The organism is Pseudomonas oplopanacis (assembly GCF_057128725.1).
The window spans coordinates 1-56327 of the sequence record NZ_JBSKHV010000010.1 but is presented as its reverse complement, the minus strand read 5'-3'; the positions used below and the strand labels follow the sequence as shown (position 1 = coordinate 56327).

The 56327-nt window shown below is 61.4% G+C and carries 54 protein-coding genes and 1 pseudogene (1 of these 55 running past the window's edge); 23 read left to right on the top strand and 32 right to left on the bottom strand.

The window, feature by feature from the left end; all coding sequences use genetic code 11:
- The 5 genes from mnmH to ACWKV5_RS19685 form a co-directional block, all read right to left on the bottom strand.
- Positions 1 to 945, bottom strand: the 5' portion of a protein-coding gene (gene mnmH / locus ACWKV5_RS19705; protein WP_483842651.1) for a tRNA 2-selenouridine(34) synthase MnmH. It extends 159 nt beyond the left edge of the window; the window shows 945 of its 1104 coding nt (coding positions 1–945); it begins with the start codon at positions 943 to 945; its stop codon lies beyond the left edge, outside the window.
- Positions 945 to 1979, bottom strand: a complete 1035-nt coding sequence (selD, locus tag ACWKV5_RS19700; RefSeq protein ID WP_027925430.1) for a selenide, water dikinase SelD — start codon at positions 1977 to 1979, stop codon at positions 945 to 947. Before selD ends, mnmH begins: the two co-directional genes overlap by 1 nt.
- Positions 1980 to 2170: 191 nt before the next feature.
- On the bottom strand, positions 2171 to 3127 hold the full coding sequence (locus ACWKV5_RS19695; protein WP_483842650.1) for a quinone oxidoreductase family protein: 957 nt from the start codon (positions 3125 to 3127) through the stop codon (positions 2171 to 2173).
- 28 nt (positions 3128 to 3155) lie between these two features.
- Positions 3156 to 3329: a DUF1427 family protein gene (locus ACWKV5_RS19690; RefSeq protein WP_081744004.1), complete on the bottom strand. Its 174-nt coding sequence runs from the start codon at positions 3327 to 3329 to the stop codon at positions 3156 to 3158.
- 219 nt (positions 3330 to 3548) lie between these two features.
- Positions 3549 to 4328: an AraC family transcriptional regulator gene (locus ACWKV5_RS19685; protein WP_483842649.1), complete on the bottom strand. Its 780-nt coding sequence runs from the start codon at positions 4326 to 4328 to the stop codon at positions 3549 to 3551.
- Between the two features lie 146 nt (positions 4329 to 4474).
- Between ACWKV5_RS19685 and ACWKV5_RS19680 the strand changes: the two genes are divergently transcribed.
- Positions 4475 to 4702, top strand: a complete 228-nt coding sequence (locus ACWKV5_RS19680) for a DUF6555 family protein (protein WP_483842648.1) — start codon at positions 4475 to 4477, stop codon at positions 4700 to 4702.
- Between the two features lie 78 nt (positions 4703 to 4780).
- Here ACWKV5_RS19680 and ACWKV5_RS19675 read toward each other — a convergent pair whose 3' ends face one another.
- The 3 genes from ACWKV5_RS19675 to ACWKV5_RS19665 form a co-directional block, all read right to left on the bottom strand.
- On the bottom strand, positions 4781 to 4948 hold the full coding sequence (locus ACWKV5_RS19675; RefSeq protein ID WP_081744005.1) for a metallothionein: 168 nt from the start codon (positions 4946 to 4948) through the stop codon (positions 4781 to 4783).
- A gap of 72 nt (positions 4949 to 5020) precedes the next feature.
- Entirely contained in the window at positions 5021 to 5476 is a 456-nt protein-coding gene (locus tag ACWKV5_RS19670; RefSeq protein ID WP_483842647.1) for a DMT family transporter, read from the bottom strand.
- Complete coding sequence (locus ACWKV5_RS19665; RefSeq protein WP_077431751.1) at positions 5476 to 5961, bottom strand: DMT family transporter; 486 nt, start codon at positions 5959 to 5961, stop codon at positions 5476 to 5478. Before ACWKV5_RS19665 ends, ACWKV5_RS19670 begins: the two co-directional genes overlap by 1 nt.
- Before the next feature lie 111 nt (positions 5962 to 6072).
- Between ACWKV5_RS19665 and ACWKV5_RS19660 the strand changes: the two genes are divergently transcribed.
- Positions 6073 to 7008 carry a LysR family transcriptional regulator gene (locus tag ACWKV5_RS19660; protein ID WP_483842646.1) on the top strand — a complete coding sequence of 312 codons (936 nt, stop codon included), beginning with the start codon at positions 6073 to 6075 and terminating at the stop codon, positions 7006 to 7008.
- Positions 7009 to 7072: 64 nt separating this feature from the next.
- Here ACWKV5_RS19660 and ACWKV5_RS19655 read toward each other — a convergent pair whose 3' ends face one another.
- Entirely contained in the window at positions 7073 to 8755 is a 1683-nt protein-coding gene (locus ACWKV5_RS19655; RefSeq protein ID WP_483842645.1) for a methyl-accepting chemotaxis protein, read from the bottom strand.
- A gap of 199 nt (positions 8756 to 8954) precedes the next feature.
- Complete coding sequence (locus ACWKV5_RS19650) at positions 8955 to 10271, bottom strand: Na+/H+ antiporter family protein (protein ID WP_185044997.1); 1317 nt, start codon at positions 10269 to 10271, stop codon at positions 8955 to 8957.
- A gap of 294 nt (positions 10272 to 10565) precedes the next feature.
- Here ACWKV5_RS19650 and ACWKV5_RS19645 point away from each other — a divergent pair, with 294 nt between their 5' ends.
- Positions 10566 to 12713: a methyl-accepting chemotaxis protein gene (locus ACWKV5_RS19645; RefSeq protein WP_483842644.1), complete on the top strand. Its 2148-nt coding sequence runs from the start codon at positions 10566 to 10568 to the stop codon at positions 12711 to 12713.
- 148 nt (positions 12714 to 12861) lie between these two features.
- Here the strand turns inward: ACWKV5_RS19645 and ACWKV5_RS19640 are convergent, their stop codons facing one another.
- Genes ACWKV5_RS19640 through ACWKV5_RS19625 form a run of 4 tightly spaced genes read right to left on the bottom strand, consistent with a single transcriptional unit; the run spans position 12862 to position 15457 of the window.
- The gene (locus ACWKV5_RS19640) at positions 12862 to 14175 is read right to left on the bottom strand and encodes a sensor histidine kinase (protein ID WP_483842643.1); all 1314 of its coding nucleotides are present in this window, start codon (positions 14173 to 14175) and stop codon (positions 12862 to 12864) included.
- Positions 14172 to 14840 (bottom strand): response regulator transcription factor, encoded by a 669-nt coding sequence (locus tag ACWKV5_RS19635; RefSeq protein WP_483842642.1) that lies wholly within the window; start codon positions 14838 to 14840, stop codon positions 14172 to 14174. The genes ACWKV5_RS19640 and ACWKV5_RS19635 overlap by 4 nt, the downstream gene beginning before the upstream one ends.
- 3 nt (positions 14841 to 14843) lie before the next feature.
- Positions 14844 to 15149, bottom strand: a complete 306-nt coding sequence (locus tag ACWKV5_RS19630; RefSeq protein ID WP_483842641.1) for a PepSY domain-containing protein — start codon at positions 15147 to 15149, stop codon at positions 14844 to 14846.
- On the bottom strand, positions 15149 to 15457 hold the full coding sequence (locus ACWKV5_RS19625; RefSeq protein ID WP_483842640.1) for a PepSY domain-containing protein: 309 nt from the start codon (positions 15455 to 15457) through the stop codon (positions 15149 to 15151). The genes ACWKV5_RS19630 and ACWKV5_RS19625 overlap by 1 nt, the downstream gene beginning before the upstream one ends.
- Positions 15458 to 15728: 271 nt before the next feature.
- On the opposite strand from ACWKV5_RS19625, the gene ACWKV5_RS19620 reads away from it, so the two are divergent.
- From ACWKV5_RS19620 to codA, 4 genes are all read left to right on the top strand, one after another.
- Complete coding sequence (locus ACWKV5_RS19620; RefSeq protein ID WP_483842639.1) at positions 15729 to 16808, top strand: patatin-like phospholipase domain-containing protein; 1080 nt, start codon at positions 15729 to 15731, stop codon at positions 16806 to 16808.
- A gap of 84 nt (positions 16809 to 16892) precedes the next feature.
- Positions 16893 to 17249, top strand: coding sequence for a 6-carboxytetrahydropterin synthase QueD (gene queD, locus ACWKV5_RS19615; protein ID WP_081744008.1), 357 nt, complete (start codon positions 16893 to 16895; stop codon positions 17247 to 17249).
- A 211-nt stretch (positions 17250 to 17460) separates the two neighbouring features.
- The gene (locus tag ACWKV5_RS19610; RefSeq protein ID WP_483842638.1) at positions 17461 to 18285 is read left to right on the top strand and encodes an alpha/beta fold hydrolase; all 825 of its coding nucleotides are present in this window, start codon (positions 17461 to 17463) and stop codon (positions 18283 to 18285) included.
- Between the two features lie 104 nt (positions 18286 to 18389).
- On the top strand, positions 18390 to 19631 hold the full coding sequence (codA, locus tag ACWKV5_RS19605; RefSeq protein ID WP_483842637.1) for a cytosine deaminase: 1242 nt from the start codon (positions 18390 to 18392) through the stop codon (positions 19629 to 19631).
- A 112-nt stretch (positions 19632 to 19743) separates the two neighbouring features.
- Here the strand turns inward: codA and ACWKV5_RS19600 are convergent, their stop codons facing one another.
- Positions 19744 to 20736 carry a diaminopimelate epimerase gene (locus tag ACWKV5_RS19600; RefSeq protein WP_483842636.1) on the bottom strand — a complete coding sequence of 331 codons (993 nt, stop codon included), beginning with the start codon at positions 20734 to 20736 and terminating at the stop codon, positions 19744 to 19746.
- A 194-nt stretch (positions 20737 to 20930) separates the two neighbouring features.
- Here ACWKV5_RS19600 and ACWKV5_RS19595 point away from each other — a divergent pair, with 194 nt between their 5' ends.
- Complete coding sequence (locus ACWKV5_RS19595) at positions 20931 to 22517, top strand: glucan 1,4-alpha-maltotetraohydrolase domain-containing protein (RefSeq protein WP_483842635.1); 1587 nt, start codon at positions 20931 to 20933, stop codon at positions 22515 to 22517.
- A 109-nt stretch (positions 22518 to 22626) separates the two neighbouring features.
- On the top strand, positions 22627 to 23778 hold the full coding sequence (locus tag ACWKV5_RS19590; RefSeq protein ID WP_483842634.1) for an MFS transporter: 1152 nt from the start codon (positions 22627 to 22629) through the stop codon (positions 23776 to 23778).
- Between the two features lie 96 nt (positions 23779 to 23874).
- Here the strand turns inward: ACWKV5_RS19590 and ACWKV5_RS19585 are convergent, their stop codons facing one another.
- From ACWKV5_RS19585 to ACWKV5_RS19565, 5 genes are all read right to left on the bottom strand, one after another.
- Positions 23875 to 26298: a TonB-dependent siderophore receptor gene (locus ACWKV5_RS19585; RefSeq protein ID WP_483842633.1), complete on the bottom strand. Its 2424-nt coding sequence runs from the start codon at positions 26296 to 26298 to the stop codon at positions 23875 to 23877.
- A 108-nt stretch (positions 26299 to 26406) separates the two neighbouring features.
- On the bottom strand, positions 26407 to 27381 hold the full coding sequence (locus ACWKV5_RS19580) for a FecR family protein (RefSeq protein ID WP_483842632.1): 975 nt from the start codon (positions 27379 to 27381) through the stop codon (positions 26407 to 26409).
- 40 nt (positions 27382 to 27421) lie between these two features.
- The gene (locus ACWKV5_RS19575; RefSeq protein WP_059182462.1) at positions 27422 to 27922 is read right to left on the bottom strand and encodes a sigma-70 family RNA polymerase sigma factor; all 501 of its coding nucleotides are present in this window, start codon (positions 27920 to 27922) and stop codon (positions 27422 to 27424) included.
- A gap of 137 nt (positions 27923 to 28059) precedes the next feature.
- The gene (locus ACWKV5_RS19570) at positions 28060 to 29550 is read right to left on the bottom strand and encodes an aldehyde dehydrogenase family protein (RefSeq protein ID WP_483842631.1); all 1491 of its coding nucleotides are present in this window, start codon (positions 29548 to 29550) and stop codon (positions 28060 to 28062) included.
- A gap of 48 nt (positions 29551 to 29598) precedes the next feature.
- Positions 29599 to 29988, bottom strand: coding sequence for a c-type cytochrome (locus ACWKV5_RS19565; protein ID WP_483842630.1), 390 nt, complete (start codon positions 29986 to 29988; stop codon positions 29599 to 29601).
- A 242-nt stretch (positions 29989 to 30230) separates the two neighbouring features.
- Between ACWKV5_RS19565 and ACWKV5_RS19560 the strand changes: the two genes are divergently transcribed.
- The 3 genes and pseudogenes from ACWKV5_RS19560 (at position 30231) to ACWKV5_RS19550 (ending at position 33877) form a co-directional block, all read left to right on the top strand.
- Positions 30231 to 31553, top strand: coding sequence for an alginate export family protein (locus ACWKV5_RS19560; RefSeq protein ID WP_483842629.1), 1323 nt, complete (start codon positions 30231 to 30233; stop codon positions 31551 to 31553).
- Between the two features lie 197 nt (positions 31554 to 31750).
- Positions 31751 to 33019: pseudogene (locus ACWKV5_RS19555) on the top strand (methyl-accepting chemotaxis protein); the annotation flags it as partial.
- Positions 33020 to 33046: 27 nt separating this feature from the next.
- Positions 33047 to 33877 (top strand): methyl-accepting chemotaxis protein, encoded by an 831-nt coding sequence (locus ACWKV5_RS19550; protein ID WP_483842765.1) that lies wholly within the window; start codon positions 33047 to 33049, stop codon positions 33875 to 33877.
- A 160-nt stretch (positions 33878 to 34037) separates the two neighbouring features.
- On the opposite strand, the gene srmL is transcribed toward ACWKV5_RS19550, so the two are convergent.
- Together srmL and ACWKV5_RS19540 are read right to left on the bottom strand one after the other, a co-directional pair.
- Positions 34038 to 35189 (bottom strand): PheS-related mystery ligase SrmL, encoded by a 1152-nt coding sequence (srmL, locus tag ACWKV5_RS19545; protein ID WP_483842628.1) that lies wholly within the window; start codon positions 35187 to 35189, stop codon positions 34038 to 34040.
- Between the two features lie 287 nt (positions 35190 to 35476).
- Positions 35477 to 35839 carry a DUF6124 family protein gene (locus ACWKV5_RS19540; RefSeq protein ID WP_483842627.1) on the bottom strand — a complete coding sequence of 121 codons (363 nt, stop codon included), beginning with the start codon at positions 35837 to 35839 and terminating at the stop codon, positions 35477 to 35479.
- Between the two features lie 614 nt (positions 35840 to 36453).
- Between ACWKV5_RS19540 and ACWKV5_RS19535 the strand changes: the two genes are divergently transcribed.
- Genes ACWKV5_RS19535 through ACWKV5_RS19525 form a run of 3 tightly spaced genes read left to right on the top strand, consistent with a single transcriptional unit; the run spans position 36454 to position 40084 of the window.
- The gene (locus ACWKV5_RS19535; protein ID WP_483842626.1) at positions 36454 to 37779 is read left to right on the top strand and encodes an amino acid permease; all 1326 of its coding nucleotides are present in this window, start codon (positions 36454 to 36456) and stop codon (positions 37777 to 37779) included.
- Positions 37772 to 39052 carry an aspartate aminotransferase family protein gene (locus ACWKV5_RS19530; RefSeq protein ID WP_483842625.1) on the top strand — a complete coding sequence of 427 codons (1281 nt, stop codon included), beginning with the start codon at positions 37772 to 37774 and terminating at the stop codon, positions 39050 to 39052. The genes ACWKV5_RS19535 and ACWKV5_RS19530 overlap by 8 nt, the downstream gene beginning before the upstream one ends.
- A 9-nt stretch (positions 39053 to 39061) precedes the next feature.
- Entirely contained in the window at positions 39062 to 40084 is a 1023-nt protein-coding gene (locus tag ACWKV5_RS19525; RefSeq protein WP_483842624.1) for a phosphotransferase enzyme family protein, read from the top strand.
- 112 nt (positions 40085 to 40196) lie between these two features.
- On the opposite strand, the gene hpaC is transcribed toward ACWKV5_RS19525, so the two are convergent.
- Positions 40197 to 40709, bottom strand: a complete 513-nt coding sequence (gene hpaC, locus ACWKV5_RS19520) for a 4-hydroxyphenylacetate 3-monooxygenase, reductase component (protein WP_483842623.1) — start codon at positions 40707 to 40709, stop codon at positions 40197 to 40199.
- Positions 40710 to 40967: 258 nt separating this feature from the next.
- On the opposite strand from hpaC, the gene ACWKV5_RS19515 reads away from it, so the two are divergent.
- Positions 40968 to 41597 carry a response regulator transcription factor gene (locus ACWKV5_RS19515; protein ID WP_007945336.1) on the top strand — a complete coding sequence of 210 codons (630 nt, stop codon included), beginning with the start codon at positions 40968 to 40970 and terminating at the stop codon, positions 41595 to 41597.
- Positions 41598 to 41723: 126 nt separating this feature from the next.
- On the opposite strand, the gene feaR is transcribed toward ACWKV5_RS19515, so the two are convergent.
- The 9 genes from feaR to ACWKV5_RS19470 all read right to left on the bottom strand — a co-directional run bounded on the left by feaR (position 41724) and on the right by ACWKV5_RS19470 (position 49695).
- Positions 41724 to 42641 (bottom strand): transcriptional regulator FeaR, encoded by a 918-nt coding sequence (gene feaR / locus ACWKV5_RS19510; RefSeq protein WP_483842622.1) that lies wholly within the window; start codon positions 42639 to 42641, stop codon positions 41724 to 41726.
- Positions 42642 to 42793: 152 nt separating this feature from the next.
- Positions 42794 to 43741: a PDR/VanB family oxidoreductase gene (locus ACWKV5_RS19505; RefSeq protein WP_483842621.1), complete on the bottom strand. Its 948-nt coding sequence runs from the start codon at positions 43739 to 43741 to the stop codon at positions 42794 to 42796.
- A 235-nt stretch (positions 43742 to 43976) separates the two neighbouring features.
- A complete protein-coding gene (locus ACWKV5_RS19500; RefSeq protein ID WP_483842620.1) occupies positions 43977 to 44717 on the bottom strand; it encodes an SDR family NAD(P)-dependent oxidoreductase in 741 nt (246 codons plus the stop codon).
- An 11-nt stretch (positions 44718 to 44728) separates the two neighbouring features.
- Positions 44729 to 45229, bottom strand: a complete 501-nt coding sequence (locus tag ACWKV5_RS19495; protein WP_483842619.1) for an aromatic-ring-hydroxylating dioxygenase subunit beta — start codon at positions 45227 to 45229, stop codon at positions 44729 to 44731.
- The gene (locus ACWKV5_RS19490; protein ID WP_483842618.1) at positions 45226 to 46509 is read right to left on the bottom strand and encodes an aromatic ring-hydroxylating oxygenase subunit alpha; all 1284 of its coding nucleotides are present in this window, start codon (positions 46507 to 46509) and stop codon (positions 45226 to 45228) included. The genes ACWKV5_RS19495 and ACWKV5_RS19490 overlap by 4 nt, the downstream gene beginning before the upstream one ends.
- 32 nt (positions 46510 to 46541) lie before the next feature.
- Positions 46542 to 47663, bottom strand: coding sequence for an amidase (locus tag ACWKV5_RS19485; protein ID WP_483842617.1), 1122 nt, complete (start codon positions 47661 to 47663; stop codon positions 46542 to 46544).
- Positions 47660 to 48130 carry a nuclear transport factor 2 family protein gene (locus ACWKV5_RS19480; protein WP_483842616.1) on the bottom strand — a complete coding sequence of 157 codons (471 nt, stop codon included), beginning with the start codon at positions 48128 to 48130 and terminating at the stop codon, positions 47660 to 47662. Before ACWKV5_RS19480 ends, ACWKV5_RS19485 begins: the two co-directional genes overlap by 4 nt.
- Before the next feature lie 3 nt (positions 48131 to 48133).
- Complete coding sequence (locus ACWKV5_RS19475; RefSeq protein ID WP_007945348.1) at positions 48134 to 48505, bottom strand: hypothetical protein; 372 nt, start codon at positions 48503 to 48505, stop codon at positions 48134 to 48136.
- 26 nt (positions 48506 to 48531) lie between these two features.
- Positions 48532 to 49695 carry an acyl-CoA dehydrogenase family protein gene (locus ACWKV5_RS19470; protein WP_483842615.1) on the bottom strand — a complete coding sequence of 388 codons (1164 nt, stop codon included), beginning with the start codon at positions 49693 to 49695 and terminating at the stop codon, positions 48532 to 48534.
- Between the two features lie 241 nt (positions 49696 to 49936).
- Here ACWKV5_RS19470 and ACWKV5_RS19465 point away from each other — a divergent pair, with 241 nt between their 5' ends.
- The 7 genes from ACWKV5_RS19465 to ACWKV5_RS19435 all read left to right on the top strand — a co-directional run bounded on the left by ACWKV5_RS19465 (position 49937) and on the right by ACWKV5_RS19435 (position 56128).
- Positions 49937 to 51418: an ATP-binding protein gene (locus ACWKV5_RS19465; protein ID WP_483842614.1), complete on the top strand. Its 1482-nt coding sequence runs from the start codon at positions 49937 to 49939 to the stop codon at positions 51416 to 51418.
- Positions 51419 to 51746: 328 nt separating this feature from the next.
- The gene (locus ACWKV5_RS19460) at positions 51747 to 52895 is read left to right on the top strand and encodes an amine dehydrogenase large subunit (protein WP_483842613.1); all 1149 of its coding nucleotides are present in this window, start codon (positions 51747 to 51749) and stop codon (positions 52893 to 52895) included.
- Positions 52896 to 52908: 13 nt separating this feature from the next.
- Positions 52909 to 53448, top strand: a complete 540-nt coding sequence (locus ACWKV5_RS19455; protein ID WP_483842612.1) for a MauE/DoxX family redox-associated membrane protein — start codon at positions 52909 to 52911, stop codon at positions 53446 to 53448.
- Positions 53449 to 53451: 3 nt separating this feature from the next.
- Positions 53452 to 54084, top strand: coding sequence for a methylamine dehydrogenase accessory protein MauD (gene mauD, locus ACWKV5_RS19450; protein WP_483842611.1), 633 nt, complete (start codon positions 53452 to 53454; stop codon positions 54082 to 54084).
- A 19-nt stretch (positions 54085 to 54103) separates the two neighbouring features.
- On the top strand, positions 54104 to 54625 hold the full coding sequence (locus ACWKV5_RS19445) for a methylamine dehydrogenase light chain (protein WP_218436500.1): 522 nt from the start codon (positions 54104 to 54106) through the stop codon (positions 54623 to 54625).
- A gap of 226 nt (positions 54626 to 54851) precedes the next feature.
- Positions 54852 to 55373 carry a cytochrome C gene (locus ACWKV5_RS19440; protein ID WP_483842610.1) on the top strand — a complete coding sequence of 174 codons (522 nt, stop codon included), beginning with the start codon at positions 54852 to 54854 and terminating at the stop codon, positions 55371 to 55373.
- 173 nt (positions 55374 to 55546) lie between these two features.
- Positions 55547 to 56128, top strand: a complete 582-nt coding sequence (locus tag ACWKV5_RS19435; protein ID WP_483842609.1) for a hypothetical protein — start codon at positions 55547 to 55549, stop codon at positions 56126 to 56128.
- The last annotated feature ends 199 nt before the right edge of the window (positions 56129 to 56327 follow it).

The window sequence follows — 56327 nt, the reverse complement described above, 5'->3', positions numbered from 1 at the left end:
CGCGCCGCTTCGGCCCTGCTCTGCCAAGGCCTCTTCCATCAGGATCAACATCCGCCGATGGCGTTCGCCGCCCAGGCGTTTCTGCACGTTGTTGAGGCTTTCCAGCAAGCGCTCGGAAAACCGCGCAAACCCTTCATCGCCATGTACACCTATGAACTCGGCACACAAGTCCACCACGTAGTCGCGCAAAATCCGCTCGACGCGCCCTTCAAGGCTGTCTTCCAGCCAGACCATCGAAAACTGCTGCATGCCCTGATACAGCGGCAACGGCAAGGCGCAACTGCCGACTGCCCGGCTCTCGTCTTCCAGCACAAACTGCTCGATGCCATGGGCGCGCTTTTTCAGCACATCCACCGCTAGACGGTTCTCGAAATCAATGTTGGACGGCTGTCCGGTCGCGCGCTTGCCGAAGCTTGAGCCGCGATGATTGGCGTGGCCCTCAAGGTCCAGCCCATTGCTCAACTGCGTCAGCACCTCAGTCTTGCCGGTGCCGGTCATGCCGCCAAGCAACACGAAACCGCATTGGGTAACGGCCTGGTCGAGGGTGTCGAGCAAGAAGGTGCGCATGGCCTTGTAGCCGCCACCGACCCGGGGATAGTCAATACCGGCCTCGTCCTTGAGCCACTGCTGGACGATCTGCGAGCGCAAACCGCCGCGAAAGCAATACAAATACCCCTCAGGGTGCGCCCGGGCAAAATCGGCCCAGGCCTGGATGCGCTCAGCCTTGATCTCGCCGGACACCAGTTGATGCCCCAGCGTGATGGCCGCCTGCTGCCCGTGCTGCTTGTAGCACGTGCCGATGCGTTGGCGCTCGTTGTCATTCATCAGTGGCAGGTTGACCGCACCGGGGAATGAACCCTTGATGAACTCCACCGGCGCGCGCGCATCCATCATCGGCCGGTCGTTCAGGAAGATCTCGCGGTAATCGGTGAAGTCGATCGACATCAAAACACCTCAACCGCGTGTGTCTGTCGCTCAACCAGTTCACCGATCGGTTCCAGGTTCAGGCCCAGTTCGGCCGCCACCGCGAGGAACCGTTCATTGCCCTCGGGCGTGACCGCAATCAGCAGGCCACCGCTGGTCTGCGGATCACACAGCACGCGTTTGTGCAGTTCCTGGAGACGTCCCAGTTTGCTGGCGTAGCTGTCGAAATTACGCAGCGTCCCGCCCGGCACGCAGCCTTGCTCGAGGTAATACTCGACGCCCGGCAGGCGCGGCACGCGGTTGTATTCGATGCGGGCGGTCAGTTGGCTGCCGTCGGCCATTTCCACCAAGTGCCCCAGCAGACCAAACCCGGTGACGTCGGTCATCGCGGTCACGCCGTCGAGCTTGCCGAAACGGCTGCCGGGTTTGTTCAGGGTGCACATCCAGTCGCGGGCCAGGCCGATGTCGGCGGTGCGCAACTTGCCCTTCTTCTCGGCGGTGGTGAGGATACCGATACCCAGCGGCTTGGTCAGGTAGAGCAGGCAGCCGGCGGTGGCCGTGTCATTGCGCTTCATGTGGCGCTTTTCCACCAGGCCGGTCACGGCCAGGCCGAAGATCGGCTCTGGCGCATCGATGGAGTGCCCACCGGCCAGCGGGATTCCGGCCTCATCGCAGACCGAGCGGCCGCCGCGAATCACTTCCCGGGCAATCTCCGGCGCCAGCACATTCACCGGCCAGCCGAGGATCGCAATGGCCATCAACGGATCGCCGCCCATGGCATAGATGTCGCTGATGGCATTGGTGGCGGCGATGCGGCCGAAGTCGAAGGGGTCGTCGACGATGGGCATGAAAAAGTCAGTGGTCGAGACGACGCCGCGTTCTTCATCAATGGCGTACACCGCCGCGTCATCGCGCGAAGCATTGCCGACCCAGAGTTTGGGGTCGAGGTTCTGCGCCCCGCTGCCGGCCAGAATCACTTCCAGGACCTGGGGTGAGATTTTGCAACCGCATCCTGCGCCGTGGCTGTATTGGGTCAGACGAATCGGCTCGCTCATGGGGTGCACCTTGTGGGATCAATGCGGCCGATTCTAGCAGACGAGGTTGATGGCGACTGTGCTGGCCTCTTCGCGAGCAGGCTCGCTCTCACAGTAGATCTCCGTCATACACAAAATCTGTATTCACTGAAGATCAAATGTGGGAGCGAGCCTGCTCGCGAAGGGGCCGGCACATCCAGCATCAGTGCCGGTTATGGCAACAGAATCACCTTGTCACCGCTGCCCTGATTCACTTCGGCATACCGCTCCAGCCCTTCCGCCAACGGTGATTCAAACAACCCTTCCGGCAACGGCAACAAATCCTGATCGAAGAACTGGCCGAACTGATCGAGCATCGCTGCGCAGGCTTGAACCCCATACAGCAACGAGTTGATCCCCACCACCGAGCCCCCCTTGCGGTACAGCGCCAGCGCCGGCAGTTGCACCATGCCGTCCACCGGCGCGGCGATGATGGCGATGCGGCCGAAGGTTGCCAGCGCCGCGACCGAGGCCGGGAGCCAGAACCCGGTGGTGTCGAAAATCACGTCAGCGCCGCCGGCATACACAGCGTTCACCTGAGCGCCCAAGTCTTCAGGCTTATCCAGCTGCAACGTCTGATAGCCCAGAGCCTGCAATTCCTTGACCTGCTCCGGTCGCCGCGCCGCCGCCAGCACCTGGGCGCCGCGTACCTTGGCCAGCGCCAACGCCGCACTCCCCACCGCCCCGCCGCCGATCACCAACAAGCGCGTTTGCGCCGTCACCAGGCTGCGCTCCAACGCATCCCACGCCGTGGTGTAGGGCACGCCGAGGCTGGCGGCCTGGGCGAAATTCAGGTGAGTCGGCTTGAGCGCCACGCCGTTGGCCGGCAGCTTGACGAATTGCGCATGGGAGCCGTCGGCAAAGAACCCCAGTTCACGCCCGGTGCCCCAGACTTCCTGGCCGATCAACGCCTGCGGACCTTCAACCACGACACCGGCAAAATCCCGACCGGGGATCCGTGGCAACGTGGTGTAAGGGAAACGTCCCAGCACGTTCTTCACATCGCTGGGGTTGAGGCCGGCGGCCTTGATCTGCACCAGCACTTCATCGGCGCCGGGAACCGGGGTGGGCACGTCAACGTAGCGCAAGGCCGAGAGGTCGCCGGTTTTGTCGAACTGCAATGCTTTCATGAGCGTTTCCATGGAATAAATGAACGGTTCAGGAGATCCAGCCAGCGACCAATTGCCGGCCCATGGGCCACAACTTTTCACCGGCCAGCATGCCGAGCAGCCCGACCAGTGCGATGGCCGGCGGTGCGGGGGAACGAAAATCCAGTGCGCCGTAGAGCAAACCGACGCCCAGACCGATGACCAGCGAGATGAGGTAGCTCATGGTGGACTCCGGGGGCAATGAAGACAGGCCTGAAGTCTAGTGCGAGGTGGAAATGGGCACCGGCCAAGTGCTTCTGAATTTCGGCCAAAGCACTAAAGACACAAACCGTAGCCCTGTGGGAGCGAGCCTGCTCGCGAAGGCGGTCTTTCATTCAACATTGATGCTGAACATGACGGCCTCTTCGCGAGCAGGCTCGCTCCCACAGGGTTTTGCCAGCGGCTACAAGGTTTGGTGATGGCTGGAGAACTGTGAAGGCGCGACGCCCAGTTCCCGGCGGAACATGTCGCTGAAACTGCTCGGTGAATAGCCCAGCTCGCGGGCGATTGCGCTGACCGGCACGCCCTGAATCAGCTCCGCGACCGCCGTCGCCAGTTGCACCTGCCGTCGCCACTCGGCGAAGCCCATGCCCAAACTGTCCTTGAACAACCGCGCCAGGGTACGCACGCTGGCACCGGCGTTTTCAGCGTGTTGTTCGAACGGGATGTCCAGCGATGGCGCGGCCATGACCGCCTGACAGAGGTTCATCAGGCGCCGGTCGGAATCATCCGGCAACGGGATTTTCAACAGAGAACGCCTGGCTCGTCTAAGCTCCAACAGCGCCAGGCCGACCAGCGCTTCGTAATACTCCGGAGCCCCTTCCTCGCCCTGCTCCACCAGCCCGACGATCAGCTCCCGCAGCAGACCGCCGACCTCAATCACCTGAACACTCTTTTCCAGTGTGGCCGCCAATGACGGTCGCAGGTAGATGTTGCGCATCTGCAAGTCCGAGACCACACGAATCCCGTGAGGCACGCCCGGCGGTAGCCATACCGCCCGTTGCGGCGGTACCACCAGCGCCTCATGGGGCGTTTCAACCCACATCACGCCGCTCATTGCATACAGCAATTGGCCCCAGACATGCTCGTGCGGCTCGATAAACAAGCCGCGCGGATAGGTGCGCGCCAGCGGTTGCACGGGCACATCGGTGTCACTCAGATCAGGGGGCGCGGCAAGGGCCATGGGGCAGCAATCATTGAGGTTTTCAGGTCTTGCATGGTAACCAGCCCACGGCCTTGTCGCCACTGGCCGCCGCCGTCTGACAATAAGACTGAATTTTCCGTAACCCCAACGATCCTTCTATTACCACAGGGAGGAATACGGGCTTTATGAACAACGCAAAACTATTCGTCATTGAATACACCCTTCATGGCGTCCCCAAGTCATTCATCATCCGCCTGGACAAGATGGACAACGCGGAGGCTTGGCATTGGGCAAGCTGCGACGCCGGAGTGGGCAGGATCCCGCGATTCGGCCGAGAGAAGGTGCAAAAGACCAGCAAACCGATGGCGGAAAAGTTCGGGGTCGAGAATGTGAAGTGGCGGCCGACGAGTTAATAAAACAGAACAAATGAATACCTGTGGCGAGGGAGCTTGCTCCCTCGCCACACTCATCCTTCTGATCAGGTTTAAGCACTACTTCTCATGAGCACACTTGCAGCCCTTGCTGGAGCATTCTTCGCCATGTTCATGGTGCTTGGCGCAGGCTTCGCAACAATAGTGTTTACCGTGGCGCGCTATCGGATGCTCGCCCAGCTTGCACGAGCATTTGGGACAATCGCAGATACTGTCACTGCTGATCATGAGTCGGACTCCATTGGTGTGGTCGTCGGGGTGCCGCACACGCGGCCCGTCTTACCAGTGTAGGAGTTTGTGTCAGGCCTGCCGGGTGCTGCTGCGATACATGAACACCAACGCCAGCCCCAGGCACACCATCGCCACGATCCGGCTGTTCGACAGGTCGATGGCCGGATTGCCCAGCCAGCCGAAATTGTCGATCAGCATGCCCATGCCCAGTTGCCCGACAATCACCGCCACGGTCGCCACCGCCGTGCCGACCTTGGGCACCGCGCCGACCATGACCATCATGTACACCACGCCAAACAGCGCGCCACTGAGCTGCCATTTCGGTACGTCCAACAAACTCACGGCCTGCGCCGGTTCGAAAAACAGGATCAGCAGCCCGGTGACCACCGCGCCCACCACGAAGGTCAGCAAACTGCTGCGCAACACGCCAACCGTTTCGCCCAGACGGCCATTGATCGCCGCCTGCACACTCAACACCGCACCGGCCGCGACGATCACGGCCAACAAAATAATCAGATTCATCATCAACCCCGAGCGATCAGAACAAGTGCCACGACAATCAACAGCAACGCCAGCCAGCGTTCACCGTTGACCTTTTTGCGAGCGGCGCCGAACCAGCCGAAGTGGTCGATCAGCACGCTTTTGCCGACCTGCCCGCAGAGGATCGCGATCATGGTCATTGCAATGCCGATGTGCGGCGTGGCCAGGGTCAGCACCACCACATAGATCGGCCCGAGAAAGCCGCCGATCAACTGCCAGCGCGGCAAGGTGTTCAACGCCGGGCCCTGTTGCGGGCCGCTGAACAACAGCAGCAAAAACAGAATCGCCGAGCCGACCCCGAAGATGCTCAACGTCGCCCATAAATGCCCGACCTGAACCCCGAGCGGCCCGAGCAACCCGGCCTCCACGGAAAGGCCCATGCCGGCGAGGATCACCAGCGGCAACAGCAATAGCCGCAGCCCTGGTTTGGTCGCGGGGGTGACCGCGGTGTCAATTGAAGACGCTTGCATAAGGGAAACCTGCCTGTAGAAACAATGGCCGGCATTATCCAGTGGCAGAGCTTTGCGATAAATGGGAGCATCCTGACAACACTTTTGCGCAACTCGCACAGCAGGACGAACATGCACGGTCTCAACGAACTCGGATTCAAGGCACTTCGGCTGTTTGTCGCCGTGCTCGACCACGGCAGTTTTTCCGAAGTGGCGCGGCGCGAGGGCCTGGCGCCCTCTTCGATTTCCCGGCAGATCCAACTGATGGAACAGGCCCTGAGCCAGCAATTGCTCTACCGTCACACCCGCGCCGTCACGCCCACCGAAGCCGGGCGCATGCTCGGTCATCATGCGCGACTGGTGCTGGTGCAACTGGAGGAAGCCGAGCAAGCCTTGCAGGAACAGCAAAGCGAACCGAGCGGACTGGTGCGGATCAACGCCCCGGTGGTGTTCGGCCAACGGCACCTGACGCCGTGGCTGGGACAATTGTGCGAGCGCTATCCCAAGTTGCAACTGGATATCCAGCAAACCGACCACTACATCGACCCGCTGCAAGAAGGCGCCGACCTGCTGTTTCGCATCGGCCCGCTGCACGACTCCAGCATGCAGGCACGGATCCTCGCGCCGCACCGCTTTCAAGTCGCCGCCAGCCCGGCCTATCTCGAACGCCACGGCACGCCGCAACGCCCTGAAGACCTCGCGGCGCATCAATGCCTGGCCTACAAAGGTGCGACCGGCTTGCAACGCTGGTTTTTCCGCAAGGATCAGCAAGACTGGACGCCCTACTCCGTCAAAGGCCCGATCACCGGCAACCACGCCGACACCCTGGTTCAAGCGGCTGAACAAGGGTTGGGGCTGGTGATGTTTCCGTCGTGGCTGATTGGTGAAGCGGTGCGCGAAGGCACGCTGGTGCCAGTGCTGGGGGACTTTCAGGTATCCAACAGCCTTGAGCCGCAGCAGATTGCGGTGTTATGGCCGGGCAGCCGACGGTTGTCGGTGAAGGTGCGCACGGTGATTGATTTCTTTGTCGAGTGCTTTGGGCCGATTCCGTACTGGGACAGACCGTAATCACCTGTGGCGAGGGAGCTTGCTCCCTCGCCACAAAGGCTCGCTCCCACCGGTTTTGTGAGTGTCAGATACGGAACTGGCCGACCAGTTTGCCGAGGCGCTGGCCGAGGTCTGCCAGGCTGCGCGACGTCTGCGCACCGAGTTGGGTTTCATCCGCCACATTGTCCACGGCAACCGCGATCTGATGCACGCTGCGGTTGATCTCTTCCGCCACTGCCGTTTGCTCTTCCGCAGCGCTGGCGATCTGTGCGTTCATCGAATTGATAGTGCCGATCAACTGCGCCATGGTGTCCAGCGAGGCGCCCGCCTCATTGGCCTGGGCGGAAGTGCCGTCACCCGCTTCACTGGAACGGCGCATGGCTTCCACCGCCGATTGGGTCCCGGCCTGCAAGCGGTCAATCATGCTCTGGATTTCCTGGGTGCTGATCTGCGTGCGACTGGCCAGCGCCCGCACTTCATCGGCCACCACCGCAAACCCGCGGCCTGCTTCACCGGCGCGTGCCGCTTCGATGGCGGCGTTGAGCGCCAACAGGTTGGTCTGATCGGCAATCGAACGGATCACCCCGAGCACGCTGACAATCGACGACACGTCTTTTTGCAAGCTGTCCAGGGATACGCCGCTGCTGCGGATGTCGTCCACCAGCGCATGAATCTTGACGATGCTGCCCGCGACCACGCGTTTGGCGGCCTGACCTTCTTCGTCGGTCTGCTGCGCCGCGACTGCCGCGTTTTGCGCACTTTTGGCCACTTCCTGCGCCGCTGCCGACATTTCGTTGATCGCCGTGGCGACCTGATCGGTCTCGTGACGTTGACGCTCCATGGCCTGGTCTGAGCGCTGGGCCTGATCGGACACCTGGTTCACCAGCCCAGTCAGTTGTGTGGTCATTTCGGTGATCTGACGCACGAGGCTGTGGATCTTGTCGACAAAACGGTTGAACGAGCCCGCCAGTTCGCCGAGCTCATCCTGGCTGGTGATGGTCAGGCGACGGGTCAGGTCGCCCTCGCCTGCAGCGATGTCATCGAGGTTGGCTTTCATCATGTTCAACGGGCGCAGGATGGTGTTGGCCAGCAGCATGCCGACCGCCGCGATCACCAACAGCACCACCACGGCAATCCCGACGATGCTCAGCAGCACGCCTTCCATGCGCTCCTGAACCTTGGCTTCCACCAGCGCGACTTGCGCTTCGATGCCGTCGAGGTTGACCGACGTACCCACCGCCATGTCCCACTTCGACAGGTATTCGGTGTAGCCCAGTTTAGGCACCAGCACTTGGGTGTTGCCGGGCAGCGGCGAGCTGTATTGCAGGTAGTGCGTCCCGTCCTTGGCGACTTTCACCAGGTCGCGGTTGACGTAGACGCCGTTCGGGTCGCGGTTGTCCTTGAAGCTCTGGCCCACGCCTTCGGGGCTGTTGGCCTTGAACAGGCGAACAGTGTTGGAGTCGTAGCCGAAGAAGTAGCCTTCCTTGCCGTAGGTGATGCTCGACAGCAACTTGATCACCTGCGCCCGCGCGGCATCATCACCGGGGGCGGCGGCGTCGTAGAGCGGTTTGATCGTGGTCATGGCCACGGCCACGTAGCTTTGCAGAGTGGCCTTGGCGTCGTTGAGCAGGCGCTGGCGCGTTTCCTCGACTTCCTTGTGCGCCTGTTCCTGAAGCACGAACAGCGTGGTCAGGCTGATAACCAGGGCAAAGAGCAACACCGGAAGAACGGCAAGGGACAGGACTTTAGCCTTCAGGCTCATGCGCATGACGGTTCACTCTTTTGGTTTTGTTGGCGTGGTTAAAGGCTTTAACGGCACGCCGGGCCAAAAGTTGAGCGCGGTCCCCTGTGGGAGCGAGCCTGCTCGCGAAAGCGGTGTGCCAGTCGATGTTGATGTTGACTGATACACCGCTTTCGCGAGCAGGCTCGCTCCCACATTTAGTCCACTGTGATGAGGAAGAACGGGGTTAGAGAATCATCGCAGCCACCCAACCAAACGCCAGCAGCGGCAGGTTGTAGTGCAGGAACGTCGGGACCACGGTGTCCCAGATGTGGTGATGCTGGCCGTCGATGTTCAAACCCGAGGTCGGGCCCAGCGTCGAGTCAGAGGCTGGCGAGCCGGCGTCACCCAGGGCGCCGGCCGTGCCGACGATGCAGACGATGGCCAGCGGGCTGAACCCAAGCTGCACGCACAGCGGCACGAAAATCGCCGCCAGGATCGGCACGGTGGAGAACGACGAACCGATGCCCATGGTCACCAGCAAACCGACCAGCAACATCAACAGGGCGCCGATGCCCTTGCTGTGGTTGATCCACGAGGCCGAGGATTCCACCAGCGTCTGCACCTGGCCGGTGGCTTTCATCACTTCGGCAAAGCCGGAGGCGGCGATCATGATGAAGCCGATCATCGCCATCATCTTCATGCCTTCGGTGAACAGGTCGTCGGTTTCACGCCACTTCACAATGCCCGACACCGAGAAAATCAGGAACCCGGCCAGGGCGCCGATGATCATCGAGTCCAGCAGCAACTGAATAATGAAGGCCGCCACAATGGCCACGCCCGCGACCATCAGGCTCAGCGGGTTGTACTGCACCGCGACCTGTTCGACTTGCTCGATTTTTTCCAGGTCATAGACGCGCTTCTTGCGGTAGCTGAAAAACGCCACCGCCAGGCCGAACACCATGCCCAGCGCCGGAATGCCCATGGCGTGGGTGACATTGATGCCGCTGATGTCCACACCGCTGCGGGCGACGTTGGCCAGCAGAATCTCGTTGAGGAAGATGTTGCCGAAGCCCACCGGCAGGAACATGTACGGGGTGATCAAACCGAAGGTCATCACGCAGGCAATCAAGCGGCGATCCAGTTGCAGCTTGGTCAGCACGTATAAAAGCGGCGGTACCAGCAGGGGGATAAAGGCGATATGTATCGGCAGAATGTTCTGCGAAGCGATGGCCACCACCCACAGCAAACCGATCAGCAGCCACTTGACTTGACCGCCACCGCTGGCGTGTTGCCGATCGACCATCGCCAGGGCCTTGTCCGCCAGGGCATGGGCCATGCCGGACTTGGCAATCGCCACGGCGAACGCGCCGAGCAGGGCATAGGACAACGCCACCGTCGCCCCGCCGCCGAGGCCGCTGTTGAAGGCTTTGAGCGTGGCGTCGATGCCCAGGCCACCGGTCAGGCCACCCACCAGCGCGCCGACAATCAGCGCGATCACAACGTGCACGCGGGACAGGCTGAGAATCAGCATGATGCCGACCGCGGCGATTACAGCATTAATCATCGTTACCTCAAGGCAAGCGAAATGAGCTCAGCCGGCAGTCTGCGAAGAGCCGCCAGCGGATTAAGGAATGGGTTTTATTAGAGGGCGCGCACTGTGCCGCAGAGTGGGCTCGGTGTCAAAGCGCGAGGGTCTGGCGATATGTAACGGACAGTGAACCCCCTCGCCACAATAGTGCCCCCCTTTCACCACAGCCAATCGCGGGTTTCGATATTTGCCAAAGGGATAAAGAAAGCAGATTTGCGGCCGCTACAGTGCAAAGTCTCAGATATTTATCGAATAAAGGACGTCTCCATGTCACTAAGACAACTTTCCATCCAATGGAAAATCACCCTGTTGGCCGGGCTTTGCCTGGCCGGCATCGTGACCCTGCTGGTGGGGCTTTCGCTGTACCGCATGGAGCACAGCTCCGCGATGGTGAAAGCCTCAAGCATGGAGATGCTCACCGAAGCCGCCCAGGCGCGCATCGAATCCCAGGGTGAAAACCAGGCGCTGCTGATTCGCCAGCAGTTCATGGACGCCTATCAATATGGCCATGGTTTCTCGCGTCAGGTGCTGTTCCTGCGCGATCAGGCGGAAAAGCGCTTCCTGGACGCCTTCGACCTGCGCGAAGACCTGACCCGCCAGGTCAAGTCGGCTCTGCAAGCCAACCCGGAACTGCTCGGCCTGTCGCTGGTGTTCGAAGCCAATGCGCTGGACGGCAAGGACGAACTGTTCACCGGCCAGGCGGAGCTCGGCAGCAACGACAAGGGCCGTTTCGCCCTGTACTGGTCACAGCCGACTCCGGGCAAAGTGAAATCCATGGCGCTGCCGGAAAGTGACATGGCCGACACCAGCACCGGCCCCAGCGGCGAACCGGCCAATGCCTGGTTCACCTGCCCGCGTACGTCGCTCAAGCCGTGCGTGATCGAACCGTACTTCTACGTGATCGACGGCCAGAACGTGCTGATGACCAGCATCGTGTTCCCGCTGATGGTCAACGGCAAAGTGATCGCCTCGCTGTCGGTGGACATCAACCTCAACAGCCTGCAGGCCATGAGCCAGGGCGCGAGCAAAAAGCTCTATGACGGCCAGACCAACGTCAGCATCCTCAGCCCGGTCGGTTTGCTCGCCGGCTACAGTGCCGACGCCAGCAAACTCAGCCAGCGCCTGGACAGCGTGGACAAGGCCAACGGCGCCGAGCTGATCCGCATGCTCGCCGGCAGCAGCAAAACCGAAAGCCTGCACAACGATCACCAGTTGAAAGTGCTGGCGCCGTTCCAGCCGATTCCCGGTGGCAAATCCTGGGGCGTGCTGCTCGACGTGCCGGAAAAAGTCCTGGTCGGCCCGGCCGAAATCCTGAAAAAACAACTCGACGACAGCAACACCACCGGCACTCTGGTCGAGCTCAGCCTCGGCGTGCTGGCCGCATTGATCGGCCTGTTACTGGTGTGGCTGATGGCCCGCAGCGTGACCAAACCGATCCTTGGCGTGGCCCATATGCTGGAAGACATCGCCAGCGGCGAAGGCGACCTGACCCGGCGCCTGGCCTATGACAAGAAGGACGAACTGGGCCAGTTGGCCGGCTGGTTCAACCGTTTCCTCGACAAGCTGCAACCGATCATCGCCGAGGTCAAACGCTCGGTGCAGGACGCACGCAGCACGGCGGACCAGTCGTCCGCCATCGCCACCCAGACCAGCGCCGGCATGGAGCAGCAATACCGTCAGGTCGATCAGGTCGCCACCGCGTCCCACGAAATGAGCGCTACCGCCCAGGACGTCGCCCGCAGTGCCGCGCAAGCCGCGCAGGCGGCCAAGGATGCGGATCAGGCGACTCGCCGCGGGTTGACCGTGATCGACCAGACCACCACCAGCATCGACCACCTCGCCGCTGACATGAGCGCGGCCATGGTGCAAGTCGAAGGGCTGGCGGCGAACAGCGAGAAAATCGGTTCGGTGCTGGAAGTGATTCGCGCGATTGCCGAACAAACCAACCTGTTGGCTCTCAACGCTGCCATCGAAGCCGCCCGTGCCGGTGAGGCCGGACGCGGTTTTGCCGTGGTCGCCGATGAAGTGCGCAATCTGGCGCGCCGCACTCAGGAATCGGTCGAGGAAACCCGCCTGGTGATCGAGCAATTGCAAAGCGGCACCCAGGACGTGGTCGGCTCGATGAACAACAGCCATCGTCAGGCTCAGGGCAGTGTCGAACAGGTCAGCCAAGCCGTGACTGCGCTGCGCCAGATCGGCGATGCAGTGACCGTGATCAGCGACATGAACCTGCAGATTGCTTCGGCGGCGGAAGAACAGAGCGCCGTGGCGGAAGAGATCAATAACAACGTGGCAACGATTCGCGACGTGACGGAATCGCTGTCGGGGCAGGCGAATGAATCGGCGCGGGTCAGCCAGTCGCTGAACAGCCTGGCGAATCAACAGCAGAGTCTGATGGATCAGTTCCGGGTCTGACCCGGCTATCGCGTCAGCTGAAGATCAAAATGTGGGAGCGAGCCTGCTCGCGAAAGCGGTGTGTCAGGTAACAGAGATGTCGACTGACACACCGCCTTCGCGAGCAGGCTCGCTCCCACAGGGGATTTTTGGTGGGGTTTGGATTGGGTCAGCGTTTGGGGAGTTCGATCACGACCTTCAACCCGCCCCACTCGCTCTCGTCCAGCCGCAACACCCCACCCCACGTGTCGACGATGTCGCGCACAATCCCCAGCCCCAACCCGTGCCCATCCGTCTGTTCATCCAGCCGCGTACCGCGACTGAACACTTGCGCCCGCTGGTCCTCGGGAATCCCCGGCCCATCGTCTTCCACGCTCAACTCAAACCCGTCTGCCGTCTCGACCACGCTCAAGCGAACCTCGGCATCCGCCCATTTACAGGCGTTGTCGAGCAAGTTACCGAGCAGTTCAAGCAAGTCCTCACGGTCCCACGGCAGCTGCAAACCGGCCGGTGCGCGGTAGCTGAGCGCCAGGTGCTCGCCATGAATCATGTTCAACGTCGCCAACAGCCCCGGCAGTTCTTCATCACAATCAAACAACGCCCCCGGCAGCGCGTCGCCGGACAATCGGGCGCGGTTGAGTTCGCGGTTGAGGCGTTGCTGGACCTGTTCCAGCTGCTGTTTGAGGATCTTGCGCAACTCGGGATGAGCGTCGAGTTTTTCGCTGGACGCCAGGCTCAACAGCACCGCCAGCGGGGTTTTCAAGGCGTGACCGAGGTTGCCCAAGGCATTGCGCGAACGCTTGAGGCTGTCTTCGGTGTGCGCGAGCAAATGGTTGATCTGTGCCACCAGCGGCACAAGTTCCACTGGCACCTGATCATCCAGTTGCGAGCGCTGACCTTGTTGCAACTGGGCGATCTGTTCGCGGGCCTTTTCCAGCGGGCGCAAGGCGCGGCGCACAGTGATGCGTTGCAGCAGCAAAATCAGCAGCAACCCGGCCAATCCCAGTCCCAGCCCCACTTGCTGCATGCGTTTGAAGCTCTCGCGCACCGGCGTGTAGTCCTGCGCGACGCTGATGGAAATCGACTGGCCAAGGCGTCGATAGTCGGAACGCAACACCAGTAACTGCTGCCCTTCCGGCCCCAATTGCAGGTTGCTGTGCAGGCCCGGATGCTCCAGCCGTGGCAACTCCTGATCCCACAGCGAACGGGAGCGCCAGTGGTTATCGTCGAAATCAATGCGGAAGTAATGCCCGGAGAACGGGCGTTGATAGGCCGGCGACAGATGCCGCTCATCCAGTTGCAAGCCTTGCGGCCCACGGACCAGCGCCACCAGCAGGTTTTCGCTGTCGTCGCGCAGCCCGGCTTCGAGGTAGCGCTGCAAGCCCATTTCGAACAACCACAGGCTGGTTTGCGCCAGCACCAGGCCGACGACGACCATGACGCTGATCAGTCCCAGGCTCAAGCGGCGCTGGATCGACCTCACTGAGCAGCCCCGCCGAACAGGTAACCCTGACCGCGACGGGTTTCGATCACGCTGCGACCAAGTTTGCGGCGCAGGTGGTTGACGTGAACTTCCAGCACGTTGGAATCGCGCTCGGTTTCACCGTCGTAGAGGTGTTCGGCGAGGTGGCTTTTGGAGAGGATCTGTTCAGGGTGCAGCATAAAATAGCGCAGCAGGCGAAACTCGGCGGCGGTCAGCTGAATGTCGGCGCCATCGCGGGTCACGCACTGACGGCCTTCATCGAGGTGCAGCCCGGCCGCCTTGAGCGTCGGCTGATTGGCCTGGCCGTGGGAGCGACGCAGCAGCGCCTGAACCCGCAGGTGCAATTCTTCTGGATGAAAGGGCTTGGTCAGATAATCGTCGGCACCGGCCTTGAGGCCTTCGATGCGCTCGGCCCACGAATCGCGTGCGGTGAGGATCAGCACCGGCGTCGACAAACCGCCATCGCGCCATTGCTTCAGCACCTCAAGCCCCGACAAACCCGGCAGGCCGAGGTCGAGGATGATCAAATCATAGGGCTCGCTGCTGCCCTGATAGACCGCATCGCGACCGTCGGCCAGCCAGTCCACCGCATAACCCTGACGATTGAGGCCGGCCATCAGTTCGTCGGCCAACGGCACGTGGTCTTCCACCAGCAGCAATCGCATCGATCAGTCTTCCTTGTCTTTGAGTAAACGGCCGGTGGTGGCCTCGATGTCCAGCTCGCGGACCACGCCCTCGGCGGTCAGCAACTCGACTTCATAAATGTAGACGTCGTGCTTTTCTTCAAGCTCGGCTTCCAGCAGTTTGGAACCGGGATAGCGATCCAGCGCCTGCTGCAGCAGTTGCTCCAGTGGCAGGATCACCCCTTGCTGGCGCAGGCGCAGGGCTTCGTCCTGGTCGAGGTCGCGGGCCATGACCACCGAACAAAACGCCAGAAGCAGCAGCGCCATGCGTGAAAACGAAAACACCTTCATTACGTATCCTGATGATCCTTGAGAACCTGGCCGCTGACGGCGTCTAATTCCAGGTCCCACTCGATGCCCTGTGGGTCGCGCAGCTCAACCTGATAAATGTACTTACCGTACTCTTCTTCCAGTTCGGTCTGGGTCACCGTCGAACCGGGGTGTTTGGCCAGAGCCGTGGCGTTGAGCTTCTCGAAAGACACAATGGTACCAGCGTCACGCAGCCTCAGGGCTTCGTCGGGACCGAGGTCGCGAGCGTGGGCGAGGCTGGCGGTCATGGCGATGATCGAGGCGGTGAACAGGGCAGTCAGGGTTTTCATGGGTGTCTCCGTATTTTTATGTGTTGCCTACGAAGGGCACCTTAGCGAGCTGAACTTAATTGAAACTGAATTGCCATCATGAAAGATGGCAACACGATATTGCAGACGTCACCCGAAACCCCGTGGGAGCGAGCCTGCTCGCGAAAGCATCGGAACACGCAACATTAACGTATCTGACCCACCGCTTTCGCGAGCAGGCTCGCTCCCACAGTGGATTGGTGGTGTTGCCCGACCTGTTTATAATCCCCAGCTGCCAACCATCGAGACCGGTATGACCGCCATCCACATCAAGTTCCCCTCCCTGACACTCAAGGCCGGCCCGCGTGCGTTGGCGCGCATCCGTAAAGACGGCTTGAGCGCCGCAGACGTCGGCACCTTGCCCGGTGCCGCCGGTGGCCCCAAGGCATTGGGGATTCAAGGGCTGGACCTGGCGTTGTTTGGCGAATGGCTACCGGCCGCACCGCGCGAACGTTCGCTGATTGGCGCCTCGGTCGGTTCCTGGCGCTTCGCCAGTGCTTGCCTGCCGGACGCCGCCGAAGGCATCCGGCGCCTCGGGCATTTGTACACCGAGCAGAACTTCGCCAAGGGCGTGACCATGGCGCAGATCAGCCAGAGTTCGCAGCGCATGCTCGATGAACTGCTGGACGGCCGCGATGCCTCGATCCTGAGCAACGCGAATTACCGACTGAACATCATGGTGGTCAAAAGCCACGGCAACCTGGCCGACGATCATCGCGGCCGGCTCGGGCTGGCGCTGGGCTCGGTGATCGCCGACAACCTGCGCGGTCGCGCGCGACTGTCGCGGCACTTCGAACGGCTGATCATTCACGACCCGCGCTTGGCCCCGCCGGTCAATGCGCTGAACGACTTTCCGTCGCGCTTCGTTGCGCTGAACGCCGACAACCTGCGCCAGGCGCTGCTGGCGTCGGGTTCGATCCCGATGGTGATGGAAGGCGTGCGCGACTTGCCCGGCGCCGGTGCGGGGACATTCCGCGATGGCGGACTGCTCGACTATCACCTCGATCTGCCCTACAGCGGCAACGACATCGTGCTGTATCCGCATTTCACCGACCGGGTGATTCCCGGCTGGTTCGACAAGACCTTGCCGTGGCGCCGTGCCTGCCCCGCGCGCTTGCAGGATGTTCTGCTGCTGGCGCCGTCGAAGGAGTATCTGGCGCGCCTGCCCTACGGCAAACTGCCGGACCGTAACGATTTCAAGCGTTTCATGGGCGATGCGCCGGCCCGGCAAAAATACTGGCGCGCCGCCATGGACGAAAGCCGTCGCCTCGGCGATGAATTCCTCGAACTGGCCGCCAATGGTCGCCTCGGCGAGCGCTTGCTGACCCTTTAGTCAGTGTTTCGCCCGCAGCTCTGGTAAACTCGCCGCCTGCCCACATCGCCGCGGCGATCGCCACCTGACAGAGCTGAAATCACTGTGGAAATCTTCAAAGAGTTTACGTTCGAATCCGCCCACCGCCTGCCCCACGTACCGGAAGGCCACAAATGCGGTCGCCTGCACGGTCACTCGTTCAAAGTGGCGATCCACTTGAGCGGCGACCTCGACCCGCACACCGGCTGGATCCGCGACTTCTCGGAAATCAAGGCGATCTTCAAGCCGCTCTACGAGCGCCTGGACCACAACTACCTGAACGACATTCCCGGCCTGGAAAACCCGACCAGCGAAGTGCTGGCCAAATTCATCTGGAATGAATTGAAGCCCCTGCTGCCGGAACTCAGCGCGATCCGCATCCACGAAACGTGCACCAGCGGCTGCATCTATCACGGCGAGTAACCCGCTCCAACAGACAACACAAATCCACTGTGGGAGCGAGCCTGCTCGCGAAAGCGGCGTATCAATCGACATATTCATCGCCTGACACACCGCTTTCGCGAGCAGGCTCGCTCCCACAATGAGACTGCGTTTCGTCAGTGAATGATCAAGCCACCTTCATCGGTGGCTTTTTTATGCCTATGCTTTTTGCCTCGCCCAAGAGGACACGCACATGGCTGACTGGCTGCTGGACCGCCAATACCGCTTCAACGGGCACCGCATTCACTACGCCGTGCACGGCGACGGCCCGCCGCTGGTGTTCGTGCATGGCACGCCCTTCTCTTCCTACGTGTGGCACCGCATCGCCCCGCACTTCATCGGCACGCACCGGGTGCATTACTTCGACCTGCTGGGCTATGGCCAATCCGAGAAGATCGACGGCGACGTGTCGCTGGGCGTGCAGAACGAGTTGCTGGCACATTTGCTCGATCACTGGGCCATCGAGCGGCCCGACGTGGTCGCCCACGATTTCGGCGGTGCCACCGCGTTGCGCACGCACCTGTTGAACGACAAGGACTACCGCAGCCTGACATTGATCGACCCGGTGGCGCTGACACCGTGGGGTTCACCGTTCGTGCAGCATGTGCGCCAGCATGAAGCGGCGTTCAGTGGCGTGCCGGATTACATCCAGCAAGCCATTGTGCCGGCCTACATTCGCGGGGCGATAAAACGCGACATCCCCGATGAAGAACTCGCGCCGTATGTGCAGCCATGGCTGGGTGAGCCGGGGCAAGCCGCGTTCTACCGGCAAATTGCGCAGATGGACGAGCGCTATACCCGCGAGGCTGAAGGGTTGTACCCGAGCATTCGGTGCCCGGTGCAGATTCTGTGGGGCGAGGACGACCAGTGGATCCCCATCGAACGCGGCCGGGCGCTGCATCAGCGGATACCGGGGTCGCAGTTTCATCCGATCCCCAATGCCGGGCATCTGGTGCAGGAAGACGCGCCCGAGGCGATCGTCGCCGCGTTGCTGAAATTCCTGCCCCTGACTCAATGACCCCACACTCCTACAAGGGCCGTGCTGTGTTTCGTCACGCGGCACTGGCATGGATCGCCACTGCCGCGCTAATTTAGAGTCATCAACCCAAAGGGACTCGCCTCATGCACATCATCAACGCCCGCCTGCGCAACCAAGAAGGCCTGCATGAGTTGCACCTGGAAGACGGCCTGATCCGCACCATCGCCCGACAGACCGAAGCCCCGACCCTGGGCCCCGAGGACCTGGACGCCGGCGGCAACCTGGTGGTGCCGCCCTTCGTCGAGCCGCACATTCACCTCGACGCCACCCTGACCGCCGGCGAGCCGCGCTGGAACATGAGCGGCACGCTGTTCGAAGGCATCGAGTGCTGGGGCGAGCGCAAGGTCACGATCACCGAGGAAGACACCAGGACACGCGCCAAGAAAACCATCCAGACCCTCGCCGCCCACGGCATCCAGCATGTGCGCACCCACGTCGACGTCACCGACCCGCAACTCACCGCGCTCAAGGCAATGCTCGAGGTGCGCGAAGAAAGTCGGCACCTGATCGACATGCAAATCGTCGCGTTCCCGCAGGAAGGCATCGAGTCGTACCGCAATGGCCGCGAGCTGATGGAAGAAGCGATCCGCATGGGCGCCGATGTGGTCGGCGGCATTCCGCACTTCGAGTACACCCGCGATCAGGGCGTCAGTTCAGTGAAGTTCCTGATGGACCTGGCCGAACGCACTGGCTGCCTGGTGGACGTGCACTGCGACGAAACCGACGACCCGCATTCACGCTTCCTCGAAGTGCTGGCCGAAGAGGCGCGCAGCCGCGACATGGGTTCGCGGGTCACCGCCAGCCACACCACGGCGATGGGTTCTTACGACAACGCTTACTGCGCCAAACTGTTCCGCTTGCTCGGGCATTCCGGGATCAGTTTTGTCTCCTGCCCCACTGAAAGCATTCACCTGCAAGGACGCTTCGACAATTTCCCGAAACGCCGTGGCGTGACTCGCGTCAACGAGTTGCTCGAAGCGGGGATGAATGTGTGCTTCGGCCAGGACTCGATCGTCGACCCGTGGTATCCGCTGGGCAATGGCAACATCCTGCGGGTGCTCGAAGCGGGGCTGCACATCTGCCACATGCTCGGGTATCGCAACCTGCAAAGTGCATTGGACCTGGTGACGGACAACAGCGCCAAGGCGATGAACCTCGGCGAGCGTTATGGCCTGGAAGCGGGACGGCCGGCGAACTTGCTGGTGCTGTCGGCGGACAGTGATTACGAGGTGATTCGCAGCCAGGGCTTGCCGCTGTATTCGGTGCGCGGGGGCAAGGTGCTGATGAAGCGGACGATGCCGGTGGTGGAATGGCCAGGGCAATGAATTTGCACTGACTGTCAGGGCCCCTTCGCGAGCAGGCTCGCTCCCACAGGGGATTTGTGAACGACACAGATCCAATGTGGGAGCGAGCCTGCTCGCGAAGGCTGCGTCAAAATCAACCCATCAACCGAGCCGTACCAAACAGCCTGACCCGACTCAATTCCCCCTCATCTTCCTCCAGCAAAATCGGCGCCGTACCGCCCGGCATCACCACTTTAACTTCACCCGCCGAAACCCAACCGACCCGCCAAGCCGCACACGCCACCGCACTGGCGCTGGTGCCCGACGACGCCGTCGGCCCTTCCCCGCGCTCAAACACCCGCGCGACAACCCGGCGTTCGGACTCAAGCATCGCCCACTGCACATTCACCCCCGCCGGACACGGCTCACCGCCCCCGGCCGGCATGGCATAAGCAATCCGCAGCAACCCTTGAGCCAGCGGTGAGTCACGCATCTGCGCATTGCTTGGCAACGCAGCGGCCTCGGCCACCAGCGTCACGCAATGTGGATTGCCGACGCGCACAAACTGGCTGCGGTTCCAGGCCGGATCCAGCGCCGACAATGGCGCGACATGACTGACATCCCGACCGTTCAACAGCACCTCTTCAACCCCCTGCGCGCCCACGGCTTGCGGCCCGAACGTTGGCTTTCCGAGGTCCAGCCAAAACCCTTGCACGCCCTCGACCTCGGCCGGTTTCACGGACGTCTCCCCCGGCGAAACCGTGTCCATCTTGTCGTGATGAACCCGCAGCAGGCACGCCCCCTCCTCCGGCATCAAGCCCTGCTCACTGAGCGACTGGGAGAAAATCGTCAGCCCATTGCCACTGCGTTCGGCCAACGTGCCGTCGGTATTGACGATCAGCAGGTCATACGGCGGCGCCGCTTGAAACGGCCCGACCAACAAACCGTCGCTGCGATGGTCCTTGCTGCCGGGCGGCTGAGTGCCGGGGGCCCAGGCACAAAATGCCTCGATCGCCGCCAACGCCCATTTCTCGCGGGTTTGCGCGGCCTGACTGGCTTGCGCAGGCAAATCGATACCGCTGTCACGCACGACTTCAGGCGCGACAACTGCATAAATATTGCCTCGAGCATCGTAGAACCGGGTCATGGATCAATCCTGAATTCAGCGTGAGAAGAGCTCGTACTGTAGGCCACCGCCAGAAAATTCTCATCTCACTGAACCGTTATGAGCACCCTGCGCTCTATCGCGAATCGGTTGGACCGACCTGTCAGTTATGACAGCAGACAAGTCTTTGCAGCGGGCCCAGAGTGAAGTTCTTCATTCGCACCTGGGACAGCCTCATGAAAAGGACCTCGCGGCTAGCGCTATTCATTGCCCTGGCTTTCACCGGTACGGCAATGGCCGACGCATCAGCCCCGGTTCGCAATGGCACCGGGGAAGAAATCCTGCTGCAGGGGTTCCACTGGAACTCCAGTCGCAACGAACCCGAAAAATGGTATGCGGTATTGGCACGCATGGCCGGTCAAATCGGCAACGACGGTTTTACCGCCATCTGGATGCCGCCGCCGTGGCGAGATACGTCCAGCTGGGTAGACAGCAACAAAGGCACCTCCGGGGGTGGCGAAGGTTATTTCTGGCGCAGCTTCGATAAAAACAGCCAGTACGGCAGCGATGAGCAACTCAAAACGGCCGCCGCGGCGCTGAACAGTGCCGGGGTCGAGGTGATTTATGACGTGGTGCCCAACCACATGGATGACAGCCAGGTAAACAATCCTCTGTTTCCCGGAGGCCGCAACGAGTGGCGCCACGATTGCAGCCAGTGCGACGAAGGCGATGCCTTCATGGACGGCAATGCAGACCTGAACACCGGCAACACAGCGGTCTATGACACCTTCAAGAACGAGCTGGTCAATTTGCGCCAACAGTACGGAGCCAAAGGCTTGCGCTTCGACTTTGCCCGCGGCTATGCACCGGAAACCGTCGATCGCTGGATGACAGCCTTTGGTAATCAGCAGTTCTGTGTCGGCGAAATGTGGAAAGGCCCCAGCGAATACCCGGCCGGCGATTGGCGCAGCGAGGCCAGTTGGCAGGATTCACTCAAGGACTGGTCCGACCGGTCCCACTGCACCATCTTCGACTTTGCCCTGAAAGAGCGGATGCAGAACGGTTCTATCGCCAAATGGCGGCATGGGCTCAACGGCAATCCCGATCCACTCTGGCGCAAGATCGCCGTCACCTTTGTCGACAACCACGACACCGGTTTTTCACCAGGACGCTACGACGGCCAACATCACTGGGCATTGACCGAAGAACAGCGGAACAAGGCCTACGCTTACATCCTCAGCAGTCCCGGAACACCGGCGGTGTATTGGCCGGACATGTATGACTGGCAACGCGGCGAGATGATTCGCCAGTTAATCAAGACCCGCAAGGAGGCCGGAATCAAGGCCGACTCACCGATTCGTTTTCAGCCTCAATATTCCGGGTTGGTCGCGACGACGACCGGCACTCGCAAAAGCCTGGTGATTGCCCTGGACTCGGACCTGACAAAACTGCCCCAAGGCCTGGGTCAACCGACGCTGGAACGCGATGGCGGCAAAATTCGCCTGTGGAGCACGGCTCCCGAACAACCGCCCGTCAGAGTTGCCTTCACCTGCGACTACGCCACCACTTACCCCGGACAGAGCGTTTACGTGGTGGGCTCATCACTTGAACTGGGGGCCTGGGACCCTGGCCATGCCGTGGCATTGAACTACAAGCCCGAGGAAAACCGCTGGACTGGCTCCATCGAATTGCCGGCGCAACAGGGCATCGAATGGAAATGCATCGTGCGCGGCAACGATCCGTCGAGTGCCGCGCGCTGGCAGCCCGGGCCGAACGTGAGCTTCACCAGCGGCGCAGCCAATCAGACACGCGGGACGTTTTAGACACGCCGCTGCATCTCCGTGAAAACCCTCCGAGGTCGCGGGACGCTGCCTGATATGCAAGGATGTTGCCTTGCCTATCGTCAGCAACCCGCAATGCCAAGGATCTTCCATGACTGCCCTCAACACTCCCGCGCCTGTCATCCCCGGCCGTCTGGAGCAGATGTCCACCCGCATCGCCTTCTTCATCGCCGGTCTCGGCATCGCCGCCTGGGCGCCGCTGGTGCCCTACGCCAAGGCACGGGCCGGGCTGGATGAAGGGACGCTCGGTCTGCTGCTGTTGTGCCTCGGGGTCGGGTCGATTCTGGCGATGCCAATGGCAGGGCTGCTGGCGTCACGCTTCGGCTGCCGTCGCGTGGCAGCGGGTGGAACGCTGCTGATCTGTGCGGCCTTGCCGTTGCTGGCGACGGTGTCGTCAGTGCCGGCGTTGATCGCCACCTTGTTCATGTTCGGTGCCGGGCTGGGCACGGTGGATTCGACGGTGAACCTGCAAGCGGTGATCGTCGAACGGGCCAGCGGCAAGAACATGATGTCGGGGTTTCACGGGATGTTCAGCCTCGGCGGGATCGTCGGCGCGGCGGGCGTCAGTGGCTTGCTCGGCCTTGGGATTTCACCGCTGGGCGCGATGTTGGTGGTGATTGCCGTGCTGTTGCTGGCCCTGTTGAAAGCGGCGCCGCACCTGTTGCCTTACGGCAGCGAAAGCACCGGCCCGGCGTTTGCCGTGCCCCATGGCATCGTGCTGTTTATCGGCGGGATGTGCTTCATCGTGTTCCTCGCCGAAGGCGCGGCGCTCGACTGGAGTGCGGTGTTCCTGACGCAAGAGCGCGGGATCGATACCGCGTATGCCGGGCTGGGGTATGCGGCGTTTGCGTTGACCATGACGGCCGGGCGCTTGACCGGTGACCGGATAGTCCGGCGCCTGGGTTCCACGCGGGTGATGGTGTTCGGCGGGCTGACGGCTGCGGCGGGCCTGGCGCTGGCGACGTTCGCACCGGCCTGGGAGACAGCGCTGGTGGGGTATGCGTTGTTGGGTGCGGGGTGTTCGAACATTGTGCCGGTGCTGTACACCGCTGTCGGCAAACAGACGGTCATGCCCGAACACATCGCTGTGCCGGCCATTACCACATTGGGTTATGCGGGGATCCTCGCCGGCCCGGCGCTGATCGGGTTTATCGCCCATGGCAGCAGTTTGAGTTTTGCCTTTGGGTTGATGGCGTTGCTGCTGGTGGCGGTGGCCATTGGCGGCAAGGTGTTGAAGGCTTAAAAGCTTCGCGAGCAGGCTCGCTCCCACAGGGGATGTGTGAACGACACAGACCCAAGGTGGGAGCGAGCCTGCTCGCGAAGAAGGCGACTCGGTCTATCAGAACCCCACACTGGCCTGCACAAAGAACGTGCGCGGCGCCCCCACGTACATCCCCGAGTTATTGTCGCTGGACCGGGTGAAATACTGCTTGTCGAAGATGTTCTTCACCCCCGCGCCCAGCTTCAGGTTCGACAACTGCGAACCAAAGTCATAGCCAGCGCGCGCGTTCCAGGTCACGTAACCCGGAATATCGCCAAACTGTCCGTCCGCCGAACCTTCGGTGATGTAGTTGCCGTTGAAGCTGCCATCGGCATTCACACCCGTACCCGGCGAGCGCTGCTTGGACTGGGCAAACGCATCGAGGTTGTAGGTCCAGCGATTGATGTCGTAACGCAGCCCGGCAGTGGCCACCTGACGCGAGTAGAACGGCAGGTCACGGCCCTTGAAGCCTGGAATCTCACCCTCATAAGTGGCGCGGGTGTAGGTAAAACCGGCGTTGGCGGTCAGGCCATCGAGCATCGGGTTGAGCGCAGTCATGTCGTAATGCACGGAGGTTTCAATACCCTGGTGCTTGGTCGCGCCGAGGTTAGTCCAGCCAACGTCGTTGCTGATGTATTGCAGTTCATCATCGAAGTCGATGTAGAACAGCGTCACTTCGCCGCCCCACACGTCGTTGTTGTAGCGCGTGCCGACCTCATAGGTCTTGGCCTTTTCCGGCTCCAGGCCGTTGGCGGTGTTGTCGCCGATACCACCCTGGCCGAGCTGGAAATACTGCAGGCTGCCAAACGACGTTTCGTAGTTGGCGAACAGCTTCCACTCTTCAGACAGGTGGTACATCACGCTCAGGGCCGGCAGCGGCTCGTTGCTTTCGATGCTGCGGTTTTTCTCCGGCACACGCTTGCCGGCGGTATCGAGCACGGCGCGGTCGTGCCAGTCGGTGCTGATGTGTTCGAAGCGGATGCCCGGGGTCACGGTCCAGTTGCCGATGTCGATTTTGTTGTCGATGTACACCGAGTTGGCTTCAGTGCCGCCGGTACGGTCCTGGAACACATGGCCGTCAGAGGACGGCGTCAGCACCGGCTGATTGTTCACCAGCGCGACACGGCTTGATTCTTCGTGCATCGCTTCCTTCAGGTAGCGATAACCGACGCTGACTTCCTGCGTGGTCGGGCCCACGTCAAACACATGGGACACCCGTGGTTCGATGCCGAACGTGTAGTAACTGCGCGGGTACGAGCTGAGGGTTTTCTGGTCGCGGGCGGCGATGTTGCTGCCGCGAAAACTGTCGGTGTAGTACGTCAGCACTTCGGCCTGGGTACGGTCGTCAATCTGCCGCGCCCACTTGAACGACACGTCTTTGCGGCGGCCGCTGAAGTTGTCGTAGTCGCGCACGGACTGGAACGGGTCGGCGTCGTATTGCGCCTGCGTCAGGCCGCCGGGCATGTCGGCACTGGCGTCGTAATAGTGAAAGTTGAGGCTGAAATCATCGACATCGGTCGGTGCCCAATGCGTCTTGAGGATCACGTCGTCGATGTCGTTGCCGTTGTTGCTTTCGCGGTAACCGTTGCCGTTGACGCCGGAATACAACAGCGCCATGCCGATGCCGTTGTCAGCGGTGCCGCCGACGAATGCGGTGTCGATGTGTTTCCAGCCACCGTGCTGTGAAGTTTCCAGGGTGGTGCCGATTTCACCGGTGGCTTTTTCCGGGATCGCGCGCGTCACGAAGTTGATCACGCCACCGACGTTTTGTGGCCCATAACGCACGGAACCGGCGCCACGCACCACGTCGATGCTGTCGAGGTTGCCCGAGGAAATCGGCGCCATCGACAATTGCGGCTGGCCGTACGGCGCAAACGCGGCCGGTACGCCGTCGATCAACACGGTGGAGCGCGGCGACAGACGCGAGGTCAGGCCGCGCACGCCAACGTTCAGGGAAATATCGCTGCCGCCGGTGCCGTTGGCGTCCTGTACTTGCACGCCGGGTACACGCTTGAGCACATCACCGACGTTCATCGCACCCTGCTCGATCATCGCTTCACGGCGAACCACCGTTCGCGCGCCGGGGTGATTCTGCACCAGGGTCTCATCAGCATCGTCGAGCCAGTCACCGACCACTTTGATGTCGGTCATGCCCAGTTCAATCGGACCCGCAACAGCGGAAGTCTGTGCCGGGGTCAGGGTCACCGAGCCTTCGTCGATCTGGTATTGCAAGCCGCTGCCTTGCAGCAATTGGCGCAAGGCCTCTTCCGGCGAGATGTCGCCGTCGACGGCCGGGGCTTGTTTGCCGGCGACCAGTTCAGGACTGAAAAAAACCTGCAACGAAGACTGCTGGCCCAGCTCACTCAAGGCCTCGCCCAATGGTTGCGCCGGAATATGAATGCCACCGGCGGCGAACGCCTGGGGCAGCGCGGCGCTGACCGCCAAGGCGAGCGCCAGCGGTAACCAATGGGTTTTGTTGTTTTTGGCAGAGGTGTTATTCACGTCGAACAATGTCCTGTGGATCGCAAACGAATGCGTTTGTTAATGCAAACCAGTTGCAGTTGGACAAGAAGACGATGAACTCGAAAAAAACCTGAATCGGTTTGGAAATTATTTGGAAATTATTTCCTGACTGCCGTCATCGAGGGTGCGCACGGCCACCGGCAGGATGCTCGGCAGGGCCTTGAGCAGTGCGTCGGTGTTGTCGGATTTGAACACGCTGGTCAGGCGCAGGTTGCCGACTTTGTCGCTGCCGACGGTGAGCGGCTTCTCGCGATAGCGCGACACTTCGGCCGCTACCTCGCTGAGGCTGGCGTTGTTGAACACCAGTTTGCCGCTGCGCCACGCGGTCAGTTCTGCCGGGTTGACGGCGTAGGCCGCCGCGACAGTCCCTTGGGCGTCAATGCGCGTACCGAGGCCGGCGCTCAGGCTGACGAATTCGGCGCCCTGCCCCTGAACCTTGACCGTGCCCTGTTCCACCGCCACTCGGGTTTCGCTGAGATCACGGCGCACATCGAAGCGCGTGCCGGTGACCGTGACCAGACCATTGCCAGCATCGATCACGAACGGTCGGCTGGTGTCGTGCTCGACGCTGAACATCGCTTCGCCCTCGATCAGCTCAATGCCGCGCCGGTCTTTTTCAAACTTCACCTGAATGCGGCTGCGGCTGTTCAAGTCGATCACCGAACCGTCGGGCAACGCCACATGACGGCGCTCACCCAACGCAGTGGAATATTCGGCCGTGTAAGGCGCCGGATGATTCAAACCGCTGAACAAGCCCAGGCCCAGCGCCACGGCCACCACACTCGCGGCCACCGCGTAACGCACCCACGACTGGCGTGATTTGCGGACTGGCGGGTTTTCGCATAACGCTTGCAAGCGCGCGGCCGGCACCAGATCAGCCGCCGTCCACAAGCCTTGCAGGACTTCGAATTCTTCTCGATGTTGAGGGTGTTCGCCGAGCCACGCCTCGAAGCGCCGGTATTCGACGACGTCCACCGCCGGCTCCTGCATCCGCACAAACCAGCGCGCCGCGTCGTCCCGAACGGTTGCATGCCCGCACGCACAATCACGAGTATCCATCATGGAAGTTCCTGTTGAGCTGGGGATGAGAAGGCGTTGCCGATCATGGTTGCAACCCGTCGAGGCGGTCGCGCAGATGCCGCAACGTGCGGATCATATACTTTTCCACCATGTTCTTGGACAGCCCCAGGCGTTCGGCGATTTCAGCCTGGGTCAGGCCTTCGATCTTTTGCCACACAAACACCTTGCGGCAATTGAGCGGCAGCTCGGTGAGCGCCCGTTCGATGGAATCGGCCAACTGGATCGCCTGCATGTACTGCTCCGGGTCGCCGGTCGACGACACACTGAGATCATTCGCCTGCGACTCCATGGCGCCCCGTCGATCCTCCCGCCGATAACCGTCCACCGCGATGTTGCGCGCGGTCTGGTGCAAATAGGCCCGAGGCTGCTCCACCGCCGCCGAATTCGACTCAAGCACCCTCACGAAGGTGTCGTGGGCCAGATCCTCGGCCTGCTGACGATTTCTCAGGCGACGGGTCCAGGTGCCAACCAACTCTTCGTAATGCTCGAAAAAGCCGTGTCTGCGGGGCAGCTTGGGGGTCATTGCGGTGTGCTGTGGGAACGAGGCGTGAATAGTAATGCTTCCTATTAACCGGAAGCAATGGATTCCACGTCGGCCCTGTCGCCGTTAGTCAGGCAAGCCAACGGCCCCCATTGCAGGGGCCGTTGTAATTCACTAAATCAATGCGCGATGCACACCGATTTCAACTCGGTATACGCCTCAATCACCGCACGCCCGAACTCACGGCCCATGCCCGATTGCTTGACGCCACCAAATGGCATCGCCGGGTCCAACAGCACGTGGGCGTTGACCCACACCGTACCGGCCTCGATACGCGGCACCAGGTTCATCGCTTTACCGAGGTCATTGGTCCACAGGCTGGCGGCCAGGCCGTAGCGGTTGTCGTTGGCCAGCGCGATCACGGCGTCTTCGTCGTCGAATGGCATCACGCCCAGCACCGGGCCGAATACTTCTTCACGGGCCACGGCCATGCTGTGGTCGATGTCGGCCAGAATGGTCGGCTGCACGTAGAAGCCCTCGCCTTCCACTAACTCACCGCCCGACACCACGCGCGCGCCTTCGCGGCGGGCCAGTTCGATGTGTTTGAGCACGCTTTGTTGCTGCTTGCGCGACACCAGCGGGTTGATCGCGGCGTTGCAGTTCATGCCCGCGCCGATTGGCATGGCGGAGACCGCAGCGGCGAGCGCTTCGACGAATTGGTCGTGGATCGAGCGGTGCACGTAGAAGCGCGACGCCGCTGCGCAAACCTGGCCGTTGTTCAGCAGACCGCCGAGGATCGCGCCTTGCACGGCTTTTTCGATGTCGGCATCAGCGAGCACGATCATCGGGTTTTTGCCGCCCAGCTCCAGCGAGAAGCGCGTCATGTTTTCCATGCAGGCCACGCCGACACTTTTGCCCACCGCAGTGGAACCGGTGAACGACACTTTGCTCACCAGCGGATGCGCGGTCAGCACGCCGCCCACCGAAGCACCGCCACCGGTGACGACGTTGAACACGCCAGCCGGAATGCCGGCTTCCAGCGCCAGCTCAGCCAGGCGCATGGCGGTCAGCGGGGTTTCCATCGCCGGTTTGATGATCACCGTGCAACCGGTGGCCAGCGCCGGCATCAGTTTCCAGGCAGCGATCAGCAGCGGGAAGTTCCACGGCACGATCCCGACCACCACGCCCACTGGCTCACGCTTGGTGAACGCGGTGAACTTGGCGCCCGGCGGCAGCGGGATCGACACGTCGAAGGTCTGGCCTTCGATCTTGGTCGCCCAGCCGGACATGTAGCGCATGAATTCCACGGTCGCGTTCAAGTCGAGGGCGCGGGCCATGTTGATCGACTTGCCCTGGCTCAGGGTTTCCAGTTGCGCCAGTTCTTCGGCGTGCGCTTCAACCAGTGCGGTGAAGTTCAGCAGGATGCGTTCGCGGTCGGCCGGACGCAGGCCCGACCACACACCGGATTTGAACGCTTTATGGGACGACTGCACGGCCTGCTCAACCACGTCCAGCGGCGCGTCCAGGGTTTCGCACAGGGTTTGCCCGGTGGCCGGGTTGACCACGGCAATGGTCGGGCCATCGGCCAACACCCATTGGCCATCGATAAAGCAGCCATGGCGGCGGTCAAGGAAGGCGGCAACCTGCGGCAGAATTTCAACGTTGCTCATAATTCACCTGTCATTCAAACGTGGGGGTCAGCCTGAGAATCCGGCTGTTCAGCGTTGTTCTTTGAGATAGCAGACCACTGCCTGACGATCATCAGCGGAGGCCAGCCCCATGTAGGGCATGTAGGTCCCGGGCACATAAGCCTGGGGTTGGGTGATCAATTGCGTGATGGTTTCGGCTTGCCAGGTCACGTCTTTGCTGCGCATCGCCTGGGAGTAGCTGAAGCCTTCGAGCGAGCCGGATTTGCGCCCGACCACGCCCGAAAGGTTCGGCCCCATCATCCCGGCCATGCCTTTGCTCACGGAGTGGCAGACCCCGCATTCATTGGCGAAGACCTGGGCGCCGTGGCCCTGATCCGGCGCGCAGTCAGCGGCAACGACGGTTTGCGCCAGCGCCAGGGTCAGCACACCGATGAGGGAGAATTTCTGCGAAGTGAACATAAGAAAGCGACCTTGAAAATCCGTGAAGGGAAGCGACAGCAGGGTTGAGACGGATTGTCAGCGGTCAGTGACGCGCAGGCTTTGCCCTGCGTGCCAGTCGTGTTGGCTGGCCTGCCAAACCGGGCATTTTGGCAAGCACAGGCAACTCTTTGGCAACCACACAAAAGGCCGAAAAAGTTCCGCGCCTTAGTATCGAAACAGACCTCAACCCTGTGGTCATGAACAAGAATGGATGCCACACCATGCTCAAGTCCCCCTTGCTTCGTCTCTCGACGCTCGCGCTGATGATCAGTGCCTCCCAGGCCCATGCCTACGAACTCTATGCCAATGACGACAGTCATCTGAACGCCACGCTGGAAGCGGTGTTCGGCGCTTTCCACAGCCAGGAAAACTACGCACTGTCGGGCCGTCTCAGTGAAGGTTCCTCGTCCTGGCAAGAGGGCTACGTCAAGTACGGCCTGAGCTTCGACAAAGGCCTGGCCGGTTTTGGTACCGCTTATGGCGCCGGCAACATGCTCAGCTCCGGCACCTGGGGCGACGGCGATGCCGCCGGTTTCAGCGACGGTTCGGAACGCACCACCAAGTTCGAAGACGCCTACCTCGGCTGGCGCTCGGGCAAGTTGTTTGAAGCGATGGGTGATGACGGAATCGACCTGTCCTTCGGCCGCCAGAACATCGTGGTCGGCGACGGCTTCCTGATCGACGGCGACGCGCTGAACATGGGCAAGGGCTTGGCCGACGGCGAATTCAATCGCGGCGGCGCCTACTACCTCGCCGCCCGTAAAGCCTTCGACGAAACCGCCGTGTTGCGCCTCGGTGGCAAACAAGGCTGGCGCAGCGACCTGATGTGGCTGAAGTCGGATAACCGCGCCCAGGCCAAGACTGAAATGTACGTCGGCACCCTTGAGCACGTGGCCGAAGCCGGCACCGTCGGCCTGACCTACATCGACACCACCGATGTCGACGAGCAATACGCGTCCCCGTTGCAAGCTGAACGCGACGGCATGAAGACCTACAGCCTGCGCGCCACCGGCAATGCCGGGGTGAAAAACCTGTTCCTGTCCGGTGAATACGCCGAGCAGGACAAACCGCACACCGGCAACGAAGACGCCTGGTACCTGGAAGCCGGCTGGACCTTTTCCGACGCCCTCTGGACGCCGTATGTCAGCTATCGCTACAGCCGTTTCTCGGAAAACTACGACACGTTGTTCTACGGTTTCAGCCGCGGTTACGGCACATGGTTCCAGGGTGAAGTGGCGGGTAACTATGCCGGGCCGTTCAACAGCAACTCGCGCATCCAGAACGTTTCCATGAAGGTTTCGCCACTGGAAAACCTCAACGTCGGCGTGATGTATTTCAACTACGACACCATCGACCGCAACCTCGGCAACACCGATGGCCACGAGGTGGACCTGTACGCCGAATGGCACGTCAACGAGCACCTGACGGTGATGCCGCTGGTGGGTCTGTACCAGCCGGACAAGAGCGCCGAACAGGGTGGCACCCAGTTGGGCAACAACGACAAAAACCTCTACAGCCAAGTGGTGTTCGCCACTACGTTCTAGGTTTTGTCCGACGCAAATCATCTAGCAACCGGCGCAATCCCTGTGGGAGCGAGCCTGCTCGCGAAGACGGAGTGTCAGTCGACATGTGTGTTGCCTGATACACCGCTTTCGCGAGCAGGCTCGCTCCCACAGGTTGCGCAAGCCTCTACAGATCGCGTTTGCAGCATTAATGTGTTTCAAGGAAAAAGGCCTTTCCAATGCACTCAAGATTTCTGACGATCCAGAGCAAGATCGCCCTGCTCGCCGGCCTCTGCCTGTTGTTGGTGGTGGGGCTGCTGATGGGCTTGTCGCTGTATCAAACTCATCAAAGCAGCCAGCAAGTGGCCAAGGCCAGCAGCGACATGCTCGCCAACGCCGCCAAGGAACACATGCAGGCGCTGGGCACCGTGCAGGCGATGCAGGTGCAACGCACCTTCATGCAGACTCATGAATACGGCCAAGGCTTGTCGCGCTATTTGCTGTACTTGCGGCAACTGCAACAGCAGGGTCATCTGACCCGCCCACAACTGCGCCAGGAGCTGAGCACCCAGCTACACCAGGCCCTGATCGACAAGCCCGACCTGCTCGGGCTTTATGTCATTTTCGAACCCGACGCCCTCGATGGCGCCGACGCCACGTTCGCCAACCAGGCGGACACCGGCAGCAACGAGACCGGCCGCTTCTCCCTGTACTGGGTGCAAAGCAAACCCGGCGAACTGCAAGCGGTGATCGGTGACGAAGCCCTGCTCGCCAACACCTCCCCCGGCCCCAGCGGCGCGCCGTACAACGCCTTCTATACCTGCGCCCGCGACACCCGCCAGGCGTGCGTGCTGGAACCGTATTTCGACGAAGCCTCCGGCAGCCGCAAACTGGTGACCAGCATTGCGTTCCCGCTGATGGACAACGGCAAAGTCATCGCCGTGGTCGGCCTCGACATCAACCTCGCCGCCCTGCAACACAACAGCGAAGCCAGCGCGCATCAACTGTTCGACGGCCACGGGCAGATCAGCATCGTCAGCCCGCGCGGGGTGATTTCCGCCAACAGCCAGGACGTCAGCCGCCTCGGGCAGCCGCTGGACGATGCCCCGGTGATGGACGCGCTGCGTCAGGGCCAAGCGAAAGTGTTTGTCGACCAGCAGCAGATCAACGTCCTCGAACCGCTGGCGCCGATTGCCGGCGCTGCACCGTGGGGCGTGCTGGTCGGCGTGCCGCAAGACGTGTTGCTGGCCCCGGTGACCACACTGCAAAACGAACTCGACGCGCAAGGCGTGCAAAGCACCGCGCTGGAATTATTGCTGGGCGGTGGCTCGGCACTGATTGGGTTGATGCTGATCTGGTATGCGGCGTTTCGCATCACCCGGCCGCTGCAACTGCTGACGCGGGTGATGGAAGATATTTCCCTCGGCGAAGGCGATTTGACCCGGCGCCTGTCGGTGCAATCGCGGGATGAAATCGGCCAACTGGCGACGGCGTTCAATCGCTTTGTCGAACGTATTCATCATTCGATCCGCGAAGTGTCTTCGGCAGCGCTCGGTGTCAACGAAGGGGCCAAGCGTGTGCTGCTCGCCTCCAACTCATCGCTGAGCAACTTCGACGAACAATCGACCCGCACCAACAGCGTCGCCGCTGCGATCAATCAACTGGGTGCCGCCGCGCAGGAGATCGCACATAACGCGTCCGATGCTTCGCAACAGGCTTCGGCTGCGCGGCAACAAGCCGAGGACGGTCGCCAAGTGGTGGAGCGCACGATCCAGGTGATGAACGAACTGTCCGGCAAAATCAGCACCTCGTGCGCCAACATCGAAGTGCTCAACGGCAAAACCGTGAACATCGGGCACATTCTCGAAGTGATCAAGGGCATCTCGCAGCAGACCAATTTATTGGCGCTCAATGCCGCTATCGAAGCCGCCCGCGCCGGTGAAGCGGGACGAGGTTTTGCAGTGGTCGCCGACGAAGTGCGCAGCCTCGCCGGGCGTACGCAAACGTCGGCGGCGGAGATTCAGCAAATGATTGAAGAGCTGCAAATCGGCGCACGCGAATCGGTGACGACCATGACCGAAAGCCAACAGCACAGCGAGGAAAGCGTGAGCATCGCCAACCTGGCCGGTAAACGCTTGAGCAGCGTGACGCAGCGCATTGGCGAGATCGACAATGTGAACCAGTCGGTAGCAGCGGCGACGGAAGAACAGACGTCGGTGGTTGAGGCGTTGAATGTCGACATTACCGAGATCAATACCCTGAATCAGCAAGGGGTGGAGAATCTGCAATCGACGTTGCGGGCGTGTACTGAGCTGGAGCGGCAGGCGGATCGGTTGAATCAGCTTGTGGGTAGTTTTCGGATCTGAGATGGGTGTCGCCTGACCCACCGCCATCGCGGGCAAGCCCGGCTCCCACAGGTTTTGAGGTGATCACAAAATGTTTGAACACTACAAAACCTGTAGGAGCGTGGCTTGCCCGCGATGAACGATGACGCGGAGTTTGAGTGGTTACTGGGGCCGCTCAATGTCAAACATTAGGAAGATCCATTCTATAACCCGCCCCCGGCGCCCCTTCATGCATCGCCGCCTGAATGTCCGCATACAACGCATTCGCCTCAGCGGTAGTGATTGATCGCGAGCAATCACGCAACACCACACGCAAAAGCACGTTTTCCTGGCCCGGCAGCATCCCAAGTCGCTCAATGGCCTGCGAGGGTAAATCCAAGAAATCCCAACGCCCCTTGATCTGCATCTCTTCGATCCAGTCAGAACTATCACCCGCAGCCAGCAACATCCTTTCGGTCAACACTTCTTCGCTTAGCCCCGGCGTTACCGCCAACGAAATGTCACGAGCAATCGACGGCAAACGAGATACCGCAGTCCATGCATTCAGATCATGCATCTGCGCCTGCACTCGCGTGTTCTGATCGCGTAACAAGCGAATATCCGGGATGCCTTTGCGTAACATGGTCAGTCGATCCAGTCCCATTCCAAGTGCCAGCCCCCCATGACGCAGCGGGTCGATCTTCAAGCGTTCCAGCAAAGACCTCGCAATACGACCGCATTCCAGCACTTCGACTTGTGCACCGTCATTCAATACATTCACTTCAATTCCGCCCTCTGTGTAGTGATGAGGACTGTCGCTGTAGACCCAGTTTTTTTCAGGAACGGCGGAATTGAGAATATCGCCAACCAGACGCAATAGATGCTCATGCGTGGACAGTTCCGGATCACCCAGCACCCAGATATCCATTTGATGTGGTTCAGCACAATGCCAACGATCCCGACTATCGCGACGGAAGGTAATTCCCGGCGCAGCGAGCAAGATCATCTGCCCCGGTTGCCGCATTTGAGCGGCTCGCTGAAGCGCTGCTGGAATCTGACTGGTGGTTTGCGTGCGTAATAGCGAGCACTCATCGACCCAACGTGTATGTTCACTCCCGAGCGTGACTTCTGCCGGGTCATAACCGAGCAAACCGTAATTTTCCTCAGCAGACACAATCCTCGGCCCTGTCTGCTGTTGAGCTTGGGGCCAGCCTTTTTCAGCGAGTCCTTGGAGGACTTCATTCAGCAGCAGCCGGACGGCGTGATCGGGAGTGCTTGATTCGGTTAGATCAACCATTAACAGGGCTTGTTTGAGTGCACTGTCCGTAACGGTTTTCCTTGAAGACTTATCCATACTCTTTCTCTCGACAATGGGTCCTTGCGGACAAAGTACACAGCCGTTGGGGTGTTAAGTCGCAGAGTGAGGAAAATCAGAAGGTGCTGACAGGACGGTCTTACATAGGGGCGTGCAGTATTGGAATGCGTTGATGTGTCGGTCTTGATTCACTTTTGACGGAGGTGATGCCATCGCGGGCAAGCCACGCTCCCACAGGTTTTATAGTGTTCAATCATTTTGTGATCACCTCAAAACCTGTGGGAGCCGGGCTTGCCCGCGATGAACGATGACGCGGTCTCAGCGTATTACTTCGGCACCTCAACGTTATCCATCATCCGGTTCGCCGCCAGTTCCGCCAGCATGATGATCTGCTGGATCGCCATGGCCGTGTGCCGATGCGGCCCTTCCAGGTACCCCGCGAAATCGCTGGTCATGACACTGGCCTGGGCCAAGGTCTCACAGGTGTGGGCCAACAGGTCTTCGTCCCGCAGATTCGGTGCGAGCATGAACATCGTGCTGGGTTTGCGGGTGGCCGGGGATTTGATGGCGCCGGGGTTGAGGTAGTGATCGAGGGCGCGTTCGGCGGCTTCGTGGAATTTCTTTGAATCGACTGATTCGTAGGGGGATGCCGGATCTGTGTCTGGCGGATTTGGCGTTACCTTGAACATATTTACCTTCGTCCTTATCGGGCAGCCACGCCTCGCTACTAATACGAGGGGTGGCGGCTGTACACAGGTTAGTAGACCGGGAACGAAGGCAAAGCCGGCGCGTCCGAGGACGCCCTGCGCACAGCCACCATCAAATACAGGCATGGAAATACCTGTCTGACAGACACTTGTGCAGCCTTCAAATCCTCGGGCTACTAAACCCGATCACTGAGAATCAGTGACGGGAATCAAGTTACCGAGGGCGTCCAAAGCGCACAAGCCGGCGGATTCTGGCGTAGTCGTAGGCAATGGCGCAAGGCGTTGTAGCTTTCCGGAAGTATCCTTAAACACCTTTAAACAGCACTGCGAACGGGCACCGCTTTCGCGAGCAAGCCCGCTCCCACAGTTGACCGCGTTGTCCGGCCCTACGCGGTCCAATGTGGGAGCGAGCCTGCTCGCGAAGAACGATAACGCGGTCCCCCTGAGCACCCCCCCAACCAATTCTGGCATCCACAAACAACCAGATGGCATACGCACAAACAAGCCCCACCCCCACCCCCGCGTAGTATCAAAACCGATCCCCTTTTCTACCCCCCAAAAACAACAAATCGACCCTAGGGTCGCGGGAGACTTCTGTGCTTAAGAAAAGTGCGTTGGGCTGGCCAAAGATTGCCGGCCTCGGAATTGCGTTAGTGGTGGCCGGGCAGTTCTCCGGCTGGAATTTCGGCTTGATGGCCGGCGGCTGGATGAACATGCTGATCGCCACGGTGTTGATGGCGCTGCTGTGCGGCGGGTTGGCGTTGTGCGTCGCCGAACTGTCGACCGCATTGCCCAGCGCCGGCGGCGTGTTCGTCTATGCCCAAAGCGCCTTCGGGCCGTTTGTGGGTTACCTGGTCGGCGTCGCCTGCGCGATAGCGCTGACCATCGGCACCGGTGCGGCGGCCACCTTCATTTGCGCCTACACCGAATCGATTTTCGGCCTCGGTGGCTGGCCGGTGAAAATCGCCTTGTTCGCGGTGATTATCGGCATCCACCTGCGTGGTGTCGGTGAGGCCATGGGCCTGACCATGATCGCGGGCGTTATCGCCGTCGTCGCGCTGCTGACCTTTGGCGTGGCCATGGCGCCGCACGTCGAAATGGCGAACCTGTTGACGATGCCGGCGGCCCTGACCGGCCCAGCCGTCAGCCTCGGCGGGATCTTCGCGTGTGTGCCCTTCGCGATCTGGCTGTTCATCACCGTCGAGCAGACGGGCTCGGCGGCGGAAGAAGCGCATAACCCTGGCCGCACCATGCCACGGGGCATCCTCGCCGCCATCGGCACCTTGCTGGTGACCGCGTTGGTGGTGTTGGTCTGCGCACCGGGCGCCGGTGGCGTCGAACTGGTCGGTTCTGCGGGCGATCCGCTGTACGCCGCGATGACCAGCACCAACGTCTACGGCGACGCTTCGTGGCTGGCCAAGGTAGTGGGTTGCGGCGCGGTGTTCGGGTTGATCGCCACGTTCTTCTCGCTGATCTACGCCGCCTCGCGCCAGTTGTTTGCCATGGCCCGCGACGGTTTGTTCCCGCAGTGGCTGGGCAAGACCGGCAAGCGCGGCACGCCGTTCCCGGCCTTGCTGCTGATCGGTGCGATCGGCCTGCCGATGTCCGCCGTCGACCCGGCCACAGTGATGCTCGCGGTCGTGCTGCTGCTCAACGTCTGCTACCTGTTCATTTTCGGCGCGTACCTGCGCATCAAAAGCAGCCAGCCTGACCTGCCGCGCCCGTTCCGTCTGGCCGGCGGCACCGTGGTGGCGTGGCTGGGCCTGGCCCTGACGCTGGTGGTGATCGCTGCCTGTTTCCAACTCGACATGATGATGCTGATCGCCCTGGCGGTGACCTTCGTCCTGTGCATTTTCAACTTCCTGCTGCGCGCCCGGATGCCCGCCCGCAGCGCCGACCTTGAGGTTCCAGACCATGCCTGAAGACACGCTCCTGCAACGCCGCCATCGCGTCCTTGGCAGCGCTTCACCGTTGTTCTACGACAAGCCGTTGCACCTGGTGCGCGGTGAAGGCGTGTGGCTGTACGACGTCGACGGCCAGCGCTACCTCGACGTCTACAACAACGTGCCCTGCGTCGGCCATTGCAACCCGCACGTGGTCGAAGCGATGCACCGTCAGGCGATGACGCTGAACATCCACACCCGCTACCTCGACGAGCAAGTGGTGCGATACGCCGAACGCCTGACCGCAACCTTCGCCGAGCCGCTCGACACCGCGATGTTCACCTGCACCGGCAGCGAAGCCAACGAACTGGCGCTGCGCCTGGCGCGCTTCGCCAGCGGCGGCACCGGCATCATCGTCAGCGATTACAACTACCACGGTAACTCGGCCTCGTTGGCCGAAGTGACCACCGCGTTGCCGTCGCCGGAACCGTTCGCCGCCCATGCCCGCGCCGTGCCGATTCCGTGCCTGTACCACGCGCCCGCCGGCACCACTGAAGCGCAATTGGCGGAGGAATATGCCGCCAATATCAAAGCCGCCATCGCCTCGATGCAGGCGCAAGGCATTCGCCCTGCCGCGCTGCTGATCGACACGCTGTTCGCCAACGAAGGCTTGCCACGGCTGCCGGCGAGTTTCGTGAATAAAGCCGCTGAGTTGATTCGCGCGGCGGGCGGTTTGTTCATTGCCGATGAGGTGCAATCCGGCTTCGGCCGCACCGGCGATCACCTGTGGGGTCATCAGGCCCACAACGTGGTGCCGGACATCGTCACCCTCGGCAAACCAATGGGCAACGGCTACCCCCTGGCCGGGCTGATCACCAGCAAGGCCTTGGTCGAATCGTTCGGGCGCAGCGCCATGTACTTCAACACCTTCGGCGGTTCGCCGGTGGCGGCGGCGGTTGGTATGGCGGTGCTGGATGTGATTGAAGAGCAACAGCTGCTGCGCAACGCGCAATCCGTCGGCGCCTATGTGCAGCAGCGCCTGCAAGGGCTGGCCGGCAAGCATTCGATCATCGGTGATGTGCGCGGCAAAGGGTTGTTCTTCGCCATGGAACTGGTGCGCGACCACGCCAGCAAGGAGCCTGCCGGCGCGGAAGCACGAAAAGTGGTGAACGACATGCGTGAAAACGGCGTGCTGATCAGCAAGATCGGCGCCGGCGACAACATTCTCAAACTGCGGCCGCCGCTGGTGTTCAACCGCGACCACGCCGACCTCTTCGTTGACACGCTAGACCGCGCCCTGAGCGCTCTTTGAGGCCTTGTCATGACTGAATTCCACACCCTGAGCCACGACCAGCAAGTCGCCAAACTGCACGACCTCGCCCGCCATGCCCTGCAACAGTGGGACGGCAAGTTTGGCGAGATCGAACTGGTGAAATTCCGCGAAAACGCGGTGTTCTCGGCCCGGCGCGAGGACGGCCAGCGCGTCGCCCTGCGCATCCACCGCAACGGCTATCACTGCGAAGCGGCGCTGCGTTCCGAGCTGCAATGGATGGAAGCGCTGGCCACCGCTGGCATCACCGTGCCGCAGATTATCCGCGCGCGTAATGAGCAACATCTGGTCGAAGTGCTGCATGCCGACATCGGCGAACCGCGCCACATCGACATGCTCGCCTGGCTGCCGGGTGCGACGGCGGGCACCTCTGAAGCCGGGGTGCAGGCGGATACGGAGATTGATTTTCTGTTTGCTGAAGCGGGCGCAATTGCCGCGCGCATTCACTCGCATGCGGCGAGTTGGCAGCAGCCGGACGAGTTTGTGCGGCATGCCTGGGATGAGGACGGATTGATCGGTGCCAATCCGTTTTGGGGGCGGTTCTGGGAGTTGGAGCAGCTCAGCGATGACCAGCGTTCACTGTTGCAACACGCTCGTCGCCAAGCGCGCAACGACCTGCGTCGTTACGGGCGGCACCTGGACAACTTCGGCATGATTCACGCGGACCTGGTGCCGGAGAATCTGCTGATTGAAGGCCCGCAGTTGAGGTTGATCGACTTTGATGATGCGGGGTTTGGCTGGCACATGTTCGAGCTGGCGACGGCGTTGTATTTCTGCCTGGATGATCCGCGCTATGAGCAGATCAGAGCGGCGTTGCTGGCCGGGTATGACGCGGTCAAGCCGCTGACCGAGGCAGACCGTGCGACGTTGGCGTTGTTTCTGATGCTGCGCGGCACCACGTACCTGGGCTGGATTCACACCCGCAAAGGCACGCCGACGGCGATTGAGATGGCGCCGATGTTGATTGAGCGGGCGTGCTTGTTGGCCAGGGAATATCTGCAACAGGTGCGGTGACTGGCAGACCGCTTTCGCGAGCAGGCTCGCTCCCACATTGGTCCGCGTCCGTCCGGACAACTCGGTCAAGTGTGGGAGCGGGCTTGCTCGCGAAGAACGATAACGCGGTGTATCAGCAAACCGCCCCCGCATGCTCCAGCCGATGAAACAACCGGTTGAAATACACCAGGCTGTCCCTCTGTGCTCGCACACCGACATTCGACAGCTCAACAAACATCACCGAATGCGACCCGACTTCCTTGCACTCGGTGATTCGCCCTTCCAGCTGCACCAGCGCATCGCGCAGCAACGGCACGCCCGTGTCGCCTTCGTCCCACAGGTCCCAGGCAAAACGTTCGGCCATCGTCACCTGGGTCATGCCGGCGAAGTGGCGGGCCAGTTCTTCCTGTTCGCCGCACAGCACGTTGACGCACAAGTGGCCGTTGGTGCGGAACACGTCGTGGGTGGCGCTGTTGCGGTTGACGCAGACCAGCACGGTCGGCGGCGAATCGGTGACCGAGCACACCGCGCTGGCGGTGATGCCGCATTGTCCGCCGGGGCCGTTGGTGGTGATGATGTTCACCGCAGCAGGCAGCTGCGCCATGGCGTTGCGAAAGTCGATTTGCTGCTGGCTCAGGTCGGCCATGTCGATGCCCCTTCCTTCAGGAGGACCGTCGTTGCGCGGTCCTTGGTGATGGAACAAGACTAAGGCCCCAGGCGGCCCGCAACCATTCTGACGATCCCCATGGCGAGGTGGGCTTTCCGCTAGTCGACTAGGTGGTTTCTTTATCGTCAGCGCCCTTCGCAGTGGGTATCCTGCTTTGAGGCGCCAACATAGGCGCAAGTCCGCCGCAGCGTGCACGCGTGCGATAACAATAAATAGAATTTCTCGTGGCAGTCCCTGATGGAAACCCGCAAACCGATTGTTTACATCGTCGATGACGACAAAGACCTGCGAACCTCGCTCGCCTGGTTGCTGGAGTCAGTCAGTGTGCAGGCGCAATGCTTTGCCGGCGCTGAAGAGTTTTTGAGCCAGTACGACCCCAAACAGCCGGCGTGCCTGGTGCTGGACGTGCGCATGCCGGAGACCAGCGGCTTTCAGTTGCAGGAGATCCTCAACCAGCGTGGCAGCACGTTGCCGACGATTTTCGTGTCGGCGCATGGCGACATTCCGATGTCGGTCACGGCGATGAAAAACGGTGCGCTGGATTTCGTCGAGAAGCCGTACAACCCGCAACAGATGATCGACCGCATTCAGGCCGCGCTGAAGACCGCCGTGCATGCCCAGGCCGATCAGCAGCAGCGCCAGAACCTGCAAGGCAAGCTCGCGCTGCTGACCAGCCGGGAACGGGAAGTGTTGATGCTGGTGATCGATGGCAAGGCCAGCAAGGTGATTGCCCGGGAGCTGAACATCAGCGTGAAGACCGTTGATGTGCACCGGACCAAGATCAAGGAAAAGATGGGCGTGAGCAGCATTGCCATGCTGGTGCGCGAGGTGCTGCATTTGCCGGTGGATGAGCCGGCGCGGCACTGAACCTTAATCTTCGGCGATCATCAGGCCGCCTTCGCGAGCAGGCTCGCTCCCACAGTTGACCGAATTGTCCGGACGGACGCGGTCAAAATGTGGGAGCGAGCCTGCTCGCGAAGAACGATAACGCGGTCAGTGGCTATAGCGCTTGCGGTACTCGCCCGGCGACACACCGAAGCGGGATTTGAACGCCGAGGAAAAGTAGCTGGAATCCGAAAACCCCCACGCATAGCACAACGCCGATAGCTTCTGCTCAACGTCAGAGCGGCGCAGGTTTTCCGCGCAGAAATCCAGGCGCCGGTGCTTGATGTATTGCGCCACCACCAGCCCGCGCTTGGAAAACATCCGGTACAACCCACGCACCGAAATCCCCACCTCACGGGCAATCAGCTCCGGGCACAACTCTTCGCTGCTGATGTGCTCGTCGATGTAGGCGATGGTTTTGCGAAACTGCCGCTCATGAGCGTCGGCGCCGACGTCGCGAGCGCTGATACCCGGCAACAGCAGGCTGACCAGCGCATCGAGCACCGCTTCGCTTTCCTGCATGTCGAGGCTTTGTTGCTGGCGGGTTTCCAGGACCATGCGGTTGGCCAACGCTGCCAGTGGCGTGTTGGCCGCAATGCGCGTGGCGCAGTTGACCGCGTTGAAGTGCGAACCACGCTGCACCACCTGGCGCGGCAGGATCAGCGACAACTGCCGGGAGTCCTCGTTATAGGTCATGTCGCTGGGACGGCAAGCGTCGATCAGCGCGATGTCGCCACAGCCCAATAACGCGCGGTTGTCGCCCTGTTCGAGTTGCGAACTGCCACGCAGCTGGAACACCGCGTAGTAGTGGCCGTCGCTGCTGGTACTCACGTCTTTGCTGGTGCGATACAAATGCACGTGGGCCATGTCGACCACACTGAGGTTGATCGCGCCACTGCGGTACTCCGCCAGTTCACCGTAGAAATTCGCGTCCAGTGCGCGGGCGTCGAAGCGCCCACAGGCCTGATTGACCTGGCTTAACCAACTTTCGAATGCATCGTTGCGCACCGCCGAAGTAGTACTCATGACCGCAGGGCCTCACGTCAGTTTTATTGTTATTTTTCGATCGCTTCGTCGAGCGGTTCGATTAATTCCGGGTACTGACCGTCACCTCCCTGGACGGTCGTGGGGCGCCGATTTAATCGACTCCCACGCAATGTTTCCAGGGGTTTCGCCCCTTACAGGTCCAATACCAGACGAGCGGAAAGCGCTCGCGAAACGCAGGCGCAAATTTGCTTGTTGCCCGCCTTCTCCTTACTCGACAAACAGTTGTCGCGGTGTTCCGGAACCCCGTCCAGCACCTCGACGATGCAGGTACCGCAGATGCCTTCGCGGCACTCGGTGTCGATGTCGCAGCCGTGGGCCTGAAGCACGTCGACCAGGCTGGTATTGGCCGGGATTTGCAGCACCACGCCGGAGCTGGCCAGTTCCACTTCAAAACCGCCACTCGGGCCGGCATTGGCGGCGGGATCGGCCTGGAAATGCTCCAGGTGAATCGCGTCTTCGCTGCGGCTGCGGGCGGCGACTTCCACCACTTTGTTCATGAACGGCGCCGGGCCGCAGGTGTAGACGTGGGCGGCGCTGCCGGCCTGAGCCAGGCTTTGGGTCAATGCCGCGTCCATGTCGGCGGGTTCGACGCCGTAATGAAACTGCACATGATCGGCGAATGTGCTGGCCAACAGCGCAGAAAACGCGGCGTACTCCGGCGAACGGGCGAAATAGTGCAGGCGATAGGGCTGACCACTGTCTGCCAGTCGATAAGCCATGCTCAGCAGCGGCGTGACACCGATGCCGGCGGCAAACAGTACGTGCTCGGTGGCGGTCGGGTCGAGGCGGAACAGGTTGCGTGGCGCACCCATTTCCAGCTCCATGCCCTCCTCCACCTCGTGCAGGGCGGCGGAACCACCGCGCGACTGCGCTTCTTTTTTCACCGCCACCAGATAGGCGCGGCGGTCCTGCGGCGGACTGCACAGCGAATACTGGCGGGTCACCCCGGTCGGCCCGGTCAGGTCGACATGCGCCCCCGGTTCATAACTGTCGAGCGGCTGACCGTCACTGCGCACGAGGCGAAAGGAACGGATATCCAGCGCTTCGTCGACGATCCTTTCGATCCTCACCTTCATCATTGCATCACCTGAAATACGGTTGATTCGATTAATTCTTGGGTCCGGCAAAGCTTTTGTGGCGAGGGGGCTTGCCCCCGTTCGGCTGCGTAGCAGTCGTAAAATCTGTGCTTTCGCCGAGATCTTGGGGCCGCTTCGCGACCCAACGGGGGCAAGCCCCCTCGCCACAGGTAATCCCCTTCAGCAATGGCAAGCCCCATGAACACAGACAAGCTCCCTCGCCACAGTTGATTGCGTGTCAGCGCATGAACAACCCGCCATTGATGTCCCAGCACGCGCCGGTCACCGAGGCGGCGTGGTCGGCAATCAATAGCAGGACGCTGTCGGCGATGTACTCGGGGGCGCCGAGGGTGCCCGCCGGGATCATCTTCAGAATCTGCTCCAACCTTTCCGGCGCCACGGTTTCGCGCACGATCGGCAGGTCCAGCGGCCCCGGCGAAATGCTGTTGACCGTCACGCCCTGCGGCGCCAGTTCACGGGCGAAGACCTTGGTCAGCGTCGCAACCCCGCCCTTGGCCGCCGCGTAATGCGCGCCCGTGGCGGTGCCGCCGTTCTGCCCGGCGAGCGAGGCGATGTTGACGATGCGACCAAAACCGCGCTCGGCAAAGTGCGCGCCGAACACCTGACAGGCGACAAACGTGCCGCGCAGGTTGATCGCCATCGACTGGTCGAACTCCTCGGGCGTGATCTCCATCAGCGCCGCGACTTTCGATTGACCGGCGTTGTTCACCAGAATGTCAGTACCGCCCCAACGCTCGGCGAGCAGGTCACGGGCGCGGACAAAATCGGCCTTGTTGCGCACATCCAGCTCGATGGCCACGGCCGTTGCACCGCTGCCGTCAAGCTCCGCTGCCAGCCGTTGCACGCCATCGAGGCGCACATCAGCGAGTGCGACGCGATAGCCTGCCGCGTGCAGACGACGGGCGATGCATTCGCCGAGACCGCGCGAAGCGCCGGTCACCAGGGCTACTCGGTTCATGGTGTTGGCCCTCACAGCAGGAAACCGAGCGCGCTGAGGCTGTCGGTGGAGTTGATCAGGCGCACGACCTTGCGTTCCAGTTTCGCCACGCCATCGACGAAGCGAATGCGGTGATTGAGGTCGGCCACGAACGGCGTGTGTACCCCGCGTTTGTAGGCGTACAGCAACTGCGCGGAGTTGACTTCAACGAGGTCGCCGACCGCTTCCACCAAACGAAAACGCGAAATCGTGCGGATGGTTTTCGCCGCGTCCACCGCCGACGGCGAGTAGCCGGCGGTCAGGCGTTCGATGCGCAAGTCACGCATGCGCGCATCGTCGTAGGCGTAGTTGAGTGTGGCTTCAAAGTCTTCGGTGTCCGGGTCGATCGGCACGATGTACTTGCCGCTGTCGCTCCACAAGGTCGCCCATTCGGCGTAGTTCTTGTGGTCGAGCAGCTCGGCTTCGCGCCAGATGAATTCGATGGCCTGGGCCAACGGGCCGGAAAAACCGTTCAGGGTGTCGTGATTGCTCATTGGCTCATCATCCTTTTCCACATGTCGTAGGCACCGCGCATGCCGCCCTCGTCGGTGGCGTGGCTGACCTTGTCGCCGTTCTCGGCGGTGATTTCGCGGTTCAAGCCGCGGTTGACCAGGATGGGCGCGTCGACGCCGGCGTACGAACCGCGCTGCACGCGGTCCCAGGCTTCGGCATCGTCGGGGCTGCCGAAACCGAACGGGCCCTGGAAGTGTTCGTGAATGCGCATGCGTTCGCGGTTGGCGATTTCCGGGCCGCCGTCCATGCCGAGGGCGACGTGGCGGATCTCGGTTTCAGTCACCGACACCGGGCGCAGCACGCGGAAGAACGACATCGACATCGCCACGTTCGGGAACAGGTTCAGGTTGAACCCGGCGCCGTGCAGCGAACGCACGATGCGGCGCACCTGATCCGCGGGCATTGTTTTCGACAGTTCTTCAGTGACGTGGACGAAGCGCTCCTGCAACTGTTCGGTGCCGTCGTCGTGATCCAGATCGACGTGCTCCGGCACCATCACCATCACGCTGTGGCCATTGCCCAGCGAGTGCGTGACCGCTTGTTCGTCGGTCATGAACGAGAGCATTTCCGAGGTTTCTTCATCCACCGACGACATGAACGACTTGTGCACGATCGGGAAGTGATAACCGTCGGTGGTGTTTTCCAGCTGGATTTTCCAGTTGCCCTTGAAGCTGAACTTGTGTTCGCCCTGGGTCTTGATCGGGTAGCCGGCGCCCTGCTTCATGAACAGGTCCATCCAGTGTTTGGCGCCGCCGAGGAAGTCTTCCAGCGGTTCGATCTCGTCGTTGTAGCTGGCGAAGACCATGCCGGCGTAGCTTTCGACGCGCAGGCTGGTCAGCGGCAGCTCGGACTTTTCCAGAATGCCTTCGTAGCCGTCCGGGTACGGCAGCGCACGCAGTTTGCCGTCCAGGCCATACGACCAGCTGTGGTACGGGCAAGTGAAACCGGTGGCGTTGCCTTTGTGTTTTTCGCACACGGTGGCGCCACGGTGGCGGCAGCGGTTTTCCAGGACGTTGATGGTGTTCTTCTTGTCGCGAACCACGATCACCGGGCGACGGCCGATGGTCGCGGTCTTGAAGTCGCCGCTGTTGCGCACTTCGCTTTCGTGCGCCACCCACACCCAGGTGCGGTAGAAAATCTTTTCCAGCTCGGCTTCGAACAGCGCCGGATCGTTGTACAGCGAGACGTCGACGCGGTCGTGACTGACCAGTTCGTCGGGGCTTTTCGATGATGCGATCAGCCGGTATTCATGAGTGCTCATGCGGTTCTCCTCATGGCTTTTATGATTTGTTTTCAGGGGTGCATGCTGTGTTGAAGTTGCGCGCCAAAGGCGCAGACCACTTCGTCCTGACCTTTACGGCCGACAATCTGCAGGCCGACTTTCAGCCCGCCGCAATCCAGTTCCACCGGCACCGTCAGCGCCGGATGGCCGCTGAGGTTGAACGGCCGAACCAGCGGGGTCATGCCGGCCACGGCTTTGCTCGCGCTGCGCGCTTCGACCAGCGTGGGCGGCAGGCTCGGCATCGTCGGCAACAACAGCACGGCGAACTGCTCCAGTGCGGCGTCCACTTGCTGGCTGAAACGCGCACGGACTTTCTCCGCTTGCGCCAGGTCGGCGGCGCTGGTGCGGCTGGCAGCCAACAGGCGTTGCTCGACGTCCGCACCAATCAACCCTTTGCCGGTGAGGTGGCCGAACGCGGCCCAGTTTTCAAAATTGATCACGGTCAAACCGGCGGCGAACGCTGCTTCGAATTCGCTCAGGTGCAGGTTGCTGCGGCGCCAGCCAGCACGGTCGGCGGCGGCACCGAGGCTCGCTTGCAGGTGCGGATCGCAGTCGACTTCGAGGAAACCGACGCAGGCGTTGCCCGACGGCAAGCCCTGAACCTGAAAACCGGGGCAGATCACTTGCATCGCGGCGATCAGGTCCGCCATGTCGGCAGCGAACGGCCCGACGCAATCGAGGCTGGATTCGGCTGGATGCGCGCCGATTCGGCTGACTCGGCCGTAAGTCGGCTTCAACCCGGCAATGCCGCAGCACGCCGCCGGCACACGCACCGAGCCGCCGGTGTCGGTGCCAATGGCGATGTCCGCCAGACCGGCCGCGACAGCAGCGGCCGAACCGCTGGAGGAACCACCCGGCACCCGATCCGGTGCTTGCGGGTTGATCGGCGTGCCAGTCCAGTCGTTGATGCCGGTGACGCCAAACGCCAGCTCGTGCATGTTGGTTTTGCCAACGATTTGCCAGCCGGCGTCGAGGATTGCGTCGACGACGTCGGCGTTACGGGTGGCCGGTGCCGCCTCGGCAAACGCGCGGCTGCCGGAACGGGTCGCGTGCCCGGCAATGTCGATGGAGTCTTTGATCGCGACCCGTTTGCCGCTGCCACCGAGTAAAAATTCGCTGATAAACGTGCTCATGCGCCCAACCCCGTGTTGAACAAGCGTTGCGTACGGAAATGCGCGATCAGCCAGACGCCGTCGACACAGCGGAAATCGATGTTCAGGCGCGTGCCGAACAACTCGCTGCGGCCATCGTCGTAGGTGGAAATCTGCTGCATGATCCACTGCCCTTGGGCCTTGTTGCCGTCGACCACAATCGACTCGCTGGTGAGGTAATGCAGGTTCAGGCGAAAGTGCTCCGAAGGCGGCAGGTAACCGCCGACAAATGCCGCGATCGCCTCACGCCCCAGGTGCTGGCCGAAGGTCTGCGCGGTCTGGCTGCCGACGCCTTCCCAGATCGCATCGACGCAGAACAGCGCGGCCAGGTCGCGAACATGGGTCGGCGCCCTCGGCACGTCGCACAGGTCCATGTAGCGCGCCATCAAGCGGCGCACCTGGCTCTCCCCTTCCAGCGTTGCAAGTCGCTGCAGCAAGGCCTCGTTCATGGCTTAAACCTTGGCTGCGTCAGGGATGGTCAGCGGACGACCGATGCGCGCTTCGACCTTGGCGTAGCGCCACAGGCTGTATTCGTTGACTGGCGTGGTGCGGAACAGGTTGCAGGCATCGATCACCGATTGGTGGCAGTCGACGTCGGCCATGATGTAGACGGTCCACGGCGAGGTCGTGGACGGGCCGACCATCAAGCGGTCATCGTCCATCGCGCCCAGCACGGTGATGCCCGGCATGGCGCCGAGCGAGCCCATCATCTGGCTGAAGCCTTTCCACACACTCAGGCCTTCGCCGGTGGGCAGGTCGAAAAAGTTTTGGGTGATGCCGATGCAGAAGACGACGCGCAGTGGTTCTTGAGTGGTCTGGGTCATGGAATTTGATCCTTGGAATAGTGGGTTCAGATGTAGCCAGGGAATGGCGGTACGCCGAGGAACACCGAACCGGCGCCGTCGTACAGGCCTTCGCTGAGAAATGCGTGCTGGGTGACCACCATCGAATCGCGCAGGTAGCGCTGCAACGGATGGCGCAGGTAAATCGCAGTGGTGCCGGCGAGGCTGTAAGCGCTCTGCACCACGGCCGCACCGGCCTGGGACACGTGAATCGCGGACAGGCGCAACAGGCTGGTTTGCTCAGGCGTGACCGGGTGGCCGGCCAGGATCGAGTTCCACACCTGCTCGGTGGCGTTGTAGAAGAAGCCACGGGCGGCAGCCAGTTGCGCTTCGGCCTTGGCGATTTCGATGCGCACGTAAGCGCGGTCGGCCATTTTCGGTGCGCCGGTGATGCCGCTGCCGGCCGCCATACGGCTCACTTCATCAAGAGCAGCGCGGGCCAGGCCGAGGTTGACCACGGCCAGCACTTGCGCGGCGTAGGCAATCGACGGGTAGCGGAACAGCGGCTCATCAATGGTCGCAGCCCCGCCCCGGATAAACGTCCAGCGCTCATCGACGTGTTTGTCGGTGACGCGCAGGTCGTGGCTACCGGTGCCTTTGAGGCCGACCACGTCCCAGTTTTCAACGATCTCGACCTGATCGGCACGGAACACCGCAGTGCGCGGCTTGCCACCGGCAGCGCCGATGCCGACACCGAGCAGGTCCGCGCCTTTGCAGCCGCTGGCGAATTTCCAGGTGCCGTTGACCTGCCAACCACCATCGACCGCTTCAGCAGGCTGCAACGGGAACAGGCCGCCAGCGAACACCAGATCCGGGCTGTCGGCGTAGATTTCAGCCAGCGTTTCCGGTGGCAACGCGGCGAGATACACCCCGGCGCTGCCGAAGCTCGCGACCCAGCCAGCGGAACCGTCGGCTTCGGAGATGCGTTCGATCATCTGCAGGAACAGCGCAGGCGCCAGCGCATCGCCGCCGAAGCATTTCGGCGTGGCGGCGCGGTAGATACCGACCTGTTTGAAACGCTCGATCATGTCCCGTGGCACGTGGGAGCCGGCGTCGAATTCATCGCGGCGTTGGCGCACTTCATCCAGCACGCGCTGAAATTCCTGGCGGTGGACGCTGGTGTCGTCGACGCCTGGCAGAGGGTCTTTCTGCGCGGTAGCTGAACGCAGCATGGGCTTGATCTCCGTTGACTTGTTATTAGACGGAGCCTGCCTTGGGGCGGGGCGACCGTTGATGGGTTCAGTGTAAAAACCGCATCCGCTCGCCACTATTGGGGCGTGTAACCCCAAGGCTAAAGAAAACCCCTAGCCCGCCCCCGGTTACCTCTGAGCGCATCGCCGGGCGCAAGCCGGTATAAAACGCCATACTTCGACTTCATCTGTAGTCGACCCCTCTGCCGCCAAGGGCTGCGCGATGTATCTGCCAAAACCGAACGACTTCTACGCCCTGATCGAAGCCATGCCGCTGTGCATCATTCTTCACGATGCGCACAGCAAGGAGATCCTGTGGGCCAACGCCGCCGCCCTGACGGCGCTGGGGTTTACCCTGGAAGAATTGACGCCGCTCAAGGCCCCGGACATGACCAGCGATGCGCCGCAGTACCGGCGCTCGGTCGGCTTGCGTTGGCTGGAAGGCGCGGCGCGCACCGGTCAGCGCGCCATCGAGTGGTGTTATCGCTCCAAGCAAGGCGTGGAAATTCTCTCGGAAGCGGTGGCGACGCTGGTGCACCTGGACGGTCGTGATGTGTTGATGGTGCAGTTCCGCGACATCTCCAAGGAAGACAAGGTCAAGCGCGACCTCAAGCGCTTCGAAAGCCGCCTCAAGGCGTTTATGCAAGATTTGGCCGAGGGCGTTGCGGTGCTCGGGCCGCAGGGCGATATCCGCTTTATCAGTGAGTCCGCCGCGCAACTGCTCAACAGCGAGGATCAGCCGCTGATCGGCGAAAACTTCCTCGACTGGTGCGACGAGACTTCACGCCAGCGCCTGCTGCAACAGTTGTCCTGCGAGCAGCCGGAACATGCGCCGTTCAGCGTTCACTACCACTTGCAGCGGCGTGACGGTGAATGGCGCTGGCACCATGCGACGTGCCGCTATATCGAGATCGAGGACGATCTGGTCGGGCATTTGCTGCTGTTCCGCGATGTCACCGAACAGGTGCGCGCCGAGGAAGCCCGGCGGGTCAGCGAGCAGAAACTGGAGTACCTGGCGCGCTACAACGCCATGGGCGAGATGGCCGTGGCGATTGCCCATGAGCTGAGTCAGCCGCTGGCGGCCACGCGTAATTTCATTGAAGGCGCGGTGATTCGTCTGGGCAAGGATCAAGGCACCGATCAAGGCGTGGCGTGGGGTTTGCAGAACGCGGTGCGGCAAATCGAGCACGCGTCGGTGATCATCAAGAGCGTGCGCGAATACGTGGTCAAGCTGGAGCAATCCGAAGAGCTGATCGACCTCAATGAGCTGCTGCGCGAGACCCAATATTTCATCAGCCTGCGTGCCGACCCGAGCCGGATCAAGGTCGAGATCGTGACGGGTCCTGAACCGTTGCTGATCAGTTGCGAGAAGGTGTTGATTGGTCAGGTGATCCTGAACCTGGCCTTTAATGCCATTGAAGAGATGAGCGATTTGCCGCCGGAGCGCCGCGTGTTGCGGATTCAGGCGAGCCGTGACGATCAGGTTGCGCTGGTGCGGGTTGAGGATCGCGGACGCGGGATTCAGGCGCTGGAGCAGGACAAGCTGTTCGACGGGTTTTTCTCTTCAAAAGTCAGCGGCAACGGCATTGGCCTGGCGCTGTGCAAAAACATCATCGGCCGCCATCGCGGGGACATCTGGGCGCAAAACCTGGAGCCTTGTGGGGCTGTGTTCACCTTCTCCCTTCCCCTCGCTACTCCCGCCTGACGCCTGTAAAGGCACCCATCGATCTGTTGAACACGACGCGACCCCTGTGGCGAGGGGGCTTGCCCCCGTTCGGCTGCGAAGCAGTCGTAAAAATCTGCGTTCCGGCCGAAATCTTTGGGGTCGCTTCGCAACCCAACGGGGGCAAGCCCCCTCGCCACAAAAAGCCGAAAACCATGGGTTTGTGGGGTGTCAGTGAGACTGGCACAGACACACAACCACTTGGCAGCCACAGCAATTCTCGGCTTTTCCCGGCGAGGCAGAATCGAATTGTAAAAATCTGCCCAAGCACCCGCGATCTGCGTGAATAACAATTCAGGGAGTTCCCCTAATGCGAACCAACAGGATCAACGTACAGTCAGCGCTAGGTCTGAGCCTGCTTGTACTCGGCTTGAACAGCGCCCGTGCGGACCTGCCGGCCGACACCATCGGCCAGACCGTCCTGGCGTTTCCGCCGGAAGTCCATCGTGCGTTTATCGTCGACGTCGAATTCGAAAGCTTCGTGGCGGGCCGCGTCACCGTGGTCGACCCCGACAAAAAACGCGTGCTCGGCATGGTGCCGACCGGTTTTGCCGCGCCATCGACACTCAGCCGCGACAAGAAAACCCTCTACAGCGCCGACATTTTCTATTCGCGCGGCACCCGCGGCACCCGCACCGATGTGCTGACCGCGTGGGACACCTCGACCCTGGCGCCGGCCTGGGAATTGTTGATCCCGACCAAGCGCGCCGAGTCGTTGACCCAGCGTTTCGGTATCGGTACCAGCGGCGATGACCGCTTCGTCTACGTCTACAACTTCACCCCGTCGACCTCGGTGACCGTGGTCGACACGCAAACCAAAGCCGTCACCGCCGAACTGGCGATTCCGGGTTGCGTGCTCAATTACCCCGTCGGCAACCGCCGCTTCGCCTCGCTGTGCGGCGATGGCAGCTTGCAGGTGATCACGCTGAACGATCAGGGCCTGGAAACCGCGCGCACCCGCACGCCGTTCTTCGACCCGAACGCCGAGAAGCTCAACGAGCGCGCGGTGAACGTCGGCGACACCTACTACTTCACCACCACGACCGGCACGGTTCGCCCGGTGGATTTCTCCGCCGACGCGCCGAAGATCCTGCCGTCGTGGTCGCTGACCACCGACGAGGAAAAGAAAGCCGGTTGGGCACCGGGTGGCTGGCAGCTGATGGCCGTGGCGCCGAAGCTCGACCGCTTGTACGTGTTGATGCACGACGCGCACGAACCGATGAAGTGGGAAGACCCAAGCACGCTGATCTGGGCGTATGACCTCAAGACCCACAAGAAAGTCGCGACCCTGGAAGCGCCGGTACCGGTGTGGAGCATGCAAGCGACGGGCGACGACAAGCCGCTGTTGCTGGGTGCCGACGTCGAAGGCGGCTTGCAGATTTTCGACCTGAAGACCAACAAGCTCACCGGCAGCATGCCGAAAGTCGCGAAAACCGCGACTCAGGTCATGAGCTACTAACCGAGGTTCGGCCATGCACTTCGATCCGATCTTCATCATTGCCAGCGCCCTCACCATTGCGGTGTTGCTGGCCAGTGCCGCGACGCACAAGGTGCGCGCGCCGGCACGTTTTGCCAAACAGTTGGCGGACTACCAACTGTTGCCCCAGGCGCTTGTGCGCCCGGTCGCCCGTGTGATTCCAGCGGTAGAGCTGATAATCGCATTTGCGCTGCTGGTGCCGGTCAGCCGGTATTGGGCAGCGTTGACGGCGGCCGGTTTGATTGCGCTGTACGCCGCCGCCATCGGCATCAACCTGTGGCGCGGTCGCCGCGACATCGACTGCGGCTGCGCCGGCCCGGACCAGGCGCAACCGTTGCGCCCGATCCTGTTGCTGCGCAACAGCGTGCTGGTGGGCGTGGCGCTGCTGGCCAGTGTGTCGCCGCTGGCTCGCGACCTGGGTTTTTTCGATGGCTTCGTCACCGTTGCCGCCAGCGCTGTGGCGCTGCTTCTGTACGCCGCAGCCGATGGCTTGCTGGCGAACTCCCCTCTTCTGCTCAAACTGATTGGTAGGTGATCAATGGAAGGCTTAATTGTTTCCAACGTTTTGCTCTGGATTTTGCTCGCGGCCGTGGCGTTCGCCGTCATGGGCCTGGTGCGTCAGATTGGTGTCTTGCACGGCCGCCTGGCCCCGGCCGGCGCGCTGATGATGGACAAAGGCGTGGCGGTCAACGAAGCCGCGCCGCAAGTCACCGCCTCCGACCGTAACGGTCGTCCGGTGAACTTCGGCTATGCCGGCGAAAAGAACCAGCTGCTGTTCTTCCTCTCGCCAACCTGCCCGATCTGCAAATCGCTGTTGCCGGCGATCAAATCCATCGCCAAGGAACAGGCTGATCGCCTCGACGTTGTGTTCATCAGCGACGGCGACATGGACGCCCAACAAAAGCTGATCCGCGAACACAAACTCGAAGACGCCACTTATGTCGTCGGCCCGGAAGTCGGCATGACCTATCAGATCGGCAAGCTGCCTTACGCCGCCCTGATCGACAAAACCGGCACCCTGCGCGCCAAAGGCCTGGTCAATTCCCGCGAGCACCTGGACAGCCTGTTCGAAGTCGAGCACCTGAAAAAATCCACGTTGCAGGAATACCTCAACAGCCAGCCGCAACCCCATGGCCACAACCATGACCACAGCCACGGCCATAGCCACTGATTAAGGCAGGGAGACTTTTATGAAACTGCTGGACTTGTTGTTCGAGCGCTCGACCCGTCGAGTGGCCGACACCACCTCGCGCCGCAAACTGCTGTCGCGCATGGGTTCCCTGATGGTCGCGGGCGCTGCACTGCCGCTGCTGTTGCCGCTGGACCGCACCAGCAAGGCGCTGGCGGCCGACAACCCGAAAGCCGGTGACCCGGGTGATCCGAACAGCTGCGACTACTGGCGCTACTGCTCCATCGACGGCTTTCTGTGCAGCTGCTGCGGCGGATCGGTAACGTCCTGCCCACCGGGCACCGAAGCCTCGCAAGTGACCTGGATCGGCACGTGCCGCAACCCGGCCGATGGCAAGGACTACATCATTTCCTATAACGACTGCTGCGGTAAGCAAAGCTGCGCCCAGTGCGCCTGCACCCGTAACGACAGTGAAGAACCGGCCTACCGCCCGTTCAACAACAACGATGTGAACTGGTGCCTGGCCGCCAAATCGCACATCTATCACTGCACCGTTTCGATCATCCGTGGCGTCGCCGTTTAACGCGCATTGCCGCCGGTTGCTCACGCAATCGGCGGTTTTTTTGTGTGCCCTAACGCGATCCCTGTAGCAGCTGGCGAAGCCTGCGTCCGGCTGCGAAGCAGTCGTAAACCCGGTGAACAAGGTCTTCCTGAAGAACCGCGTGCGCTGATTTTACGACTGCTGCGCAGCCGGACGCAGGCTTCGCCAGCTGCTACATAAACGTGTGTTTACCGAAGAGGTGCTTGTCATGCGTAGGTTGCTATTTCTCGGTCTGGTGTGCGTCATGGCTGCCCCGCTCGCCTATGCCCGGGCCATTCCAAACCCGGCGCAGCGGCATGCGCCGGGCAACGAAGAATTGCAAAAACCCATCGCCCAGGCCGGTTACAGCGTGGGCGTGAACTATCAGTTGCAATGCGCCGGCTGCCATTTGGGCAACGGCATGGGCTCTGCCGCCAATGACACCCCTCGGCTCACCGGGTTCGTCGGCAACTTCCTCAAGGTCCCGGGCGGGCGTGAGTTTCTGGTGCGGGTGCCGGGCATGTCGCAATCGGCACTGAACAACGCGCAACTGGCTGACCTGCTCAACTGGTTGATGCGCGAAGACGGTCTGGCGGGCAAAAGTACGCCGGCGAATTACCAGCCTTACAGCGCTGAAGAAGTCGCGGAACTGCGGCACAAGGCGATGCTGAACCTGCCGGGCACCCGGGCAGAGTTGATCAAGGCCATGCGTGCGCAAGGGATCGCGATTGAAGATGGCATGAATTATTGAATCCGGGCGTCGCAATGACGCCTGACTGAAAATGAGTGGCATTTCGGCCATTTTCTACGTTTTTTTTGCAGCCAGACTTCATATCGCCCCCAGCCTTCTAGACTCATCGAATCAAGTGGAGCCACGCTCCGTGCGCTTTTCACTACGCTGATGAAAAACAAGGAAAAAATAACTTGAAGGCTTCGGCAATCTGTTTCGCCGGCAGCGTGCTGTTTTCGGTGGGTGCTTCTGCCACCGGGATCATTCCTGTCTTCGACCTGGATTTCACCCGGTCAGCCGATCAGACCCTGAAGAAGCTCAACATCAACGACGCCTGCATTGTCGCGGCGCCAGACCCCGTCGCGTTCACCTATTGCCGGGAAGGCTCGACCACCCTGTGGAAGTATCAGGCTGTTGACCTGGAACAGTCGGCGATCCACGTGGGTGCCCGGCAGCCCAATATGCAGACCGGGCAAATCAGCGTGCTGGAAGTCAACAGCGCGGCGTGCCTGGAGGAAATGCAGTCCGACGCTAAACCGGCCATGGTGTGCAGGGCGATACTCAGCCTGGTTGTGCTGATTCTGCTGATTGGCTTGCGATACACCTACAAGGTCATTCGCCACCACTACGATCAACGCTCGGCGTTATCGGACCCCTTCTGGCAACCACCGCTCGAGCCTGTGCCGCCGGCGCACCATGCCATGGGCAAGGCATTAGGCGCATTTGCAATCGCCGGGTTGCTGGCCCTCGTTTATTGCTGCTGCGCCGTTATCTGACCTCGACTGCCCCGCTGAACCCGCGCACTGCAGGATGAAAATCCGCCTCTCCCAATTTCAAAAACAACGACAGCCCGTACCTCTGTGCGACAAGCCTTATCCCTCCACGAAAATTACTTTCGCCTCGTTTGAAAATCACCTCTCGAAATGTTTTAAGAGTTTCACAATCCATTCGACGTGACCCTTTCGAGGAGTACCG

Excerpts from the sequence above, each read along its gene's own strand:
- ACWKV5_RS19630 (WP_483842641.1), bottom strand. The coding sequence starts at position 15,149 with ATGAAGGTGTTTTCGTTTTCACGCATGGCGCTGCTGCTTCTGGCGTTT.
- hpaC (WP_483842623.1), bottom strand. The coding sequence starts at position 40,709 with ATGGCCGACCTGAGCCAGCAGCAAATCGACTTTCGCAACGCCATGGCG.
- ACWKV5_RS19470 (WP_483842615.1), bottom strand. The coding sequence starts at position 49,695 with ATGCTGCGTTCAGCTACCGCGCAGAAAGACCCTCTGCCAGGCGTCGAC.
- ACWKV5_RS19530 (WP_483842625.1), top strand. The coding sequence starts at position 37,772 with ATGCCTGAAGACACGCTCCTGCAACGCCGCCATCGCGTCCTTGGCAGC.
- ACWKV5_RS19500 (WP_483842620.1), bottom strand. The coding sequence starts at position 44,717 with ATGAACCGAGTAGCCCTGGTGACCGGCGCTTCGCGCGGTCTCGGCGAA.
- ACWKV5_RS19695 (WP_483842650.1), bottom strand. The coding sequence starts at position 3,127 with ATGAAAGCATTGCAGTTCGACAAAACCGGCGACCTCTCGGCCTTGCGC.
- mauD (WP_483842611.1), top strand. The coding sequence starts at position 53,452 with ATGGAAGGCTTAATTGTTTCCAACGTTTTGCTCTGGATTTTGCTCGCG.
- ACWKV5_RS19655 (WP_483842645.1), bottom strand. The coding sequence starts at position 8,755 with ATGCGCATGAGCCTGAAGGCTAAAGTCCTGTCCCTTGCCGTTCTTCCG.
- srmL (WP_483842628.1), bottom strand. The coding sequence starts at position 35,189 with ATGGATAAGTCTTCAAGGAAAACCGTTACGGACAGTGCACTCAAACAA.
- ACWKV5_RS19660 (WP_483842646.1), top strand. The coding sequence starts at position 6,073 with ATGCACGGTCTCAACGAACTCGGATTCAAGGCACTTCGGCTGTTTGTC.
- ACWKV5_RS19475 (WP_007945348.1), bottom strand. The coding sequence starts at position 48,505 with ATGACCCAGACCACTCAAGAACCACTGCGCGTCGTCTTCTGCATCGGC.
- ACWKV5_RS19590 (WP_483842634.1), top strand. The coding sequence starts at position 22,627 with ATGACTGCCCTCAACACTCCCGCGCCTGTCATCCCCGGCCGTCTGGAG.
- ACWKV5_RS19565 (WP_483842630.1), bottom strand. The coding sequence starts at position 29,988 with ATGTTCACTTCGCAGAAATTCTCCCTCATCGGTGTGCTGACCCTGGCG.
- ACWKV5_RS19445 (WP_218436500.1), top strand. The coding sequence starts at position 54,104 with ATGAAACTGCTGGACTTGTTGTTCGAGCGCTCGACCCGTCGAGTGGCC.
- ACWKV5_RS19525 (WP_483842624.1), top strand. The coding sequence starts at position 39,062 with ATGACTGAATTCCACACCCTGAGCCACGACCAGCAAGTCGCCAAACTG.
- ACWKV5_RS19670 (WP_483842647.1), bottom strand. The coding sequence starts at position 5,476 with ATGATGAATCTGATTATTTTGTTGGCCGTGATCGTCGCGGCCGGTGCG.
- ACWKV5_RS19495 (WP_483842619.1), bottom strand. The coding sequence starts at position 45,229 with ATGAGCAATCACGACACCCTGAACGGTTTTTCCGGCCCGTTGGCCCAG.
- ACWKV5_RS19665 (WP_077431751.1), bottom strand. The coding sequence starts at position 5,961 with ATGCAAGCGTCTTCAATTGACACCGCGGTCACCCCCGCGACCAAACCA.
- ACWKV5_RS19690 (WP_081744004.1), bottom strand. The coding sequence starts at position 3,329 with ATGAGCTACCTCATCTCGCTGGTCATCGGTCTGGGCGTCGGTTTGCTC.
- ACWKV5_RS19460 (WP_483842613.1), top strand. The coding sequence starts at position 51,747 with ATGCGAACCAACAGGATCAACGTACAGTCAGCGCTAGGTCTGAGCCTG.
- ACWKV5_RS19485 (WP_483842617.1), bottom strand. The coding sequence starts at position 47,663 with ATGAGCACGTTTATCAGCGAATTTTTACTCGGTGGCAGCGGCAAACGG.
- ACWKV5_RS19645 (WP_483842644.1), top strand. The coding sequence starts at position 10,566 with ATGTCACTAAGACAACTTTCCATCCAATGGAAAATCACCCTGTTGGCC.
- selD (WP_027925430.1), bottom strand. The coding sequence starts at position 1,979 with ATGAGCGAGCCGATTCGTCTGACCCAATACAGCCACGGCGCAGGATGC.
- ACWKV5_RS19575 (WP_059182462.1), bottom strand. The coding sequence starts at position 27,922 with ATGACCCCCAAGCTGCCCCGCAGACACGGCTTTTTCGAGCATTACGAA.
- ACWKV5_RS19570 (WP_483842631.1), bottom strand. The coding sequence starts at position 29,550 with ATGAGCAACGTTGAAATTCTGCCGCAGGTTGCCGCCTTCCTTGACCGC.
- ACWKV5_RS19515 (WP_007945336.1), top strand. The coding sequence starts at position 40,968 with ATGGAAACCCGCAAACCGATTGTTTACATCGTCGATGACGACAAAGAC.
- ACWKV5_RS19465 (WP_483842614.1), top strand. The coding sequence starts at position 49,937 with ATGTATCTGCCAAAACCGAACGACTTCTACGCCCTGATCGAAGCCATG.
- ACWKV5_RS19600 (WP_483842636.1), bottom strand. The coding sequence starts at position 20,736 with ATGACCCGGTTCTACGATGCTCGAGGCAATATTTATGCAGTTGTCGCG.
- ACWKV5_RS19490 (WP_483842618.1), bottom strand. The coding sequence starts at position 46,509 with ATGAGCACTCATGAATACCGGCTGATCGCATCATCGAAAAGCCCCGAC.
- ACWKV5_RS19625 (WP_483842640.1), bottom strand. The coding sequence starts at position 15,457 with ATGAAAACCCTGACTGCCCTGTTCACCGCCTCGATCATCGCCATGACC.
- ACWKV5_RS19595 (WP_483842635.1), top strand. The coding sequence starts at position 20,931 with ATGAAAAGGACCTCGCGGCTAGCGCTATTCATTGCCCTGGCTTTCACC.
- ACWKV5_RS19610 (WP_483842638.1), top strand. The coding sequence starts at position 17,461 with ATGGCTGACTGGCTGCTGGACCGCCAATACCGCTTCAACGGGCACCGC.
- ACWKV5_RS19560 (WP_483842629.1), top strand. The coding sequence starts at position 30,231 with ATGCTCAAGTCCCCCTTGCTTCGTCTCTCGACGCTCGCGCTGATGATC.
- ACWKV5_RS19480 (WP_483842616.1), bottom strand. The coding sequence starts at position 48,130 with ATGAACGAGGCCTTGCTGCAGCGACTTGCAACGCTGGAAGGGGAGAGC.
- ACWKV5_RS19505 (WP_483842621.1), bottom strand. The coding sequence starts at position 43,741 with ATGATGAAGGTGAGGATCGAAAGGATCGTCGACGAAGCGCTGGATATC.
- ACWKV5_RS19440 (WP_483842610.1), top strand. The coding sequence starts at position 54,852 with ATGCGTAGGTTGCTATTTCTCGGTCTGGTGTGCGTCATGGCTGCCCCG.
- ACWKV5_RS19455 (WP_483842612.1), top strand. The coding sequence starts at position 52,909 with ATGCACTTCGATCCGATCTTCATCATTGCCAGCGCCCTCACCATTGCG.
- ACWKV5_RS19620 (WP_483842639.1), top strand. The coding sequence starts at position 15,729 with ATGACCGCCATCCACATCAAGTTCCCCTCCCTGACACTCAAGGCCGGC.
- feaR (WP_483842622.1), bottom strand. The coding sequence starts at position 42,641 with ATGAGTACTACTTCGGCGGTGCGCAACGATGCATTCGAAAGTTGGTTA.
- codA (WP_483842637.1), top strand. The coding sequence starts at position 18,390 with ATGCACATCATCAACGCCCGCCTGCGCAACCAAGAAGGCCTGCATGAG.
- ACWKV5_RS19685 (WP_483842649.1), bottom strand. The coding sequence starts at position 4,328 with ATGGCCCTTGCCGCGCCCCCTGATCTGAGTGACACCGATGTGCCCGTG.
- ACWKV5_RS19540 (WP_483842627.1), bottom strand. The coding sequence starts at position 35,839 with ATGTTCAAGGTAACGCCAAATCCGCCAGACACAGATCCGGCATCCCCC.
- ACWKV5_RS19580 (WP_483842632.1), bottom strand. The coding sequence starts at position 27,381 with ATGATGGATACTCGTGATTGTGCGTGCGGGCATGCAACCGTTCGGGAC.
- ACWKV5_RS19675 (WP_081744005.1), bottom strand. The coding sequence starts at position 4,948 with ATGATCAGCAGTGACAGTATCTGCGATTGTCCCAAATGCTCGTGCAAG.
- ACWKV5_RS19635 (WP_483842642.1), bottom strand. The coding sequence starts at position 14,840 with ATGCGATTGCTGCTGGTGGAAGACCACGTGCCGTTGGCCGACGAACTG.
- ACWKV5_RS19680 (WP_483842648.1), top strand. The coding sequence starts at position 4,475 with ATGAACAACGCAAAACTATTCGTCATTGAATACACCCTTCATGGCGTC.